This window comes from Streptomyces sp. NPDC005574 (assembly GCF_040605435.1).
GTDB lineage: Bacteria > Actinomycetota > Actinomycetes > Streptomycetales > Streptomycetaceae > Streptomyces.
In genome coordinates this window covers 29,987-85,951 of the sequence record NZ_JBEXCW010000024.1, presented here as the reverse complement: position 1 = coordinate 85,951, position 55,965 = coordinate 29,987, and the positions used below count along the sequence as shown (strand labels likewise).

52 protein-coding genes, 2 tRNA genes and 4 pseudogenes (1 of these 58 running past the window's edge) are annotated in these 55,965 nt (G+C 69.0%); 34 read left to right on the top strand and 24 right to left on the bottom strand.

The genetic code is table 11. The annotated features are described in order from the left end of the window. Positions 1-963, bottom strand: the 5' end (the start) of a protein-coding gene (locus ABZT03_RS18280; protein ID WP_356040372.1) for a D-alanyl-D-alanine carboxypeptidase. 1,911 nt of this gene lie to the left of the window's left edge; the window shows 963 of its 2,874 coding nt (coding positions 1-963); its start codon is at positions 961-963; its stop codon lies beyond the left edge, outside the window. A gap of 222 nt (positions 964-1,185) precedes the next feature. On the opposite strand from ABZT03_RS18280, the gene ABZT03_RS18275 reads away from it, so the two are divergent. The 3 genes from ABZT03_RS18275 to ABZT03_RS18265 all read left to right on the top strand — a co-directional run bounded on the left by ABZT03_RS18275 (position 1,186) and on the right by ABZT03_RS18265 (position 3,560). Continuing rightward, positions 1,186-1,941 carry a GPP34 family phosphoprotein gene (locus tag ABZT03_RS18275; RefSeq protein WP_356040369.1) on the top strand — a complete coding sequence of 252 codons (756 nt, stop codon included), beginning with the start codon at positions 1,186-1,188 and terminating at the stop codon, positions 1,939-1,941. Between the two features lie 391 nt (positions 1,942-2,332). Continuing rightward, positions 2,333-3,190 (top strand): helix-turn-helix transcriptional regulator, encoded by an 858-nt coding sequence (locus ABZT03_RS18270; RefSeq protein ID WP_356040366.1) that lies wholly within the window; start codon positions 2,333-2,335, stop codon positions 3,188-3,190. Between the two features lie 181 nt (positions 3,191-3,371). Continuing rightward, positions 3,372-3,560, top strand: coding sequence for a DUF397 domain-containing protein (locus ABZT03_RS18265; RefSeq protein WP_356040363.1), 189 nt, complete (start codon positions 3,372-3,374; stop codon positions 3,558-3,560). 396 nt (positions 3,561-3,956) lie between these two features. Here the strand turns inward: ABZT03_RS18265 and ABZT03_RS18260 are convergent, their stop codons facing one another. Both ABZT03_RS18260 and ABZT03_RS18255 read right to left on the bottom strand, forming a co-directional pair. Continuing rightward, complete coding sequence (locus ABZT03_RS18260) at positions 3,957-4,454, bottom strand: glutathione peroxidase (RefSeq protein WP_356040360.1); 498 nt, start codon at positions 4,452-4,454, stop codon at positions 3,957-3,959. A gap of 148 nt (positions 4,455-4,602) precedes the next feature. Then, positions 4,603-5,595 (bottom strand): winged helix-turn-helix domain-containing protein, encoded by a 993-nt coding sequence (locus ABZT03_RS18255; protein ID WP_356040357.1) that lies wholly within the window; start codon positions 5,593-5,595, stop codon positions 4,603-4,605. A 157-nt stretch (positions 5,596-5,752) separates the two neighbouring features. Here ABZT03_RS18255 and ABZT03_RS18250 point away from each other — a divergent pair. Beyond that, a pseudogene (locus ABZT03_RS18250) lies at positions 5,753-6,948 on the top strand (MFS transporter). Here the strand turns inward: ABZT03_RS18250 and ABZT03_RS18245 are convergent. From ABZT03_RS18245 to ABZT03_RS18225, 5 genes and pseudogenes are all read right to left on the bottom strand, one after another. Next, the gene (locus ABZT03_RS18245; RefSeq protein WP_356040354.1) at positions 6,887-7,804 is read right to left on the bottom strand and encodes a slipin family protein; all 918 of its coding nucleotides are present in this window, start codon (positions 7,802-7,804) and stop codon (positions 6,887-6,889) included. The pseudogene ABZT03_RS18250 and the gene ABZT03_RS18245 overlap by 62 nt on opposite strands. A gap of 159 nt (positions 7,805-7,963) precedes the next feature. Further along, positions 7,964-9,007 (bottom strand): chitinase, encoded by a 1,044-nt coding sequence (locus tag ABZT03_RS18240; RefSeq protein ID WP_356040351.1) that lies wholly within the window; start codon positions 9,005-9,007, stop codon positions 7,964-7,966. Between the two features lie 235 nt (positions 9,008-9,242). Beyond that, on the bottom strand, positions 9,243-10,163 hold the full coding sequence (locus ABZT03_RS18235) for an N-acetylmuramoyl-L-alanine amidase (RefSeq protein WP_356040348.1): 921 nt from the start codon (positions 10,161-10,163) through the stop codon (positions 9,243-9,245). Between the two features lie 666 nt (positions 10,164-10,829). Beyond that, a complete protein-coding gene (locus ABZT03_RS18230) occupies positions 10,830-11,609 on the bottom strand; it encodes a DUF4232 domain-containing protein (RefSeq protein ID WP_356040345.1) in 780 nt (259 codons plus the stop codon). Between the two features lie 365 nt (positions 11,610-11,974). Next, a pseudogene (locus ABZT03_RS18225) lies at positions 11,975-12,316 on the bottom strand (helix-turn-helix domain-containing protein); the annotation flags it as partial. A gap of 124 nt (positions 12,317-12,440) precedes the next feature. Between ABZT03_RS18225 and ABZT03_RS18220 the strand changes: the two are divergent. The 3 genes from ABZT03_RS18220 (at position 12,441) to ABZT03_RS18210 (ending at position 16,397) form a co-directional block, all read left to right on the top strand. Beyond that, a complete protein-coding gene (locus tag ABZT03_RS18220; protein WP_356040342.1) occupies positions 12,441-13,091 on the top strand; it encodes an NAD(P)H-dependent oxidoreductase in 651 nt (216 codons plus the stop codon). A 322-nt stretch (positions 13,092-13,413) separates the two neighbouring features. Further along, positions 13,414-14,106, top strand: a complete 693-nt coding sequence (locus ABZT03_RS18215) for an ABC transporter ATP-binding protein (RefSeq protein ID WP_356040339.1) — start codon at positions 13,414-13,416, stop codon at positions 14,104-14,106. After that, the gene (locus ABZT03_RS18210; protein ID WP_356040335.1) at positions 14,103-16,397 is read left to right on the top strand and encodes an FtsX-like permease family protein; all 2,295 of its coding nucleotides are present in this window, start codon (positions 14,103-14,105) and stop codon (positions 16,395-16,397) included. The genes ABZT03_RS18215 and ABZT03_RS18210 overlap by 4 nt, the downstream gene beginning before the upstream one ends. 620 nt (positions 16,398-17,017) lie before the next feature. Here ABZT03_RS18210 and ABZT03_RS18205 read toward each other — a convergent pair. Then, the gene (locus ABZT03_RS18205; protein ID WP_356040332.1) at positions 17,018-17,239 is read right to left on the bottom strand and encodes a hypothetical protein; all 222 of its coding nucleotides are present in this window, start codon (positions 17,237-17,239) and stop codon (positions 17,018-17,020) included. Positions 17,240-18,015: 776 nt separating this feature from the next. On the opposite strand from ABZT03_RS18205, the pseudogene ABZT03_RS18200 reads away from it, so the two are divergent. The 3 genes and pseudogenes from ABZT03_RS18200 to ABZT03_RS18190 form a co-directional block, all read left to right on the top strand. Further along, positions 18,016-18,480 (top strand): annotated as a pseudogene (locus ABZT03_RS18200) (lamin tail domain-containing protein); the annotation flags it as partial. 937 nt (positions 18,481-19,417) lie between these two features. After that, on the top strand, positions 19,418-20,479 hold the full coding sequence (locus ABZT03_RS18195) for a glycosyltransferase family 2 protein (RefSeq protein WP_356040329.1): 1,062 nt from the start codon (positions 19,418-19,420) through the stop codon (positions 20,477-20,479). A gap of 154 nt (positions 20,480-20,633) precedes the next feature. Further along, positions 20,634-20,819 carry a hypothetical protein gene (locus tag ABZT03_RS18190; protein WP_356040326.1) on the top strand — a complete coding sequence of 62 codons (186 nt, stop codon included), beginning with the start codon at positions 20,634-20,636 and terminating at the stop codon, positions 20,817-20,819. Positions 20,820-21,003: 184 nt separating this feature from the next. Here the strand turns inward: ABZT03_RS18190 and ABZT03_RS18185 are convergent, their stop codons facing one another. Together ABZT03_RS18185 and ABZT03_RS18180 are read right to left on the bottom strand one after the other, a co-directional pair. Continuing rightward, positions 21,004-22,203: an SPFH domain-containing protein gene (locus tag ABZT03_RS18185; RefSeq protein ID WP_356040324.1), complete on the bottom strand. Its 1,200-nt coding sequence runs from the start codon at positions 22,201-22,203 to the stop codon at positions 21,004-21,006. Between the two features lie 11 nt (positions 22,204-22,214). After that, positions 22,215-22,466 (bottom strand): hypothetical protein, encoded by a 252-nt coding sequence (locus tag ABZT03_RS18180; protein ID WP_356040419.1) that lies wholly within the window; start codon positions 22,464-22,466, stop codon positions 22,215-22,217. A 656-nt stretch (positions 22,467-23,122) separates the two neighbouring features. Here ABZT03_RS18180 and ABZT03_RS18175 point away from each other — a divergent pair. Beyond that, on the top strand, positions 23,123-23,314 hold the full coding sequence (locus ABZT03_RS18175) for a hypothetical protein (RefSeq protein ID WP_356040321.1): 192 nt from the start codon (positions 23,123-23,125) through the stop codon (positions 23,312-23,314). 47 nt (positions 23,315-23,361) lie between these two features. Here ABZT03_RS18175 and ABZT03_RS18170 read toward each other — a convergent pair whose 3' ends face one another. Beyond that, entirely contained in the window at positions 23,362-24,846 is a 1,485-nt protein-coding gene (locus ABZT03_RS18170; protein ID WP_356040318.1) for a HAMP domain-containing sensor histidine kinase, read from the bottom strand. After that, positions 24,843-25,562, bottom strand: coding sequence for a response regulator transcription factor (locus ABZT03_RS18165; protein WP_356040315.1), 720 nt, complete (start codon positions 25,560-25,562; stop codon positions 24,843-24,845). The genes ABZT03_RS18170 and ABZT03_RS18165 overlap by 4 nt, the downstream gene beginning before the upstream one ends. Positions 25,563-25,818: 256 nt before the next feature. Between ABZT03_RS18165 and ABZT03_RS18160 the strand changes: the two genes are divergently transcribed. From ABZT03_RS18160 to ABZT03_RS18140, 5 genes are all read left to right on the top strand, one after another. After that, positions 25,819-27,336, top strand: coding sequence for a sulfatase (locus ABZT03_RS18160; RefSeq protein WP_356040312.1), 1,518 nt, complete (start codon positions 25,819-25,821; stop codon positions 27,334-27,336). A gap of 340 nt (positions 27,337-27,676) precedes the next feature. Beyond that, a complete protein-coding gene (locus tag ABZT03_RS18155; protein ID WP_356040309.1) occupies positions 27,677-28,888 on the top strand; it encodes a beta-1,3-glucanase family protein in 1,212 nt (403 codons plus the stop codon). Positions 28,889-28,916: 28 nt separating this feature from the next. Next, on the top strand, positions 28,917-29,636 hold the full coding sequence (locus tag ABZT03_RS18150; RefSeq protein WP_356040306.1) for a chitinase: 720 nt from the start codon (positions 28,917-28,919) through the stop codon (positions 29,634-29,636). A gap of 14 nt (positions 29,637-29,650) precedes the next feature. Next, entirely contained in the window at positions 29,651-30,568 is a 918-nt protein-coding gene (locus ABZT03_RS18145) for a glycoside hydrolase family protein (protein WP_356040303.1), read from the top strand. A 79-nt stretch (positions 30,569-30,647) separates the two neighbouring features. Next, on the top strand, positions 30,648-31,082 hold the full coding sequence (locus ABZT03_RS18140) for a septal ring lytic transglycosylase RlpA family protein (protein WP_356040300.1): 435 nt from the start codon (positions 30,648-30,650) through the stop codon (positions 31,080-31,082). Positions 31,083-31,136: 54 nt separating this feature from the next. Here the strand turns inward: ABZT03_RS18140 and ABZT03_RS18135 are convergent, their stop codons facing one another. Continuing rightward, complete coding sequence (locus tag ABZT03_RS18135; protein ID WP_356040297.1) at positions 31,137-32,273, bottom strand: ROK family transcriptional regulator; 1,137 nt, start codon at positions 32,271-32,273, stop codon at positions 31,137-31,139. A 584-nt stretch (positions 32,274-32,857) separates the two neighbouring features. On the opposite strand from ABZT03_RS18135, the gene ABZT03_RS18130 reads away from it, so the two are divergent. Continuing rightward, on the top strand, positions 32,858-33,097 hold the full coding sequence (locus ABZT03_RS18130) for a hypothetical protein (RefSeq protein ID WP_356040294.1): 240 nt from the start codon (positions 32,858-32,860) through the stop codon (positions 33,095-33,097). Between the two features lie 191 nt (positions 33,098-33,288). Beyond that, a pseudogene (locus ABZT03_RS18125) lies at positions 33,289-33,567 on the top strand (asparagine synthase-related protein); the annotation flags it as partial. Here the strand turns inward: ABZT03_RS18125 and ABZT03_RS18120 are convergent. The 3 genes from ABZT03_RS18120 to ABZT03_RS18110 all read right to left on the bottom strand — a co-directional run bounded on the left by ABZT03_RS18120 (position 33,529) and on the right by ABZT03_RS18110 (position 34,183). After that, positions 33,529-33,672, bottom strand: a complete 144-nt coding sequence (locus tag ABZT03_RS18120) for a hypothetical protein (RefSeq protein ID WP_356040291.1) — start codon at positions 33,670-33,672, stop codon at positions 33,529-33,531. The pseudogene ABZT03_RS18125 and the gene ABZT03_RS18120 sit on opposite strands and share 39 nt — an antisense overlap. Positions 33,673-33,812: 140 nt before the next feature. After that, positions 33,813-33,895: transfer RNA gene (locus ABZT03_RS18115), tRNA-OTHER, on the bottom strand. 63 nt (positions 33,896-33,958) lie between these two features. After that, positions 33,959-34,183 carry a cold shock domain-containing protein gene (locus ABZT03_RS18110; RefSeq protein ID WP_356040289.1) on the bottom strand — a complete coding sequence of 75 codons (225 nt, stop codon included), beginning with the start codon at positions 34,181-34,183 and terminating at the stop codon, positions 33,959-33,961. 1,167 nt (positions 34,184-35,350) lie between these two features. Here ABZT03_RS18110 and ABZT03_RS18105 point away from each other — a divergent pair. Together ABZT03_RS18105 and ABZT03_RS18100 are read left to right on the top strand one after the other, a co-directional pair. Beyond that, on the top strand, positions 35,351-37,408 hold the full coding sequence (locus tag ABZT03_RS18105; protein ID WP_356040286.1) for a GNAT family N-acetyltransferase: 2,058 nt from the start codon (positions 35,351-35,353) through the stop codon (positions 37,406-37,408). Further along, a complete protein-coding gene (locus ABZT03_RS18100; RefSeq protein WP_356040283.1) occupies positions 37,405-37,884 on the top strand; it encodes an ASCH domain-containing protein in 480 nt (159 codons plus the stop codon). The genes ABZT03_RS18105 and ABZT03_RS18100 overlap by 4 nt, the downstream gene beginning before the upstream one ends. 494 nt (positions 37,885-38,378) lie before the next feature. On the opposite strand, the gene ABZT03_RS18095 is transcribed toward ABZT03_RS18100, so the two are convergent. Beyond that, positions 38,379-40,925, bottom strand: a complete 2,547-nt coding sequence (locus ABZT03_RS18095) for an AAA family ATPase (protein WP_356040281.1) — start codon at positions 40,923-40,925, stop codon at positions 38,379-38,381. Positions 40,926-41,171: 246 nt separating this feature from the next. On the opposite strand from ABZT03_RS18095, the gene ABZT03_RS18090 reads away from it, so the two are divergent. Beyond that, complete coding sequence (locus ABZT03_RS18090) at positions 41,172-41,705, top strand: NUDIX hydrolase (protein WP_356040278.1); 534 nt, start codon at positions 41,172-41,174, stop codon at positions 41,703-41,705. Here the strand turns inward: ABZT03_RS18090 and ABZT03_RS18085 are convergent. Next, entirely contained in the window at positions 41,683-43,023 is a 1,341-nt protein-coding gene (locus tag ABZT03_RS18085; protein WP_356040275.1) for a helix-turn-helix transcriptional regulator, read from the bottom strand. The two genes, ABZT03_RS18090 and ABZT03_RS18085, sit on opposite strands and share 23 nt — an antisense overlap. Before the next feature lie 114 nt (positions 43,024-43,137). On the opposite strand from ABZT03_RS18085, the gene ABZT03_RS18080 reads away from it, so the two are divergent. The 3 genes from ABZT03_RS18080 (at position 43,138) to ABZT03_RS18070 (ending at position 44,981) form a co-directional block, all read left to right on the top strand. Continuing rightward, positions 43,138-43,380, top strand: a complete 243-nt coding sequence (locus ABZT03_RS18080) for a hypothetical protein (RefSeq protein ID WP_356040273.1) — start codon at positions 43,138-43,140, stop codon at positions 43,378-43,380. A 250-nt stretch (positions 43,381-43,630) separates the two neighbouring features. Continuing rightward, positions 43,631-44,074 carry a hypothetical protein gene (locus ABZT03_RS18075; protein ID WP_356040270.1) on the top strand — a complete coding sequence of 148 codons (444 nt, stop codon included), beginning with the start codon at positions 43,631-43,633 and terminating at the stop codon, positions 44,072-44,074. 70 nt (positions 44,075-44,144) lie between these two features. Continuing rightward, entirely contained in the window at positions 44,145-44,981 is an 837-nt protein-coding gene (locus ABZT03_RS18070) for a protein kinase (RefSeq protein ID WP_356040267.1), read from the top strand. Positions 44,982-45,564: 583 nt separating this feature from the next. On the opposite strand, the gene ABZT03_RS18065 is transcribed toward ABZT03_RS18070, so the two are convergent. The 3 genes from ABZT03_RS18065 to ABZT03_RS18055 are packed head-to-tail and all read right to left on the bottom strand — an operon-like array spanning position 45,565 to position 46,824. Further along, entirely contained in the window at positions 45,565-45,942 is a 378-nt protein-coding gene (locus ABZT03_RS18065) for a hypothetical protein (RefSeq protein WP_356040416.1), read from the bottom strand. After that, positions 45,942-46,370 carry an ATP-binding protein gene (locus ABZT03_RS18060; protein WP_356040264.1) on the bottom strand — a complete coding sequence of 143 codons (429 nt, stop codon included), beginning with the start codon at positions 46,368-46,370 and terminating at the stop codon, positions 45,942-45,944. Before ABZT03_RS18060 ends, ABZT03_RS18065 begins: the two co-directional genes overlap by 1 nt. Before the next feature lie 46 nt (positions 46,371-46,416). Further along, positions 46,417-46,824, bottom strand: coding sequence for an NUDIX hydrolase (locus ABZT03_RS18055; RefSeq protein WP_356040413.1), 408 nt, complete (start codon positions 46,822-46,824; stop codon positions 46,417-46,419). A 107-nt stretch (positions 46,825-46,931) separates the two neighbouring features. Here ABZT03_RS18055 and ABZT03_RS18050 point away from each other — a divergent pair, with 107 nt between their 5' ends. From ABZT03_RS18050 to ABZT03_RS18005, 10 genes are all read left to right on the top strand, one after another. Next, the gene (locus ABZT03_RS18050) at positions 46,932-47,717 is read left to right on the top strand and encodes a GntR family transcriptional regulator (RefSeq protein WP_030929067.1); all 786 of its coding nucleotides are present in this window, start codon (positions 46,932-46,934) and stop codon (positions 47,715-47,717) included. 166 nt (positions 47,718-47,883) lie between these two features. Then, a complete protein-coding gene (locus tag ABZT03_RS18045) occupies positions 47,884-48,240 on the top strand; it encodes a hypothetical protein (RefSeq protein ID WP_356040410.1) in 357 nt (118 codons plus the stop codon). After that, the gene (locus ABZT03_RS18040; RefSeq protein WP_356040260.1) at positions 48,240-49,616 is read left to right on the top strand and encodes an FtsK/SpoIIIE domain-containing protein; all 1,377 of its coding nucleotides are present in this window, start codon (positions 48,240-48,242) and stop codon (positions 49,614-49,616) included. The genes ABZT03_RS18045 and ABZT03_RS18040 overlap by 1 nt, the downstream gene beginning before the upstream one ends. An 87-nt stretch (positions 49,617-49,703) precedes the next feature. Then, the gene (locus tag ABZT03_RS18035; RefSeq protein ID WP_356040257.1) at positions 49,704-50,390 is read left to right on the top strand and encodes a DUF2637 domain-containing protein; all 687 of its coding nucleotides are present in this window, start codon (positions 49,704-49,706) and stop codon (positions 50,388-50,390) included. 12 nt (positions 50,391-50,402) lie between these two features. Beyond that, complete coding sequence (locus ABZT03_RS18030) at positions 50,403-50,594, top strand: mobile element transfer protein (protein ID WP_356040255.1); 192 nt, start codon at positions 50,403-50,405, stop codon at positions 50,592-50,594. A gap of 15 nt (positions 50,595-50,609) precedes the next feature. Then, complete coding sequence (locus ABZT03_RS18025) at positions 50,610-50,804, top strand: hypothetical protein (RefSeq protein ID WP_356040252.1); 195 nt, start codon at positions 50,610-50,612, stop codon at positions 50,802-50,804. A gap of 25 nt (positions 50,805-50,829) precedes the next feature. Then, entirely contained in the window at positions 50,830-51,075 is a 246-nt protein-coding gene (locus ABZT03_RS18020; protein ID WP_356040249.1) for a SpdD protein, read from the top strand. A 156-nt stretch (positions 51,076-51,231) separates the two neighbouring features. Continuing rightward, the gene (locus ABZT03_RS18015) at positions 51,232-52,527 is read left to right on the top strand and encodes a replication initiator (protein WP_356040246.1); all 1,296 of its coding nucleotides are present in this window, start codon (positions 51,232-51,234) and stop codon (positions 52,525-52,527) included. Beyond that, positions 52,520-52,702: a helix-turn-helix domain-containing protein gene (locus ABZT03_RS18010; RefSeq protein ID WP_031056340.1), complete on the top strand. Its 183-nt coding sequence runs from the start codon at positions 52,520-52,522 to the stop codon at positions 52,700-52,702. The genes ABZT03_RS18015 and ABZT03_RS18010 overlap by 8 nt, the downstream gene beginning before the upstream one ends. Further along, positions 52,702-53,853 carry a site-specific integrase gene (locus ABZT03_RS18005; RefSeq protein ID WP_356040243.1) on the top strand — a complete coding sequence of 384 codons (1,152 nt, stop codon included), beginning with the start codon at positions 52,702-52,704 and terminating at the stop codon, positions 53,851-53,853. The genes ABZT03_RS18010 and ABZT03_RS18005 overlap by 1 nt, the downstream gene beginning before the upstream one ends. Positions 53,854-53,921: 68 nt before the next feature. Here ABZT03_RS18005 and ABZT03_RS18000 read toward each other — a convergent pair. Both ABZT03_RS18000 and ABZT03_RS17995 read right to left on the bottom strand, forming a co-directional pair. Continuing rightward, positions 53,922-53,997, bottom strand: a tRNA-Arg gene (locus ABZT03_RS18000). A 51-nt stretch (positions 53,998-54,048) separates the two neighbouring features. After that, positions 54,049-55,818, bottom strand: coding sequence for a helix-turn-helix domain-containing protein (locus tag ABZT03_RS17995; RefSeq protein ID WP_356040240.1), 1,770 nt, complete (start codon positions 55,816-55,818; stop codon positions 54,049-54,051). Positions 55,819-55,965 lie beyond the last annotated feature (147 nt).

Below are 55,965 nucleotides of genomic sequence, written 5' to 3'. Positions count from 1 at the left end.
CTTGACGTCCTCGGTGGACTCCTTCGGCCCCGCGGGCGTGTCGCGGGGCCCGTCAGCGGGCTCGGGGGTCTCGACGGGCGTGTCGCGGGGCTCGGCCGCGTCGGCCGGCTCGGGCGTGTCCGTGTCGGCCCGGTCGTCGGATTCCGCCCCGGCAGGCGCCTCGGCGGCCTCCTGGACGTCCGTCCCGCTGTCCGCCGCGCTCCCGGGCGCGCCGGGGGCGTCATCGGCCGACGGTGCCTGCACGGCGTCCTCGGCCTCCGCGTCGGTCACCGGGCGGGCGTCCTCGTCGCCGGCCCCGTCGGCCCCGCTGGCGGCCTTGGCGTCCGCCTCGTCGTCGTCCCCGGCGCTCCTGGGGCCGCCCGCCGGCTTCTCGTCCGCCGTCCGCACCCACGCGGCCACGGCCTCCCGCAGCCGGGCGTCACCCGACGGGGCGGCGCCGGCGTCACCGGAAGCCGCCTCGGGCTCGTCCTGGGAGCCTGAGCCGGGCTCGTCCTCGGATCCGGCCTCGGCGTCGGCCTCGGCGTCGGCCTCGGCGTCGGCCTCGGCGTCGGCCTCGGCGTCGGCCTCGGTCTCGGCCTCGGGGCCGGTGTCCGCGTCCGTGACGGCGTCCTCGGCCCCCGACTCCCCGGCGCCGCCCCGAGCGGCATCCCGCGCGTCCTCGGCATCCCGCGCGTCCTCGGCGGCCTGCTCGGCCTCCGCGGCCTTCCCGGCGTCCTCGGCGTCCTCGGCGTCGGCCTTCCCGGTCGCCTCCGCGAGTTCTCGCACGGACAGCGTCCTCGTCGCCGTATCGACGCCTCCGCGGGAGCGGGACACCGCGATGCGCGGGTCACGCCGTTCGGCCGCCGGGCCGTTCTCGGTCCTCGCTTCCGGAACCGGACCCGCGCTCCCCGACGTCGGTTCTGCCGACGACTCGCGCTGCTTCGACCTGTCGGGGGACTCGCCCGCCACCGATGCCTCCTCCATGCGCCGCACGCTCTCCGTGCGTCAACCGAACCGTGAACCGCCGCCCGGAACACCGCCTCGTGGCGCTGTCCGAACCATGTACCAGTGTCCTGTGTGCGGGCTTGACCCAAGCGGTAGACGAGAACGACATACCTACTGGTTCCATTGCAAACAGGTCACGCACCCTCGACAGACCAATGTGAGAGGGGTCACCCTGTCATTCATCCACGCGGGGAGGCATGGATGGGCAGGAGCCGCAGAACCATTCCGGAAGAGCTTTTGCTTCTGGCGCTGGACCCGACCACGGGTACCACCGCACAGCCGCAGTCGCTCGACCTTGGTCTGGCCGGAGCACAGCTAGTGGAGCTGGCGCTGGCCGGACGGATAGCCCCAGACGGGGATCGTATCGCCGTGGTGTCCCCACGGCCGACCGGAGATCCGACTTTGGACTGCGCGTTGGAGTTGCTGCGAAGGCGTGGCGCTCCGGTTCGGGCCGTCCACTGGATAGGCGGGCCGCGATTGGGGCTCCGCCAGACCTACCTCTCGTATCTGGAGCGGTGCGGCATGGTGCAGGCCGTGGCGGGCCAGATGTGCGGAGTGCTGCCGACGACTCGCTACCAGGCGACGGACACCGAGATCAGCCGGGAGATCAGAGCCCGGCTGGACACCGCGATCCGTACCGGCGTACCGCCGGACCCGCGGACCGCGGCGCTCGCCGCTCTGGCGCACGCGGTCGGCCTCGGCAAGCACCTGTATCCGGGCAACGAGGGACGCTCGTCCCGCTCCCGGCTGCGGGATCTGATCAGGCACGACCCGATGGGCGGCCTCGTGGCGCACGCTGTGATGGACGTCCAGAACGGCGCGGTCGCTCAGCCGCGCCGCAACCAGGCACCGGCCGGCCGGCAGGCCGCCCCCGGGGCCAGGCCCGCGTCGGAACCCGCTCGTGGTGTTCCGATGCAGCCCCGTCACGCGAGCATGGTGCGCGCCGTGGCTCACTGAGCCGCAGTCCCACGGCTGCACCGCGAGGCGACCCGTACCACCGCATGACCGCACGAACCGCACGAACCGCACCGCCGAGCATGGCCGAGCATGGCCGAGCGCCGCACCGCAGTCCCCAAGACCGGTACGGGAGCCGCTGGTCCGCGCGGGGTGACGGCACCGTACGTCCGGACGACGACACGGTGCCGCCGCCCCGCGCGGCCGCATGTGTGCCCCCGGTTCCGCCGCTGGGTGCCCCGAGCCGCCCCGGACCCGTCCGGAGCGGCGCAACCGGCCCTACGCAGCGCATATCCGTCGTTTGCCAGCGGTAGAAAGCACCTTGGTGGCAGTCTGCTCAACAGCAGATACGCAAAGTGGCAGATACAGGCACACAGCCGGAGGTGCACGTCCCGTGGCGTCCAATGTCAATCCCACCGTCAGGCGACGACGGCTGGGCCAGGAGCTGCGCAGGCTCCGCGAGCTCAAGGGCATGACGGCCGAGGAGGTGGCGGAGCGGCTGCTCGTGTCGCAGTCGAAGATCAGCCGCCTGGAGAACGGCCGGCGCAGCATCAGCCAGCGGGACGTCCGCGACCTGTGCGGGGTCTACGAGGTCGAGGACCAGCGGATCGTCGACTCGCTGATGCAGATGGCCAAGGACTCGCGCCAGCAGGGCTGGTGGCACGCCTTCGGGGACATCCCGTACAGCGTCTACATCGGCCTGGAGACCGACGCGGAGTCCCTGCGGGTCTACGAACCCCAGGTGATCACCGGCCTGTTGCAGACCCGGCAGTACGCCGAGGCCATCATCCAGGGGGCGTTGCCCGAGACGTCGACCTCCGACATCGAGAAGCGCGTCCAGGTCCGGCTGCGGCGGCAGGATCGTATCGCCGCCGACCGGGAGCCGCTGCGGCTGTGGGTGGTCCTCGACGAGGCCGCGCTGCGCCGGGTCGTCGGGAGCCGCCAGGTGATGCGCGAACAGCTGGAGCAGGTCGCCGAGATGTCCCAGCAGCCGCACATCACGGTGCAGGTGCTGCCGTTCGAGGTCGGGGCGCACCCCGGCATCAACGGCCAGTACGCGATCCTGGAGTTCGCGGACGCGGCCGACTCCAGCGTGGTGTACATCGAGGGCGTCACCAGCGACCTGTACCTGGAGAAGGCGCACGACGTGCAGAAGTACACGGTGATGTACGAACACCTGCGGGCACAGGCCCTGAACGTCGAACAGTCCCGCCGACTCATCGAGGACGTGGCGAAGGAGTACGCCCGTTGATGCCCTCGGGGGTGAAGGGCGGGATGCTACACCCCTGACGGGTCAGACTGGAAGAGTCACCTGGAATATGCCACCCAGTCGAGTGAACGACTCCTCCGAATAGCGATGTTGGCGAGTAGCGTCGATCACGCCACGATCAAAGGCGTTGGCTCAAACCGTACAACTCGCCACCGGAGCAAAAATGGCAATTCTTCAGGGTGCCACGGCAACGTGGACGAAGTCCTCCTACTCCACGGGCAACGGCGCGTGCGTCGAGGTCATGTCGCCGTCGGCGACGCTGGCCGTCCGTGACTCCAAGGTCCACGAGGGCCCCACCCTGGCGTTCCCCGCCGACGCGTGGAAGGCCTTCGTGGCAGCGGTCAAGGCGTAGAGGAGGCTTCCTGATCCTCACCCGACCGTATGACCGACAACCATGCGATCGAGTAGCACGCGATCAAGAACGGCAACCGCTCGACGTACCACTGCTCAACGCATCACCGCTCAACGCATCACCGCTCAAAGCATCACCGCTCAAAGCACGGATCGATCGACGCACCAACAGCTCAACGCACCAACAGCTCCACGCAGCACCTGTTCCAGGCAACATCCGCACACCGCAGCACAGTTACCGCGCAATGCAGGTGCACCGCACGACTCACCACCGCACAGGCACCAGCGACAGAGCCCTCTCGACCGGCCCGCCGTCCTTGCCGAGGGGGCTCGGCTGTGCCCGGCCCCGGCCCGCCTTCCCGCGCGCCGGTGCCGGTGTGTGCCGGTGCGGGTGGGATCAACCCGCCAGCTGGGCCTCGACGGCCGCGACGATCTCGGCCGACTCCGGCTCGGTCTGCGGCGAGAACCGGGCCACGACCTTGCCGTCCCGGCCGATCAGGAACTTCTCGAAGTTCCACCGGATGTCACCGCTGTGACCCTCCGCGTCGGGGAAGTCGACCAGGCTCTCGTACAGCGGGTGCCGGCCCTCGCCGTTCACCTCGGCCTTCTCGGTCAGCGGGAACGTCACGCCGTACGTCGCCGAGCAGAACTCCGCGATCTCCTCGGCGCTGCCCGGCTCCTGCCCGAGGAACTGGTTGCAGGGCACGCCCAGCACGGTGAAGCCCTGCGCCGCGTACCGCTCCTGCAACCGCTCCAGGCCGTTGTACTGCGGGGTCAGCCCGCACTTGGAGGCCACGTTCACCACGAGCACGGCCTTCCCGGCGTACTGCCCGAGGTCCGCGGAACCGCCCTTCAGGGCGCCGATCTCGATGTCGTACAAAGATGTATGCGTCATGCGGCGATGCTATGGCCTGCCCGAGGACCCGGACCGTGGACGTGGCGCGTGACACGCTTCCCCCGCCGCGCCCGTGCCGTCCCGACCGCGCCCGTGCCGTCCCCACCTCGCCCGTCCCGCGCCGTCCGCGCCGTCCCGCGCCCGAGGGTCACGCCGGGGCGTCGTCCCCGCCCGTCCTTCCGGCCTCTCCGGCCCGTACGAGGACCTCACCGGCCGGCGTCCGCGAGTACAGCACCGACCGCCCCGCCCGCCGCCGCTCCACCAGCCCGGCCTCCAGCAGCACCCGCAGGTGGCGGCCGACCGAGCCGAGGCCCTGGCCGGTGACGGCGGTCAGCTGGCTGGTGCTGAGCGGGGTGGCGAGCCGCACCAGCACCCCGGCCCGTGTCGTCCCGAGCAGCGCGCCCAGACTCGCGGGCACGGCGGGGCCCCGGCCCGTGGCGAGCGCGCCGGCACACGGGTAGACCACCGCGTAGCGCTCGTCGTCCTCCCACGACACCCAGCCCGTCTGCGGGGTGACCGGGACGAACACCAGCTGCGCGCCGGAGATCTCCCGCGGCGGGTACGCGTGCGTGTTCACCTGGAGGCGGTTGTCACCCAGCCAGCGCGTGCCCGGCCGCAGCGCGTCCAGGACGGCCGCCCAGCCGCCCTGGCTCATCCGCGCGGTGCGCGCGACCACGTCCGCCTCCAGCACGCGGCGCCGCCGGGGCCAGTACGGCCGTACGGACTCCGCCCAGACGTCCTCCAGGAGAGCGGCCGCCCGCTCGGGGAGGTCGTCCCGGTCCAGCGCGGCCGGGAGCGGGCCGGCGAGGGAGGTCCGCAGGTGCGCGCGGGCCCGGCCGGGAGGGGCGGCCCGCACCCGGGCAACGCCCTCCTCGAACGTCTCCCCGTCCCTCGGGGTCGGCGTGAGGAAGTCGGCGATCCAGTCCCGGCCGAGCCCCGAGCGGACCAGCAGCGCCGTCACCGGGTCGGCGGCCAGCCGCCGCCGGTAGGCGGGCCGGTGGTCACGCAGCCAGACCTGTTCGCCCGGGTGCGCGGGCACCCCGGCGTGCAGCAGCTTCAGCGCGGCGAAGGTCTCGGCGAGCGGGGACAGCACGAAGCGGCTCCCGGCCAGCGTGTCCGCGTTGACCTGCCACCACCCCACCCGCCCACCGCCTCCACCCGGTCCCCGGTCGCTCGATCCCGCCGCCGGTCGGGCTCCGCCGCCGGTGGTCCGCGTCCGTCCCCGCCTCGCCGTCACGACGTTTCGCCCCGGCGCGAAACAATAACGGGCCTCCTCCCGGCGGTCGCAGACTCCGCGGATGCGCAGCTACCGACAACTGTTCCGCACCCCTGAGTTCACCCCGCTCCTGCTGACCTCCGCCGCTCACACCGCGGGGCAGACCGTAGGCGGACCGGCGCTCGGCACCCTGGTGTACCGGCCACCGACTCGCCGCTGCTGTCCGCGCTGAGCATGTTCGGCCCCTCGCTGGCGCAGGTGCTGGGCGCGACCCTCCTGCTGTCGGGGGCCGACCGGCTGCCGCCGCGGGCGACCCTGGCGGGCGTCTCGCTCGCCTTCGCGGCCGGTACGGCGGTGCTGGCGCTGCCCGGCCTGCCGATCCCGGCCGTCTTCGCCGTCGTCCTCGCCCAGGGGATCGTCGCCTCGCTCGGCGGGGGAGTGCGCTGGGGCCTGCTGACCGAGATCCTCCCCAAAGGGGGCTATCTGCTGGGGCGTTCGGTCTTCAACATGCAGAGCGGACTCATGCAGATCACCGGTTACGCCACCGGCGGCGCCCTGATGACGGTGCTTTCGCCGCGCGCCTGTCTGCTCACGGCGGCCGGGCTGTTCCTCGCGGCGGCCGCCGGACTCCGCCTCGGCCTGACCCACCGGCCGCCGCGCGCCACGGGCCGCCCCTCCGTCCGGGTGACCTGGCGCACCAACGCCCTGCTGTGGTCCTCCCGGCCCCGCCGCCACGTCTACCTGGCCCTGTGGATCCCGAACGGCCTGGTCGTCGGCTGCGAATCCCTCTACGTGTCCTACGACCCCGGCGCCGCCGGCACCCTGTTCGCCTGCGGGGCGCTGGGCATGTTCGCCGGTGACGTGACCGTCGGGCGCCTGGTGCCGGCCGCCGTCCGCCCGCGCCTGGGCACACCCCTGCTCGTCCTGCTGGCCGTGCCGTATCTGGCCTTCTTCCTGCACCCCGCTCTCCCGGCGGCCGCCGCCCTGGTCACCGTGGCCTCCGTCGGCTTCGGCGCGAGCCTGGTCCAGCAGGAGCGACTGATGGCCCTGACCCCCGGCGAACTGAGCGGCCACGCCCTCGGACTGCACTCGGCGGGCATGATGACCCTGCAGGGCGCGAGCGCGGCCCTGGCGGGTTCGGTGGCCCAACTCACCTCGCCCGCCCGGGCGATGACACTCACCGCGCTGGCGTCCCTCGCCGTGACGGCGGCCCTGGCTACGACTGCTCGACGGGCGGAGCGACCGGCCCGGGCGCCTGGACCGGCAGGGGTGCGGTAGGCGCGGCGGGAGGTGCCGTGGCTGCGGCGGGCGGTGCGGTGGGCGCGGCGGGTTGCTGGGTGGGCCCCGCCGGTTGGGTGGCGGGCGGTTCCCCGAAGTGCCGGGCCGCCTTGTCGAAGTACCGCAGCAGCTCCACCGGGAAGGGCATCACCAGCGTCGAGTTCTTCTCGGCCGCGACCTCCACGACCGTCTGCAGCAGACGCAGCTGCATGGCCTCGGGCGTGTCGGACATGATGCGGGAGGCGTTCGCGAGCTGCTGCGCGGCCTGGAACTCGCCGTCCGCGGTGATGACCCGCGCCCGGCGCTCCCGCTCGGCCTCCGCCTGCCGGGACATGGACCGCTTGAGGGACTCCGGAAGCTGTACGTCCTTGATCTCGACCCGGTCGATGTGGACACCCCAGCCGGCCGCCGGGCTGTCGATCATCAACGCCAGCCCCTCGTGCAGCCGTTCCCGGTCGGACAGCAGGTCGTCCAGGTCGCTCTTGCCGATGATCGACCGCAGCGAGGACTGGGCGACCTGCCCCACGGCGAAGGTGTAGTCCTGGACCTCGATCGCGGCCTGCGCCGGGTCCGTGACCCGGAAGTACACGACGGCGTCGACCTTGACCGAGACGTTGTCCCGGGTGATGCCCTCCTGGGTGGGCACCGGCATGGTGACCACCTGCACGTTCACCTTCCGCATCCGGTCGGCGAACGGGATCAGGAACGTGACCCCCGGCTGCCGGTAGCCCGGCAACGCCCGGCCCAGCCGGAACACGACCCCGCGTTCGACCTGGTTGACCACCCGCATGCCGCTGCGCAGCACGAGCAGGACCAGTACCGCCACCACCACGACCGTGACCACGGTGCCTTCCATGGCACTCCATTTCCTCACAGGTCCCGGCCGGACGGACCGGCCGGGACACCGATGTGATTGAGCCACGGATGAGGACATCGCGGGGGCCCGCGAGGATGCGGCCGTATGCGTCAGGAGTTCGTCAAGACTCCCCGGCCACCGGTCGCGAGCCATCAGCCGTCAGTGGTGACCGTGGCCGCGGGTGAAGGGCTCGAAGGTGTGGCTGAACTGCCAGGTGTCCTGGGCGATGCCCGAGCAGGAGTTGGCGCCCGCGGTGCCCACGCAGCCACCGTTGTCGCGCTGGAGCGCCCAGAAGGAGAGCGTGTCGATCCCCTTCGCGACGGCCCACTTCTCCACCTTCACGGCGTCCTGCGCGGTGAAGGTCTCCTCCGGTCCGAAGTCGTCGATGCCGGGCATCTCGGTGACACCGATCATGTGCCAGAGCTTCGCCGGGTTCTTCTTCGGGTACAGGGCGGCCAGTTGGGTCCGCAGCCCGGTGGCGGCGGTCACGGTGTCGGCCGCCATGTCGTGTGTGGCGCCGTCCCAGTAGTCGAACGTCATGATGTTGACGACGTCCACGCGCGCCCCGTTGTCGACGGCGTTCTGCAGCAGGGCCACGCCGTTGGGCGCGAGGCCGGTGTTCGTCGTCGGCAGGGTGTAGGAGAACTGCACGGGCCGGCCGCTGCGTTCGGCCCAGCGCTCCACCTTGGCGATGGCCTTGTTGCGGCGGTCGATGCCGGCGGCGTTGTTGATCGAGTCGGCCTCGATGTCCAGGTCGATGCGGGTGACGCCGTACGTCGTGACGAGGCTCTCGTACACCTTGGCGATGGCGTCGACGCTGGTGCAGTTGTCGGCGAGTTCGGTGCCCGTGGTGTCGGCGCTGTAGCCGCCGAAGGACGGGATGACGTTGCCGCCGCGGGCCTGGATCGTGGCGATGTCCGCGCCGAAGGCGGCCTCGGAGATCGGCTGGGTGGCGTCGCCGTTCCAGTCGGCGGTGCACGAGCCCGCCGCGGGCGTCTGGAGGAACGCCAGCGTGAGGTACTTGTTGCCGGACGCGGCGGCGAGTGCGGCCGGGCTCTCGCCGGTCCACGCCTCGAAGTACGGCGCGGCGACGTGCGCCGGCATCGGCCGCGCGGGATGCGGGGGTTGGGCGGGGGCGGCCTGCGGGGAGGCGAGGGCGCCGCCTCCCGAGAGAGCCACGAGCCCGGCGGACGCTGTGCTCACGGCCAGACAGGACAGCAACGCGCGAAGAGGACCAGGTCGTCTCATTGACGCTCCCAGGAAGAAGGGACAGCGGAGGCTGGGGGGAACAGCGCCATCGTTGGACTAGACCAATTGTCTGTCAAGGTTCTTTACTGGTAACTGACCGATTCGCCCCATGGGGAAGGGCATCCACCGGGTCCGGTGGATGCCCTTCCCCATGGGGCGAATCGATGACGTGTCGGACGGTGCTCCTCGCTCAGGCGACCACGGTGAACAGGCCCGTACGGTCGCCGAGTCTGCCGAGCGAGATCTTGCCGGGGATGCCGTTGGCCTCGGCGCCCGAGTAGCCGAGGTGGCGCTGCCACTTGGCGTAGGCGGCGACGGTCGTCGAGCCGAAGGATCCGTCACCGGCGTACGTCTTGGCGAGGTACCCCAGCTTGACCAGCGCCGCCTCGGTGAGGTTGGTCCCCGCCATGTAGCTGACGTGCCCCTGCTTGGCGCCGGGGTCGGCCTTCGCGGCCCGCACCAGGCGGGACAGGTCGACGCGGGGCTTGCCGGGACCGGGCTTCGACGGCGCCGGCTTGCCAGCCCCGGACGCGAGCTGCTTCTTCACGTCGGCCCGGAAGTCGTCCATGTCGAAACTGGGGTCGATCTTGCCGGGCTGGACCTCCTTGTGCCCGGCGACGGACTTCTCGGACCATCCGTGGGCCCGGCACAGCGCCGCCGCCCACCGCACGGCCTTCTCGTACTGCGCGTCCGGGTAGGGGTCCTTGCCGGTGCCGAGGTTCTCGATCTCCAGGCCGTACAGGCAGTCGTTGCCGTCGGCGTTGGCCTGGTTGTCGTGCGGCAGCGGCTTCTCGGCGCGCAGCGCGTTGAGGACGTCGAGGTCGACCGACCCGGCGTGGTTGGCCCGGCCGTGGCCGATCATCCACAGGCCGTCGGTCTTGCCGAGCCAGGCGTGGCAGAGCGGTCCGGGGAGGTCGGACCTGCCCTTGTAGCAGAGCTCCTTGTCGTTGTGGCCGGCGGTGTGGTGGATCAGCACGCCGATCACGGGACCGAACGACCTGCCGGTCGCCGCGTCGCGGTTGTGGGTCTTCCAGCCGGCGTGTTCGTGAACGCTGAGACCCTCGGCCTTCAACGCGGCAAGCGTTTTCGCGGCGGACAAGGGTGTGGCCATGTCTGCGGTCCTTCCGGATCTGCACATCGAACGGGCATACGGAACAGGCACGTTGAGCGGGGTGCGGCTCGGTCCTCATCGGCCGGATGCACACCCCGTACCACTCAGCATCGCGGAATCACGCCCCGCGCGAGGTGAAATCCGGCCGTTGCCCGCGTCCTTCGTCCCCACCGCGACGTCCGGTCGCCGGCCGTATCCAGCGGGTCATCACCCGTCGCGTCGGCCGCCCACCACCGGACCACTGAGGACGATCACCAGGCCAGGCGCGGGTGCCGGCACCGACCACCCCGGCCGCCGGCCGGGGGATCGCGCCGAGCGAGGGGCCGTACCGGTCCCTCTCTCCGGTGGCCGGAAGAAGCAGACGAGTTCGGCCGCCGTCACGGTGTCCGGATTCTGCGTTCTGCCGTCGCGTCAGGCCTCGTGCCGGGCCCGTTCGTCGCGCCGGACCGCACCGGCAGGGGCCCACGAACCCGTCCGACGACGGTGAACGCGCTTACCTCAAGCGGGGCGGATCAGGCGAGGCAGATCAGGCGGGGTGGATCGGGCGGGGCGGATCAGGGGAGGCAGATCGGGAGAGGCAGATCAGGCGTGGCAGATCAGGCGAGGCGGATCGGGCGAGGCGGATCGGGAGAGGCAGATCAGGCGTGGCAGATCGAGCGAGGCAGATCACGCGGGCCTGGTCGCCGACACCGGCGTCACCGTCGCCGTGTTGTCGCACTCCGCGAAGACGCCGTCGTCCAGGGCCACTTGATGCGCTCCGGCGCCGGGGAGGCCGACCACCAGGGTGGGGTACGCCGAGGGATCGGCGCCGGACGCGCAGTAGCCGTCGCCCTCGCCCTGGACCTGGACGAAGGTCAGCTTCACCCAGGCCGTGGCACCGGGAGCCACCCGCACCGGGGACGCCGACCCGGTACGGGTCACCGACAGCGGGGAGTTGTGCTCCGGAGAGCCGTTGCCGGCCCCGGCGACGGAAGGATGCCCGCTGAGCGCGCACGCGGCCCCGGAGACGTTGGTGAACCCGACGACGGCGGCCCCCGTCCCCGTCCCGCTGGGCCGGTCGACGGCCTGCCGCGCGATGACGTCGAGCGCGGAGGGGGGACACGATGTGAGGGCATCGGTGCCGGTGCCGGTGCCGGTGCCTGTACCCGTACCGGTGCCGGTGTGGACGCCGGTGCCGGTGCCGCTCCCGGCCTCCGTGCCCCCGGTCCCGGCGGAGGTGGTGTCCGCCGGGGTGGACGGGCCGCCGGTACCGGTCTCCGGCGCGCCGCCCGCCGCCGCACCCGACGGGGACGACGAGACGCCCGCCGTCCCCGGGGAGGCCCCGGCCGCGGTCCCGGAGTCCTCACCGTCCCCCTGACACCCGGTCACGACCAACGCGGCCGAGGCCGCGACCACCGCCACCAGGGTCCCGCGCACACCGTTGCCCCACCGGATTCCGTACCGCATGACATCCCCCGAACTCGCGTCGCCCGGAGCGGCCCTCGCCACCCCTCGCCGACGCAGACAGCTCCGGCTCACCAGGGGTTCTCCGGCCCGTCCTGCTGTGACTCGGCGGTGACGAAACCGAACCCGGGCGTGGTCAAACGGGACGCGAGAGGTCGAAAAACAGGGCGCCGGGAGCGACGAAGGGAGGGCGGGGCACCGAGGGCCGGAGGAGGAAACCGCCCCTATGCCTGGTCCGCCGGCACCGTCCCCGCCGTAGCGGAGACTCCCGCCGCACGGCCGGATCCGGCCGCACCGGCGGCTTCCGACGGCACCGCACCGGCGCCTCCCGTCACCGCACCGGCGCTGGCCGTTCCGTCGCAGGGCGGGGCGTCGGGCAGGTACTCCTTCGCCCACTCGCCGAGCCCCCTGATCGAGGGTTCGAGTGCGGCTCCCGAGCCGGTCACCCGGTAGGAGACCCGCAGGGGCGGACCTTCGTCGACCTCGCGCACCACGAGCCCCGCGGCGCCGAGCTCGGCGAGCCGGTCGGAGAGCATGCGCTCGCTGATTCCGGGGATGGCCCGGCGCAGGTCGGCGAAGTGGGTGGGCTGGCTCATCAGCACGGACAGGATCGGCCCGCTCCAGCGCTTGCCGAGCAGCTGGAAGACGCGCGTGATGCCGTCGTCCACTCGCTTGCACACGGACGCGTCGTGGATCTCCTCTGCCGCCATGCCTCCAGGGTACTACCCGGCCGTAGGGGGCTAAATAAAAGTAAGTGACTGTGTTATCAATAGTGGAGTACGAAACTTCAGCTCGCTCGCAGCGTGCTGCGGGCTCGCTTCCCTGGAGACACTCATGGCCACCCTGCTTCACATCGACTCGTCCGTGTTCACCGGCGAGGCATCGTCGTCCCGTGCCGTGACGGACGCCTTCCGCAAGACCTGGCAGGAGCAGCACCCCGACGGCACGGTGATCTACCGCGACCTCGCCGCGGACCCCGTCCCGCACCTCACGGCCGACGCCCACACCGCCGGCTTCGCGGACCCGGCCGCCCACACGCCCGGGCAGGCGGCGGCGTTCGCCGAGAGGGTCAGGCTGATCGAGGAGCTGGAGCACGCGGACGCGGTGCTCATCGGGGCCCCGATGTACAACTACACGATCCCCTCGACCCTCAAGGCGTGGCTGGACAGCGTGATCCTGATGGGCCGCACCGCGGGTGAGACGCCCTCCGCCAAGGGGACCCCGGTCACCGTCGTGGCCAGCCGCGGCGGCTCGTACGCGCCGGGCACCCCGCGCGAGCCCTACGAGTACGTGCAGAACTACCTGACGGCGGTCCTCGCCGACGCCCTCGGCCTCGACCTGGACTTCATCGTCCCCGAACTCACGATGGCCCCGCACGTCCCGGCCCTGGCCGACCTCATCCCCCTCTTCGAGTCCTCCCGCGACCGCGCCCTCCAGGACGCCACCACCAAGGCAAAGTCCCTGGCCCAACGCTTCACGGCGTAGGGGGAGTTGGGGCGGGGATTTCGTCCGCCGGTGGGGGCGGCCTGTGGGGCGTGGTCGATCGTCTCGTCCTCGAGGCCGACCGAGCGGAGCGTGAGAGGCAGGACGTGGGCCGAGTCCGCGACGACGAACGCGTCGCAGACGTCGCTGCCTCACGGGGTGGCGGTCGGCGATCCGTCGCATGATCATGAAGCGGGCGTCGGGTACGGCAGCCTGAACGGCACCGAACCCTGACAACTGCTCGCCGACCAAGCACTACCAGAGGTAGGCGGATAGTCCGGCAATACCGCGGGCCCAGGGCACGTCCCTGGGCCCGCACGCTTCTTTGGGGGAAGCCATCAGCACGTCAGAAATACTCACCGCCACGGGAATCGACCTCTCCTACGGCAGTCAGCTCGCAGTCCGTGACGTCCATCTGTCGATCTCCCGCGGGGAGGTCGTGGCGGTCACCGGACAGAGCGGTTCCGGCAAGTCCTCGCTCCTGTACTGCCTTGCCGGCGTCCTGCCCGCAACCCGTGGGCAGGTGCGGTTCGAAGGGCGGTCGCTCGGTGACCTCGACGACGAGGAGATCAGCACCCTTCGCCGGGAGCACTTCGGATTTGTCTTCCAGTACGGCGAGTTGCTACCCGAACTCACGGTGGAGGAGAACACCGCTCTGCCGCTTCGCCTGGCCGGGCACCGCAAGGGGCCCGCTCTCGCGGCAGCCGGCGAAGTACTCGAACGCCTCGGGCTCGGCGAACTGCGGGAGCGCCGGCCCGCGCAGGTCTCCGGCGGGCAGAGCCAGCGCGTCGCGGTGGCACGGTCCCTGGTGCACCGCCCCGCCATCGTCTTCGCGGACGAGCCGACCGGGTCGCTCGACAGTGCCAACGCCTCCGCCGTGCTGAAGGAGTTCCTCGACCTGGCCCGGTCCCGAGGGACAGCCGTCGTCCTGGTGACGCACGACCGGGCCATCGCCGCGCAGGCCGACACCCACTACACGATGACCGACGGAGTCCTCGGCTCGCGGGGTGTGATGTGACGGAGTTCCTGCTCGGCGTGCGCCTGCTGTTCGGCACGGGACGCGGCAACCGCATACGTTTCTTCCTGATGGCGGCCGGCGGTTCGGTCGGCGTGTGCTGCCTCGCGCTCGTCCTCACCGTTCCGGCGATCCTCGACGCCCATGACGGACGTGCCGCCGCACGGCAACCCGTCACCTCCGCCGGCGGACCGGCGGACGGCACTCTCGTTCTGCAGCGCTCCGACGCGTACGGCTCCAAGTCCTTCACCCGTGTGTTCGTCGCCGGGGGCGCCCAGGGTACGCGGACCCCACCGCCCGGATTGCGTGAACTACCGCGCGCCGGTGAGGTGTTCGTGTCGCCTCGGGTGCACGACCTCCTGCGTGAGGCACCCGCTGTCAGCGCCTTGCTGCCCGGACGCGAGACGGGCGTGATCCACCCGGCCGGGCTCGCCCACCCCGACGAGCTCTACGCCTACATCGGTACCACTCGGGCCCGGATCGCCGAGGAAGGGCGGACCCTGAAGGGATTCGGCTACAGCTACGCCCCGTTTCCCGCCGTGGAGCCGTCCACTCTCACCGATGTGCGGTTCGCCCTGGCGACGCTGGTCCTGCTGCCCCTCGCCATCTTCCTGTCCGTCTGTGCCCGGCTTTCGGCCGCCGGCCGGATGCGCCGATTGGCGGCGCTGCGCCTGCTGGGACTGAGCAAGAGGGGAATCCAGCGGGTGAACGCCGCCGAGACCGTCGTGGCCGCGCTGCTCGGCGCGGTTCTCGGGCTCGGCGAGTACTGGCTGCTCAACCAGGTGATGTCGAGGGCCGGCCTGCCGGGGCTGCGGTGGTACCCGGGCGACGGCGCCCTGTCCGCGACCACGGTGGTCGTCTGTCTGATCGGCTGCCCCGCCCTGGCCTGGTTCGTCGGCCGGAAGAGCGCTCGTGACGCGAGCGCCAACCCACTGGCGGTACGGCGTACGGCGGTGCCACGACCACCGTCCAGGTGGGGCGGCCTGCTCCTGGTCGTCGGCCTGGGCATCGTGTGCGGCTACTGCGCGACGGGCCTGACGGGCCACCCCGCCTCGAGCGTCGGCGTGAACGCGCTGCTCGTGGTTGCCGGAGTCGTGCTGACCGGCCTCGGACTCGTACTGACGCTGCCGCTTCTCTCGTACCTGGTGGCCGGCCGCCTGGCGAGATCCACCCAGTCCCTCACACTGAACCTGGCGATGCGACGCAACGAAGCGGAGCCGGGAAGCGCGATGCGCGTCGTCACCGGTCTCGTGCTGCTCGTCTACGCGGCCTCCCTCGCCCAGGGCGTTCTCATCCAGCTCGAACAGGTCACCCGCCCGTCCGGGCCGGCGCAGGACTACTCCCTTCACCTCTCGGCGCTCACCGCGCGGCAGCAGCGGGAACTCGCCCATGTGCCCGGGGTACGTTCGCAAGCCGTGATGATGGATTCCTGGGTCGACCTCGACGCCCCGCGGGCGGAGGCGGCCCTGTCCTCTTCGGCCACGGCTCTGGTCGCCACCTGCGCCCAACTGGACCGGATGGTCCGGAGCTCCGCGGGATGCGTGGACGGGAAGGTGATGCGGCTCGTCGATCCCAACTCGAGCCTGGGGTCCGACCTGAGGCCCGGGTCGTCCTTCCGGTTCCGCTTCCACGTCGACGGCGGGAAGGACAGGAACGTCGACCTCACGCTGCCCGCCGGACAGATCGTGTACAGCGGCTACGCGGCCTCCGCGGCCGGCAACGCCGTACTCCTCGTTCCACCGTCCGCCCTGCCCGCCGACGCACGCCCCCGTGACGCGGAACTCGTCCTCACCAGCAGCTCGGACCCGGACCAGGTCCGCCGCGTCCTAGACGGCATCGCCGCCGTCGCCCCGATCGCCGAGATCGAACTCGTCGGACTCAACGTTCAGGGGCTGGAGCAGATCTCAGTGGTCGAGACCCTCCTGGCACTGGGCATGATCATGGGACTGGTCATCGGAGTGGCCGCCTTCCTCGTGTCGGTCACCGACCGAGCCGTCGAGCGCCGTGCGCAGGTCACCGCCGTCACGCTGATCGGCGCACGGGCGAGAACCATGAGGGCCGTGCAGTGCGCCCAGGTCGTGCTGCCGCTGAGTGTCGGTCTCGTGCTGGCGCTGGTGGCGGGCAAACTCGCCGAGTCCAGCTACCTGATCACCGGGGGCGGCGCGGTGCGCTGGGACCTGCCCGGTCTGCCCTTGCTCGTCCTGGCCGCGGTGGGCGTGGTGGCGGCAGCGACGGTGGGCTCCCTCCCCCTGGTGGGCCGCCGGATCGACCCGGAACTGATCCGGCGCGACTGACGGACCCCGCCGGACGGCGAGTTCCGTGTCCCCGGGGGATCTGTGGGTGCCGTACACCTCTGGGTGTCCCCGGGGCACGGAAGGTCGCCTCGCCACGCTCACCGTGCGGTGGGGGCAGATCTACGGTCCACGACGGGGTGTTCCTGGGGGCTGAATGGCCGCGTCGTCGCCGTGACGATCCATGTCGTGCAGCGGCGGCCGCGGTGCGAGAAGCCGTGTGCCGGCCGCGTCCGGCCGCCTGAAGGGCGTGCCGGAGGGGGCTCGACGGCATCAAGGGCATGCGAGGGCACGCCCGGGGGAGTTACGGCGCCGGCTCGTGGCCGGCCGCCGAAGTCACTGCCGCGGTCGGAGTCAGCGCGCCCCGCGGTGAACCGTGCCCACGTCCGGGATGGACGCCTGCCCCTCGTCGAACGCGTACGTCTCGTCCTCGCCGAAGCCGAAGTCGGGCGCCTGGAAGGGGTTCGTCGCGGGAGGCGGCGACGCCGCGGCGGCGGCGGAGCCGTGCGCCCCTCCCGGGGCGGAGAACAGCGAGGTCAGGTCGATGAGGGGTCTCCCATTCGGTACAGGCCCATGAGGAAGCCTGGCGTGCCGTGACCGGGCACAGCGGTGGTACAGCGGTCCTACAACTTGCTCATCTTCGCGTACGGGCTGAGGATCCGCTCCTGCGCCGAACCGAAATCGACGAGGACCGCGATGCCCTCCTCGACGCCGATCACCCGGCCGAGGCCGTACATGTCGTGGGTGACCTGGTCACCCACGGCGAAGTGCTTGGTAGGGGGCGCGACCGGTGCCTTGAAGGGACTGGACGGCAAACTGCGCTTCAGTGCTGGTGGCTTTGTCATCACCACCAGTATGCGCCCGCGGGTATCCATTCGGTACGGCTGTCGGCATCCACTCTTCCGCTCCGCATGCCCTCGGTAGGGGCCCCGGAGACGGCCAGACCGAATCACCTTGCCGTTGACCTGCGGATTCTTCGGCCGGGCAGGCCGCGGGATGGGCCGACCGCCCTCGGTATCGATCGGGCTGCGGTTCGCATCCGGAGCGGTACCGCCCCCTCGCGAGGCCCCGACGCGGACGCCGGACGCGGGAACCGCGCCCCTCGGACCCCTCGCAGGGTGCGTGACGGCCGGAGTGGAGCCGCCGCGGAGGGGAACTGGGGAGGGTCCTGGTCCGGACACCTCGGAGGGCAGGTCAGCGGCCTGGTGCGGGGGCGTGGATCTTTCGGGGCCGCCGGCAGGGAGGCACCTGCACGACCCGTTCCCGCTGTTACCGAAGCGGCGATCGGACCATCGGTCGTTACTCACTTTCGGGTGACGGCTCGGAAACCGCCGGGGTGGCGCGCCCTGGCGGACGGACACCACGGGCCAACCGCCACAAGACGCCCTGACTTGTTTCACCGTCAACTTCACGCCCGTACGGCATAAATGGACATTGCATCCAAGAGTCACGGAGATATGGGCAATAGGTAACACCCGCCATGTTTCCATCGCTTTCGCCGCGGCCGGTGGACAGAGTGTGAGGGCGCGGCCAGCCGGTCGCCACCCGCACACCGCACCGACCCCCTCGGCAACCACGAGAGCCGCCGAGGACAGGTGCCCGCACCATGCAGGGGGACTTTGTGTCCGTTTCCGCATCTGTCACCGCCCGGCGTCTGGCCGCCGCCACGCTCGCGGCAGGCGCCCTGGTCGCCGTCGTGACGCTGCCGGCGTCCGCCGCCGACCTCGCCCGCCCCGGCCACCCCCGGGTGGAGATCTCGGCCGTGCAGTACGACTCCCCCGGACCGGAGGACCGTTCCAACCGCTCCCTCAACAAGGAGTGGGTGGAACTCACCAACGACGGGCGTCACACGGTCAACCTCGACGGCTGGACGCTGCGGGGAGAGGACGGCCGGACCTACACCTTCCACCACTACCGCCTGGAGGGTCGCGCCACGGTCCGCATCCACACCGGTGAGGGCCGTGACTCGAACTCGGACCTCTACCAGGACCGCCACAACTACGCGTGGGACAACCGTTCCGACACGGCCACCCTGCGCAACGAGTACGGCCGCTTCATCGACGCCGCCTCCTGGGGCCGCCACCACGGTGACGACCGCTGGCACGGTGACGACCGTCGCCACGGTGACGACCGCCGGCACGGCGACGACCGCCGGCACGGTGACGACCGCCGGCACGGTGACGACCGCCGGCACGGTGACGACCGCCGCCACGGTGACGACCGCCGCCACGGTGACGACCGCCGGCACGGTGGCGACCGCCACGAGGGGGGCAACCGTCACGGAGGCGACAACCGTCACGAGGGCGGCGACCGTCACGAGGGCGGCGACCGTCAGCACGACGGCCGGCACTGACTGACACCCGCACCGCGGTCCGGTGACCGCTGAATCCGGCCCACCGGCACCAACCAGGCGGCGCGCCAGGCCCTTTGGGGCTTGGCGCGCCGCCGACGTATGTCACGGGGCCGGCGTCCTCTGTACGGAACGGACCGCGCGCCACCCGCCCTCCGGACGCCTTCCCTTCGTGGGGGCGTACGCGGGGGAGCGCACACAGGTGCCGCGCCCGGTACTCCGTACCCTCACTCTCCCGCCGCGCGACCTGCCCCCCTCCAGGCTTCTCCACGCCCTCCTGTCACTCTTCCGGGCGCGTAACCGGCGCCACAACAATGGCCCCTCATGCGGTCGCTCCTCACAGCGGCGGCCGCGTTCGCCCCGTGCCAGGGGAAGGCATCGGGGACGCGAGGCAACAGGGCGGCCCGACGGTCGTCGCGGAAGAGGCGGCAGCGAGCCGTCGGGGGGCAACAACACCATGTCCGATCACAGGACCACGGCCGCCGAGTACCCGGTGCCGGGGCGGGGAGCCGGGGCGGCGGAAATCCCCGCACGAGGCGCACGAGGCGCACGAGGCTCACGTGGTGAGGGAAGCCGCCGCCGTAGCAGACCTCACCCCACAGGCCGACGGGCGCACGGCGCGCACCGGCGACGCCTGGTCACCCAGGGAGCGGCCTCGCTCCTGGAGACAGCCGTGATCCTCCCCGCCCGCGACGAGGAGGCAGGCGTACTGCTGGCACTGGAGTCGCTGGCCGCGCAGAGCACGCCACCGGACCTGATCATCGTCGTGGTCAACAACTCCTCCGACCGCACCGAGGAGTTCGCCCGCGAGTTCGCCGGACGACCCGGGGTGCCGCGCACCGTCGTCTTCAACCTGCCGGACAACCCGCACAAGAAGGCGGGTGCCCTCAACCACGGCATCGGCTGGCTGCACCGGTCGGCCGGAGGGCTCGCCGCCGCCGCGAAGTACCTGCTGGTCATGGACGCGGACACCAGCCTGCATCCGAAGTTCCTGGAGCGGGCGCGCAACGTGATGGCGTCCGACCGGCGCGTCGGCGGACTCAGCGCCACCTGCCTCGGCCGTACCGGACTGTGGAAGAACCTCTGGCAGCGCTACCTGCTGGGCATGCAGATCATGGAGTACGGCCGCTACGCCCGCGGCCGCTACCGCTTCGGCATCCACAGCATGTCGGGCGCCGGCTCCTTCTACCGGACCGAAGCGCTGCTGAGCATCCTGCGCTGGCGCGGCGAGGTGTTCTGGGAGGACCACACCAACCTCGTGGAGGACTACGAGACGACGCTCGCTTTGAAGGAAGCGGGCTGGAAGGTCACGGCGAACCAGCACTGCATCGCCTACACCGATCTCATGCCCACGCTGCGCGAGCTGATCGGCCAGCGGGAGCGCTGGGGACGCGGCACCGTCGACACACTGCGCCGGCGCGGCTGGACGAAGCACACCTGGTTCTCCATCACCAGCATGGTGCTCGGCTTCGCCGGTTTCCTGTACACGCTGTGCTGGCTGGGCGCCTGGGCCGGCGTGATGGTGACCTCGGGCTTCGTCCTCGACCTGGCCTGGCTGAGCCTGGTCGCCTTCTGGATCGTGTACGCCGCCTTCCGCACCCGCCACCTCGGCTGGAAGGGCGTCCTGGTCGACGTCGCGATGCTGCCGGGCCTGGTCTTCTCGACGGTGCGGGCCTACTGGTTCGTCTCCTCGGTCGTGAAGTCGTACGCGACCCGCGTGACCGTCTGGAAGTGACCCCCGCCCCGGCCATCGCTTCACGCGCTCACCGCGCCCCGTGACTGGCCTGACCGGCCTGACCGGCCTGACCGGCCTGACCCATCTGACCCGCACAGCCCGTCTGCCCCAAGGGAACCCACGTGGCCGAGAGGCCACCGAGAGGAAGACAACCGTGAACTACCTCACCGGTACCGGAACCGGAATCGTCGCGGGGACCGCGTCCCTCGCGGCCACCGGCAGTTCCTCGACCGCGCATCTGGTCGTCGCAGCCAGCCTGACCCTGGTCCTGGGCGGCCTGACCACCTACGTCGCCGCGGCCCACCGCCGCCGACGTGACGCGAGCGTGGCTGGCGACTGACCGGAGGGCGGGGGTGGCCGACCAACGCTGACGGCCGGTCAGCGTCGGCCGGGCACACGCGACGCGGGAAGGCCCCGGACCTTGATCGGTACGGGGCCTTGGTGCTGGTGCTGGTGCCGGCGTGGGTGCGGTCGGCAGGAGTTCGCGTCGCACCCTCGGCGTGGGCCGCCGGAGTCGGTCGTCCCTAGTCGACGTCCACCCGGCCGTCCCTCGGCTTCTGCTCCTTGCTGGAGGGCAGCTGGAGCAGGCGGTTGTCCTTGCCCTCCTCCGAGCGGCGACCGTCGGGGCGGTTGCTGTCCGCGTCCTGGTTGCCCAGGTTCTGCCGGACCGAGTCGAGGATGGTCAGGCCCTGGGACACCAGGCCGGCGGCGATCTCGCCGAGGCCGTCCGCGCCGTTCAGGACGTTGACGTTGGCGCCGGCGAGACCACCGGCGGCCTCCTTGACGATCTGCGGGAGCTGGTCGATCAGCATCCGGTCGAGGGCGACCCGGTCGTACGAGGCCGCCGCCTCCGCCTGGATCTTCATCCGCTGCGCATCGGCGGCGGCGAGGATCCTGACCCGCTCGGCCTCGGCCTCGGCGGGCCTCACGATCTCGGCCACCAGCTGCTGCTCACGCAGTTTGGCCTGGCGCTGGGCCAGCTCCGTCTGGACGGCGAGCACCTCCTGCTGGGCGTGGGCCTGCGCCAGCGGACCGGCCTGCGCGGCCTGCGCCTGGGCGCGGTCCACCTCGGCCGAGTACTCCGCTTTGACGATGGCAGTCTGCCGGGCGTACTCCGCCTGCTCACGGGCCGCGGCCTGCTCCGCCTGGGCGGCTGCCTGGGTGGCCTGCGCCTGGGCGATCTGGGCCTGCCGCTGGATGGCCGCCTTGTGCGGAGCGGACATGGCGTCGATGTAGCCGGTCTCGCCGTCGTCGATCGACTGGATCTGCAGGGAGTCCACGGTCAGGCCGATCTTCGCCATCTCGGTCTTGGAGGTGTCCAGGACCTCCGCGGCGAGCTTCTGCCGCTCGGTGACGATCTCCTCGACCGTCATCGAGCCGATGATGGCCCGCAGGTGGCCGGCGAAGATCCGGCCGGTGAGCACCGACATCTGCTCCTGGTCGGAGAGGAAGCGCTGGCCCGCGTTGATGATGCTCTCGTGATCGTTGCCGACCTTGAAGGCGATGACCGCGCGGACGTGCAGGGCGATGCCCTGCTTGGTCACGCAGGTCTCGGTGACCTCGGACTCACACATGGAGAGGGTGAGGAACCGGACCTTCCGGAAGACCGGGAGCACGAACTTTCCGTGCCCCGTCACCACTCGGAACGGCGCGCCCCCCAGTCCCCGCCTGCCTCCCGAGATCAACATCGCCTCGTCGGGGGCGGGAACGCGGTAACCGAACATGCCTGTACTCCTCAGTCTGCGTCAGCGGTGTCGTCGCCGAGCGCGTCCAATGGATCCACCCACTCGATGACGCCGACCTCGCGGCATCCGCGTGATTCGATCACGAGCACCGTCGAGCCGGCGGACAGAGGGCTCTCCGACCAGGCGAGGAATGTCTCCGAGCCGCCTCTGACGCGCACCAGGATCTCGCCGGGGCCCGCGGATCCGCGCGTTCCGATAAGTACCTTCCCCGTGCGGCCGACCACGGCCTCGTCCTGCGGCATCACCGGCCGTCCTCCTCGTCCTGCCCCCATGATTCCGACGATAGACCCCCACAGCCCGGGACCCAACGGCCGGGAGGGCACGGTCTGAACCAACGGGAGAACCGCGCCACGTCGGGGCCCGGAGGGATGCCGTGTCACGGGGGCCGGGGTGACCGCTCCCTTACGGCCCGGACGACCGGACCGGGCCCCCGTCGGGCTCGGCAACACCCCCGCCTCCAGACCGTTTCGTGACGCTGGACCTCGAATATCAGCTCACCCGCGAGACCATTAACGATATTGAACGTTTTTTCGACCTCTTTAGTTTATTGCCGCCACTGACGGCGACTGGAAGAATTCACCCCCGGTGTTATTTGATACAAGGGGGGACAGTGAGAGGTAAAACGCGTCGGGTGGTATCCGTTGCAGTCGTATGCGCATCAGCGGCAGCCTTGACGGTGGTCAGTGGTGGAACGAGTGAAGCGGCGAGTCGTAGCTGCTGGCGGGCGAGCCACAGCCACACCATCACCAAGTTGAGGGTTCCCCTGCTGGAAAGCGGATTCACCTACCACTGGTGCGCCAGGAACGGTCGGGTAGACGAATTCGTCGTCGAAAGTTGGCACAGCGTCATCAGGAATTGGGTCTGGGCTTCCGACCCGCGGTCCGACATTCGGCCGACCATGTCCCTGGGGCAGGATCATCTGCACATCTACGCCGACTTCAGCGCGAAGTCGACGCTCTCGGGCAGTGCGAGGTTCAGGGGCAGAAGGGGTGAGGTGAACGTGAGTTGGTCGCCCGGCCGGCTGGGCGACCACTACGAGATCGACCTGTGGCCGGATGGGCGTCTCACGGGCCAGTCCTGGAAGGGCTGACCTTCATTCGCCAGAGCATCGGACACAGAGGGCGCCCCGGTCTGCGGTCAGCCCGCAGGCCGGGGGCTTGCCGGGGGCGTGCCGGTGAGCCAGTCGCGGGGCAGCAGCGGCAGGGTGTGCGCCACGTCCTGGACGTCCGTGGCCGGCAGGCCGACCTCGAAGCGGGTGCCGGGCCGCCCGTCGGGGCGGTCCGACACGGTGATCCGGCCCTGGTGCAGGGCGACCTGCTGGGCGACCAGGGTCAGGCCGAGGCCGGATCCCGGACTGTCCGGGCCCCTGCGGAAGCGCTCGAAGACCTCCTCGCGGCACTCCGGAGCAATGCCGGGACCGTGGTCGTCCACGGTGAGAACCGCAGTCGCCTGGTGCCCACTACTCCGCGCGCGCAGGGTCACCTCGATACGGGCGACGCCGTCGGTGGTACGGCCGTGGGTCCAGGCGTTGGCCAGCAGGTTGTCCACCGCTGAGCGCAGCCCCTGCTCCCAGCCGTGCACGCGCACTCCTGAGGTGGCACGCAGGGACACCTCGGCGTCGGGGCGGGTGCGCCGCAGGTCGGTGACCGACGCCTCCACGAGCTCCGCGAGGTCCAGCGGCGTGAACGCGTCCGCCTCGATCAGGTCGCCCTGCGCCAGCGCCTTCAGCATCACCAGCAGACCCAGCAGCCGGGCGTGTTCGCGCCCCAGTTCCCCGAGGACCTCCGTCCGGTCCTCGGCGTCGAGTCCGGGGTGGTCGGTGAGGATGTCGAGGTTGGTCCGCATGCTCATCAGCGGAGTGCGCAGTTCGTGGGAGGCGGTCGCGGCGAACGCCCGCGCGGTGGCCAGCGCCTCCCCGGTGCGTGCCACCTGCTCGTCGTAGCGGGCCAGCACGGTCTGCACCGTGTGCGCGAGGTCGTCCACCTCGGTGATCCGGGTCGGCGTGTGCTCCAGACGTACGCTGCTGGTCCGCGGGTCCAGACCGCTGGTTCGCCGCTGCAGCCGTCGTAGCGGAAGCACCGCTCTGGCGGCGATGGCCCATGCGGCGGCTCCGGCGAGCGCCGCAGACAGCAGTGCTCCGGTCAGCAACCGGCCTCGCACCAGGGCCAGTTCGTCGTGTGCGGTGTCCGGCGACAGCAGCCACAGGTTCGGCGTGGTGCCCTGTTTGGCGGTACCGACGCGCAGCGACAGGACGAGCCAGTCCCTGCCGCCGGACGTCACGGTGACGGGCTTCGGGGCGTCGGGGGGCAGCGCGGGGTACGGCTCGGGCTGCGGACCCGCCGAGATCGTGCCCCGCGGCCCGGTCAGCTTCACGCCCACATCCCGCGCGGAGGTGACCAGTCGGCGTCGGCGGACCTGCTCGAGGAGCGGGTGGTCGGTGCCGGCCACGTCCAGGTACGCCTTGGCGTTCTTCGCCACGACCGTCGCGCGGGCGCGCAGTTGGTCGTCCTGCTGTGTGCGCAGGTCGCCGGCGACCAGGTGCAGCAGCAGCCAGCCGGAGGCGAGGACCAGCACGGGCACGCTCACGCCGACCGCGAGCGCGATGCGGGTGGACAGTTTCACGGCGTGCCCCCGCTGTGCGGTGGCAGGCGGTCCCTGCGCAGGACGAAGCCGACCCCGCGCACGGTGTGCAGAATCCTGGGCCGGTCACCCGACTCCAGTTTGCGCCGCAGATAGCTGACGAAGGTGTCGACGACGTCGCCCCGGACCTGGAAGTCGTATCCCCATACGAGGTCCAGCAGTTGCTCGCGGGTGAGGACGATGCCGGCGTTGCGGGCCAGGACCTCCAACAACGCGAACTCGCGCCGGGTCAGCTGCAGCGGCCGGTCGTCCAGAATCGCCCTGTGAGAGGCGGGGTCCAGCAGGAGGCCACCGACCCGGACAGTTGCGGTGGCGGCGGCCGGCGGGCGGCGCCGCAACAGGGCGTGCAGCCGCAGGACCAACTCCTGGAGCGCGAAAGGCTTGACGAGGTAGTCGTCGCCGCCCACCTGCAGACCCGCCACCCGGTCGGCCGTCTCGTCCAGCGCGGAGAGCATCAGTACGGGTACGTCGTCGCCGTCGCCGCGCAGGGCCCGGCACACGCCGATGCCGTCGAGGCCGGGCATGGAGACGTCCAGGACGATGATGTCGGGCCGGCCGGCGCGGGCCTGAGCGAGACCGGTACGACCGCCGTCCGCGACGTCCACGCTGAATCCGCTCAGCCGCAGACCCCGTGCGAGGGACCGTCGTATCGCCGCGTCGTCGTCGATCACCAGCACCCGCCCCGTCCTGCCTGCCATGCACACCTCGGTTTTCGCCGCGTCGATCGAGTCAGCCGGTCGGAGACCGATCCAAGCACATGATGCGAGCAGCCCCGAACGGAATGGTGCACCCTTCGCCGGAAAACGGAAACGCCTCTTCTCCTGCCCTGCCGTGAGGAGTTGCCTTCGCGGATTAATTATCCCCGACGCGGATCAATTGACCTCGGTTCGGAATAATTCGACGAGAGGCGAACAAATATTGACCGGACCGGAAGCGCGCTGAAACGCTCCCGACATGATTCGTACTCGTCAAATACTGACACTGGCAGTCGGGTTGGTGGCGATGGCCTTCTCCGTGCAGAGCGGAGTGAGCGGGGCGGCGACAGCCACCACCATCCGTCCCGTCGCGCAGCCGGCCGCGTCCGCCGCGTCCGCCGCGGGGAAGCCGAACATCGTCTTCGTGCTCACCGACGACATGTCCTCGAACCTGCTGCCCTACATGTCCCAGGTGCAGCAACTCCAGTCACAGGGAACGTCGTTCAGCGATTTCGTGGTCAGCAACTCGCTCTGCTGCCCGTCCCGTTCGTCCATCTTCACCGGCGAGTACCCGCACAACACCGGCGTCCTCAGCAACGAGGGGCCCAACGGCGGCTTCAACGCCTTCCACGACAACGGGCTGGAGAAGGACACCTTCGCGACGGCGCTGAAGGCCAAGGGCTACCGCACCGCGATGATGGGCAAGTACCTCAACGGCTACGACCCCAAATCCACCGTCGACGGCCAGCAGCCGTACGTGCCGCAGGGCTGGAGCCAGTGGGACGTCGTCGGCAACGGCTACCCGGAGTACAACTACAAGCTCGCCCACAACCACACGATGGAACCGCACGGGAAAAGGAACAAGGACTATCTGACCGACGTCCTCAGTAAGAAGGGGCAGTCGTTCATCAAGAAGTCCGCGGCGGAGAACAAGCCGTTCATGCTGGAACTCGCGCTCTTCACGCCGCACGGGCCGTCCAGGCCGGCCCGCCGGGACAAGAAGGACTTCCCCGGCCTGACGGCGCCGCAGACGCCCGCCTTCGACAGGCTCCCGACCGACGCGCCGCCGTGGCTGGCCCGGCAAAATCCGTTGACCCGGAGCGAGAAGAACACGATCGACAAGAAGTTCCGCAAGCGCGCACAGTCGCTCCAGGCCGTCGACAAGATGCTCGGCACCCTCCGCCAGACCCTCACCAGGGCCCACGTCGCCGACAGGACCTACGTCGTCTTCGGCTCCGACAACGGCTTCCACCTGGGTGAGTACCGGCTCAAGGCCGGGAAGCAGACGGCCTTCGACACCGACGTGCGCGTGCCGCTGGTGATCGCCGGCCCCGGTGTCGCGGCCGGCCGGACGAGCCACGCCCAGGTGTCGAACATCGATCTCGCGCCCACCTTCGAGAAGATCGGCGGCGCCGCCGTGTCGTCCCGGGTGGACGGGCACAGCATGCTCCCGCTCCTGGACGGCGGATCGGCTGCGGGCTGGCGCACGGCCAACCTGATCGAGCACCGTCACGCCCAGCAGGCTCCCGACGACCCCGACAACCACGGCACCGAGAGCATCAGCCCGCCCGACTACCACGCCATGCGCACCAACTCCTCCACCTACGTCGAATACGACAGCGGCGCCAAGGAGTACTACAACCTGCGCACCGATCCGGACGAGCTGCACAACATCGCCGGACGCCTGAGCCGGGCCCGCCTCGCGAAGCTGCACACCGCACTGGCCCGGCTGAAGAACTGCCAGGGCGACGGCTGCTGGAGCGCCGGACACGCCTAGCCCGTCAGGGCCGACCGGGCCGGGGCTGCCCGTCAGGACCGGCAAGGCCGGCCTCGGGTGCCAAGAAGCCGTACCTGTGTACCTGTTCGCCGCCCGGCGCGCCAAAGAGCGCTGCGCGTGCTCCTGTTCAAACCCTGCCATCCGTACCGGCCGGGCCGGGGGTGGCCCGTCAGGACCGGCCAGCCAGCCCGTGGCGCCAAGAAGCCGTGCCTGTGCACCTGTTCGCCGCCCGAAGCGCCAAAGAGCGCTGCGTGTGCGCCTGTTCACGCCCTGCCGTCCGGTTTCCGGTCTCCGGTCTCCGTTCCCCGTCATGCACCGCACCAGGAAGAGGTTCTTGCGCATGTTCTCCTCCGATAGCCAAACGCCCACCCGGCGGGGGGTGCTGGCCTCCATGACAGGGGCGGCCGCCGCCGTCGCCGGATCCGCACTCCTGTCAGGCGCCCCGCGCGCCTTCGCCGACTCCGGCGGCGCCGACCCGGCCGCCGAGGCCGCGCGCGGGGGTCTGCCGCTCACGGTCGCCAACAGCAGCGGCGAGTTCGCCAACCACGCGATTCACCTGTACATCGTGGGCAGCGCGGGAGACCGGCAGGTGCGGGTCACCCGGCGCGGCACCCTGGCGCCCGTCGAACTCACCGACAACCACGCGGGCGGCTTCACCGACTACGCCATCCCGCTGGCCGCCCGCGGCGCGACCCGGCTACGACTGCCGCACATGTCCGGGCGCATCTACGTGGCCCTGGGCCACAAGCTGAAGTTCAAGGCCGTCAGGGGCGCCGACGGCAGGATCGGCCTGCAGCAGCCGGCCGGCTGGGTGAAGTCCGACCCCAACTACCCGGTGCTGCACGACTTCGTGGAGTTCACCCACGACGCGGCCGGCATGCACTGCAACACCACCATGGTCGACATGTTCAGCGTTCCGATGATGATCCGGCTGAACGGAGCGAAGAACCACAGCACCGGCAGGCTGCGCGCCGGCGGCCGCGCACAGGTCTTCCACGCCCTGCGGAACCACCCGGACTTCTCGCGGCTCGTCATCGGGGACCGGCGCATCATCGCCCCGAGCCACGGCCTCGACGCCGGCCTGTTCCCCCGGCACTACTTCGACCACTACATCGACAAGGTCTGGCACACCTACCGCGACAGCAACCTCGTCGTCAGGGCGAACGCGGGCACCTTCACCGGCCGGGTCAGGGACCAACGGCTCACCTTCTCCGGTCCGGCGCAGGTGTCCTTCGCCAAGCCCTCCACCCGTGACGTGCTCTTCTGCGACGGGGCGCTCGCCGCCCCCAACGACGGGACCACCGGCCCCGTCGCCGCCGCCCTGGGTGCCGGGTTCAACCGCTCGACGCTGCTCAGCCACCACAAGCAGCCCACCACCCACGCCTCAGCGTTCTACGGCACCGCCGTCACCAACCACTACGCCAAGGCCATCCACGCCGCGACCAGCAACGGCAAGGCGTACGGCTTCGCCTTCGACGACGTCGCCGACTGGGCCTCCTACGTCGAGGACCCGAGGCCCCAGCACATGCACCTGACTCTGACCTCGTTCTGAACCGACCGCGATCGCAGGGAGTTTCCGTATGCGCAAGCCACGCAGCGTCCAGACCGTCCTCACGGCAGTACTGATCACGAGTTCCGCGATCGGCCTCAGCGCCCACACGGCGTCCGCGGCAGAACAGCGGGGCGGCTTCGTCGTCAGCAAGGCGCAGTACAGCAGGATGTTCCCGCACCACAAGAAGCTCTACACCTACAAGGGCCTGGTCAAGGCCATGAAGGCGTTCCCGGCCTTCGCGCACACCGGCGACTCCGGTACCAGGAAGCGCGAGGCCGCTGCCTTCCTCGCGAACGTCAGCCACGAGACCAGCGGGCTGATCTACGTCAACGAGCAGAACAAGGCCAACTGGCCGACGTACTGCGCCGACGAACCGTATGGCTGCCCCGCCGGCCAGTCCGCGTACCACGGCCGAGGCCCGCTCCAGATCAGCTGGAACTACAACTACAAGGCCGCCGGTGACAAGTTCCACGTCGACCTGCTGCACCACCCGGACCTCGCGGCGAAGAACTCCGTCGTGACGTGGAAGCTCGCGCTCTGGTACTGGATGACCCAGTCCGGCCCCGGCACCATGACGCCCCACCACGCGATGGCCGGGAGCGGCGGCTTCGGCGAGACGATCCGCAGCATCAACGGCGGCCTCGAGTGCAACGGCGGCAACACGGCCGAGATGCGGGACCGGATCGCGAAGTACAAGAAGTTCACCAACATGCTCCACGTCGGCGCCGGCCGGCACCTCGGCTGCTGACGGCGGGGGACACCATGCTGAAAGTACGCGTCCTGGCCGTGCCGTTGCTGCTCTCGGCCGTACTCGTGGCCGGCAGCCAGGGCGCGCCGCCCCTCGCGTTCGCGGCGGGCAGCCATGCCGCTGCCGCGTCCTCCGCGGCCTCGGATGTCTCCGCGGCCTCGGATGTCTCCGCGGCTCCCGCTTTCTCCGCGGCCGCCGCGCCGAAGAAGAAGGGCGTCAGCGCCTGGAAGTTCAACGGCGTCACCAAGGCGCTCGCGAACTCGAACGTCGGATGGTTCTACACCTGGTCCTCCGGCAAGGGCTCCATCACACCGCCGCCGGGCGTCGAGTTCGTGCCCATGATCCATGACAAGGGCTCGGTGACCGAGAAGGAGCTCGGCCAGGCGAAGAAGCAGGGCAGCACCCTGCTCGGCTTCAACGAACCCGACAGGCCGGACCAGGCGAACATGACCGTCGATCAGGCACTCGACCTGTGGCCCCGGCTGCAGTCGACGGGTCTGCGCCTCGGCGCTCCCGCCGTGGCCACCGGCGGCGATGTCGCCGGCGGCTGGCTGGACCGGTTCATGAAGGGCGCCGCCGCACGCCACTACCGGGTCGACTTCATCCCCCTGCACTGGTACGGCGCCGACTTCAACTCGCGACGCGCGAAGGGGGAGTTGCGCAGCTACATCGAGGCCGTGCACAGGCGCTACAACAAGCCGATCTGGCTCACCGAATACGCCCTGACCGACTTCTCGTCCGGCACCCCGCGCTATCCGACGAAGGCGCAACAGGCCGCATTCGTGAAGAAGTCGACGGCCATGCTCCAGCACCTCTCCTACGTCCGGCGCTACGCGTGGTTCACCCTCTCCACGAACCGCGGCGACGGCACCGGCCTGTACCACGGGACGAAGGCCAACCGGGTGGGCGCCGCCTATCGGGCGGCGGGCTGAAAAGGCCCCTCTGCCGTCCTCTCGACCCACCGACTTGCGATCCATCCAACGGCAAGAGAAGAGAAACGGGGCTCATGACATGAGCAAGCGGACCCTGCACGCCTTCCTCGCGGCCGGAGCAGCCGCACTGACCGTGCTCGTCGCGGTCGCTCCGGCGAGTTCCGCCGCGACCGACTCCGCGCAGGCCCACAGGCCGAAGTGCTGGGCGACGCACTACGGCCCGATGCCCGTCGGCAGTACCACGGCGAACGGCGACGTCTTCGACAACAGCAAGAACACCGCGGCGACTTCACTGACCCGCAGGCACCAGCTGCCCTTCGGTACCCGAGTGAGGGTCACCAACGTGGCGAACGGCAAGTCCCTGGTCGTACGCATCAACGACCGTGGCACGTTCAGGCACACGAAGCAGGAACCGAAATGTCTGGACCTGACCGACGGAGCGTTCGGCAGGCTCGGCGGGAGTCTCGACCCCGACGCCGGTCACATCGTCGTCCGGCAGAAGGTCCTGCGCTAGCCCGCCGGTTCACGGCATGAACGCCCGGGCTGCTGCTCCCGCAGCCCGGGCGCTTCACGGCCCGAGTCGCCGGAGCAGGGCGAGGGCACCGAGGGCGGCGCCGGGATCCCCGAGTCCGGCCGGAACCACCCGAGGCGCCCAGCACGAGTCGCGCGCGATACGCGTGTCCAGTACGCGCTCGATCGGCGTCATCAGGGCTCGGCCCGCGTCGATCAGCTCACCGCCGATGACGATCACGTCGGGTCCGACGGCGTGGCTCACGTCGGCCAGTACCCTCCCGACGTGCGCGGCCACCCGCGACAGCACCGCATGCGCGATCTCGTCGCCGGACTCCAGCGCGCTCACCAGCTCCGGCACGTCCGCCACCGCGCGACCCGCGGTGCGGCAGGCGTCGAGCACCGCCCCGATCGATGCCACGGTCTGCAGGCAGCCGACCGCGCCGCACTCGCAGGGTGCGCCGTCGGGATCCACGCTGATGTGGCCGAACATTCCGGAGCGGCCGTCGGCGCCGCGGTGCAGGGTGCCCGCCACCACCAGCCCGCCGCCGACGTCGTGCGACAACCGCAGGTACAGCACGTTCCGCTCGCCCGCGGCGGCTCCCCAGACCGTCTCGGCCAGGGTGGCCAGCCGGGTGTTGTTGTCGATCAGTGCCGGCGCGCCGAAGCGTTCGCGCACCCGCGCCGCCACGACGTCGTGCCGAGGAGCCCACACTGGCCCGTGCCCCGACGGTCCGCCCGGCCCGATGACCCCGATGCCGATGCCGTTCAGAGCGCCCGGCCGCAGCGTTCCACCCGTCAGCCGGTCCGCCAGCCGCCACGCGAGGTCGATGCGGGTCTGCCAGGGGGTGTCGGGCCCGTGCGGTTCACCCGACGTACCGACTATCGCGTGCGTCGCGTCCATCGCCGCCACCCGCACCGCCCGGCGCGCGAACTCGATCCCGAGCAGCCGGCCCGCCCCGGGGTTCGGGGTCAGCACCTCCGCCGGCCTGCCCCGCCCGCGCCGGGCCGCCTCCGGTATCGAGGCGAGGACGGCGCCGCTGTCCATGAGCGCTCCGACAGCGTCGTAGAGCGTGGTTCGGGACAGGCCGCTCAGGGGCCCTAACTCCCCTCGGGTCAGCGGACCGTGCTCGCGCAGCAGGCGCAGCACCAGGGCCTCGTGCGCGGTGCGGCCTCGTGTCGTCCCGGTCGGCATGGCGAAGACGCCCCCCTGTGTCAGTGCAGCTGTCGCATGGCAGGGCGGAGTTGATCCGTCGCCCGTGGCGCGAGAAGTTAGGGGGCGTCTTTGTGGGAATTCTGTGGGCCTGCGATGCGGCTGCCCGCCGGGTACGACACGGGTGAGGCGACCGCCGGCCACGCGCGGCTGCGAAGGCCGAAGCGTCCGCCGCAGCCGCGCGTCGCCAGCCCGCTCCCGCTACCAGGCAGCGGAAGTCGAGGTGAGCGCGCCCTCGATACGCAACCGCCCACGTGAACGATCGCAGCAGATGTCTCGACGAACTGCGGAGGGCTTTGGCGCGTCATACCGCAGACAGCCTCGGTTACCTCTTCCACCTTGCTGTGAGCGAACTTGATCAGGCGTCAGCTGGCCGCCTACCTCGTGACGTCTTTCGGGGGCGGTGCGCAGTGCGGGCACAATCCCACCCTGACCAGCATGTCTGTCGCCCCCCGCCGCGGCGCGGATGGGCCCCCGGCTCGAGGACGGCTACAACCCATCCCGCACGGGGTGTTGTTCCGTCACCACGCGAGGCTCCCCTCTGCGTTGACGAGAGGAGCCTGTACGTGTCGCCGTACCAACTAAGTGTTGCGCTCGGACAATGGACCCTCTGGATCGCCTTGGCCCTCGTGGCGGTGTGGGTGGGCACGGGCCGGTGGCGGGACTACCCGCGCCCTGAAGGCAAGAGCGCCGAAGAGGTCGCCTCCGTGGCGCGGTTTCGGTCCCGGCTGGTGAATCGTTCGATCCTTGCCGTCGCCGCACTGTGGATTCTGACGAACGTCGTCATCGCGGTCTGGGCCCCGTGAAGCAGCGACCTCCCGCGTCCGAGAGCCTCGCGCAGTCCGCATCCGTAGCCGTGTGACCTGCTCAGACGTTGTTCCGGTCCGCATGAAGGGCCTAGCTGGTCCAGAGGTGACCCCGGGGGCACGACAACGGACACGACGGAGTCAGGCGGAGGAGCACCGCAACACGGGCCCTGGCCCCGGAACGCTGTCTGGTGTGGATCCGGGACCGGGCCGAGGAGCGCGTGTGGCGGAACCCTCCCGCACCCCGCCTGTGCCTGAGCGACGGGGCAGCCGGTGTACGCGAGGCGCTCACCGCGGCGTTGGGGGACGGCGCGCCGCTCCGCGGACCTGTGAGCGCCGATCTGTCCGGCGGAATGGATTCGACGTCCCTGTGCGTCCTGGCCGCCCGCCTCACACCGGAACTGCTGACCCTGCGCTGGGCCGAGGCCGACTCAGCCAATGACGACGCCGACTTCGCGGGCCTGGCGATCAAGGCTCAGGACCGTGCCGAACACCTGGTGGTCACGCAGCGCGACCTCTACCAGCACATGACCAGCGACCGCGACCGGGCCATCGCCGATCGGGCGCGGGGCCATGATCCGCGAGGGTGGGGGAGAGGCCACCAGCTAGGGGATGTGGACTCCGCGTGGACTCTAGTGGCATGCGTGTGGCACGGACTCGAACAAGACGAAGGGCCAGCCTCGGAGGAAACCCTCCTGAGCTGGCCCTTTTGCTGTGCCCCCGGCAGGATTCGAACCTGCGACACCCGCTTTAGGAGTTCGATCCGGGCCTGCTGAGGCGGCTGTTGTCGACGGGTGCGACGGCTGGACAGGGGTGCTGGCGTATGCGCCCGTCCGGCGTTGTTGATGTCAGCTGTGGATGTCAGGCGGGCCGGGGCGCAATGCTCACCGCGCGGTAGTCGTATCCGTCCTGTTTGAAGCCGGGAGCCTCCCACCTGAGGTCCACCTGTTGTCCGGGCGACAGGGTACGGAAGCCGGGCGCCTGGATGTCGGCGTAGTGGCCGAAGCAACCCCCGGGAGTCTCGGGGGAGTCGAGCACGCCCCACCCTTCCTCATCGTTCCACTCGCGGACAGTCGCAGTCACCATGGGCGGAACCCTACGGGCTTCGGCTGTCGGCGCACTTGGTGTCTCACCTTGGGAAGCTGCGAGCATTTGCGGGCAGGCTGGGCGCTGACCTGGACGAACGGCTGTGATGCGGCTTCGTCGGGCCCGGTTGCTTTCACCGTGGTTCCCCGCTGTTCCCCGCTGGATCTGGTGCGCTTGTGGTGCGATCGTGGGGTACGCCACGGCCGGAACCTTCTGGTCTGCTCTAGCCGGATCGGTCAGCGACGACCATAACGGCCCCTGGGCGGAGGGACGCTACCGTGCGGGGGCGGTGGCTGGGATCGCGGTACCTGGCTGCTGTACCCCACGATCCAAACGGGGTGACCATGGAACGGCATGTGCTGGAATCACTGTTGATCGGTGATGACGAGGCGTCCGTGATAGCTCTGGCCGCCCTCCGCAGCGGCGCCCCCTACTCGGTGGAGGAGCGGGTACAACCAACTGGTGCGCATGCCGGAGTCTTCAGTCGCCGACTTCAGCGCATGCGGATGCGCGGATTCGAACTTCCTGGCCTGGAGCGAGCAGTGCAACTCATCAGGGAATATGGCCGGCCTGTGCGCACAGCGCTGATCGATCCTGCCAATCGGACACGGTTCACCCTGCTCTTCCTTACCGAGGACGGCAGCGCACTCGTGGCCTGTGCTAGCTGGCCACTGCCGTTGGGTGCCAGGAAGCCACCGCTTTAGGAGAGAGGCTGGGTGATCTCGGACCTGAGCTGCGGGCTTTGCCGGCTGAGCAAGCGGACGGCTACTTGACCGCAGGTCACCGATTTTGACCATGCCTGACCCCTGTATCTGGCACGGTTGTGGCACGAGGGTTAGCCGCGATGGTGTGGGCCAAGTTGAAGGACCTCATGGTTCGCGCGGGTCGGTCTTTGGAGCGGGCTCAGCTCATCTACCAGCACTCGACGGTGAAGCACCAGCGCAGGCTGGCCCAGGGGACCGATTCCTAGTTGCGGCAGTCGCTGCGTGAGCAAGTTGCCAAGCAGACGGGATCCAAGGAGGCGTAGTGGCGTCTCTGACAGTCTCCGGAGGACCGTGCGCCCCTTGTGCCCCCTTGAGGGACGGCTGTGAATGAGATCAGCTTCTCCTGCATGCAATGACATGGGAGTTGTAGTCGGCGGTGTCCGGCCCATCTGGAGGGGGAGCGATGGCGATCAAGTTGGTGTCCGTTTCGCCCGTGCAGGACGAGCTAATCGGCAAGGCCATAGCCCAAGGTGATCGCTACACGAGGACGCTAGGGCTTCTCACACCTCCTGCTTACCGGAAGGCAGCGGAAGACGGTGGCCTTCTGGCCGCGGTCGAAGCGGATGAGGTGCTCGGCTACGCGCTGTTCGGACTGCCGAAGAGGAGCGCGCGTATTCGGCTCGCACACCTGTGTGTGGCGGAGGAACAGCGCGGCCGGGGAATCGCCCGTCGGCTGGTGGAGGGCATTGCAGAGCGGTACCCAGAGCGACTCGGGATCAAGGCCAAGTGCCGACGGGACTACAACCTGAGCGGGATGTGGAGGAGCCTCGGCTTCGTTCCGGATGGCGAGGTGCGAGGGCGGGGCCGTGACGGCGAGATCTTGGACGGATGGTGGTTGGATCTCGGCCATCCGGACCTGTTCGCAGAGATGGAGAGCGACGCGCTCTTGGTGGTCACGGTCGACCACCGCGTGTTCGCCGATCTGCGAGGACTCGCTGACATGGCCGACGCGGACGAGTCCCGCGCACTGGAAGCTGGCTGGATGGCGGATCTCGTCGAGCTCGCCTACACACCTCAGTTGGTCCACGAGATCCGGGATCTCCCGGACACGGCAGAACGTCAGCACCAGAGGGTGGCGCTGACCGGCCTGCGCAAGCTCTCCCCGGACTTAGCGGCGGTGGATGAGCGAAGCCGTGAACTGCTCCGAGCCGCTACGCAGGCCATGCCCGACCTGACTGTCGACGCTGGGCTTCAGTTCCGCCTGCGGTATGTGGCCGAGACGTCGTGCGCGGGTCTGCAAGTCCTGGCGACCCGTGATCCACTGCTGTCCCGTCTGGCTGACGTGGCCTGGGAGGTCGCCCGCGTCCGGGTCGTCTCACCTTCTACCGTGACGTTGCACGTGGACGAGTTGCGGCAGGCCCAGGTGTACCGTCCGGCCGATTTGATGGGCACGGAATTCCGGTCCGGAGAGGTGGCACCAGGTGTGGAGGATGAACTCGTCGCCTTCTTCCACCAATCGGGTGGCGACGACGGAGCGGCCTTCGCCGAGCGGCTGAGGTCGCTGAACGAGGGCGGGGTCGCCTGGCGCCGCGAGCTGCTCCGGGATGGTCAGGGGCGCCCGGTCGCCCTCTACGCATGGGCACTGGATGGACGAACCCTGGTTGTCCCCGTCCTCCGCACAGCCGGCCACCCACTGGAACAGACTCTGGCCCGGCAGCTTCTCTTCCTCATCAAGCGGCTCGGCCGGGACTGCGGTGCAGAGATCATCCGCATCATCGATCCGTATCCCTCCGAGTCCGCCAGGTCCGCGGCAGGCGACGACGGGTTCTTCGAGCATGACGGCAGGCTCGTCGCCCTCCTCGTGAATGTATGCGGGAGGGCAGCCGAAGTGGAGGCTGTGGCCGGCGGGCTCGCCCGCGAGCTGACTGTCGACACGACCGAGCTCCGCGCTGGCATGCCCGCCGAGCTGGCTGCCGTGGTGGAGCGCGCGTGGTGGCCGGCGAAGGTCATCGACTCGAAGCTGCCGTCCTTCCTGGTGCCCATCAAGCCGCGCTGGTCGACCGAGCTGTTCAACGTGCCCGCCATGCTCATTCCACGCAGTGACGTCCTGGGCATCAGCAGAGAGCACGTCTACTACCGCTCCTCGGGCCGCCGCGGAGAGAGTGTTCCGGCTCGCCTGCTCTGGTACGTCAGCGAGGGCAACTCCCCGGGCGAAGGCCAGATGGTCGTGGGCAGTTCGCGACTCGACGAGGTGCTCATCGACACACCCGATACTCTCTTCTCGAAATTCGAACACCTGGGCGTATATGGTCGAGCTGAGGTTCAAGAAGCCGCCGACGCCTCCGGTCGCGCCATGGCGCTGAGGTTCTCGGACACCGAGATCTTCCCGAAGTCGGTGACGCTGCGGCGATTGACCTCCCTGACGAAGGGGCTGGGACTACCGTTGTCGCTGATCTCCCTGTCAAAGATCAGTAGCGAGCTGTTCCAGGCGGTCTATGAAGAGGGGCACCGAACGACGTGAACGATCCGGAACGCGCGATGCTGCTGTCCGTCCACCCGCGCTTCGCCACCGCGATCCTGGCCGGCAGCAAGACGGTCGAGGTACGCCGCCAGCGCGTCGCTGCGCCGCCCGGAACCCCCGTTCTGCTGTACGCGACCGCGCCCACCATGGCCCTGGTGGGCATGGCGCGCATCGCCTCGGTTCATGTGGGCTCACCCAAGGAGGTCTGGTCGGCGCATCGTGCCCAAACAGGGATCACTCAACGCGAGTACGACGCCTACATGGACGGTGCTACGCAGGCGAGCGGTCTGACCTTGGAGGATCCCCTGCCCTTCGACGAACCGGTGCCTCTCAGTGCACTGCGTGCTGCGGGGACGTTCCATCCGCCGCAGAGCTATCGCTACCTGAGAAGTACTGATCTGCGGCAGGTATCAGAGGCCGGGCCCGCCGTGGGCAGCGCGCTTCGGAAGGTGCTGCCGGACGCGGTTCACGCGTAGCGGGCCGAGGCTCCGAGCGATTGATCGTCGGGTCCCGTGTGGCGCTGGTCAACCGCCGAACACGGCTTGACCTGGTGTGCAAGGCAGCTTGCATCGCTCACCACGGGCCGGTCCGGCCTCCGTCTGTCCCACGAATAAGGCGTGCGCGATGTAGCGTCACGCGTAAACGATCTCCTCCAACTGCTCGACTACCAGTCGCCATTCTCGAGAGACTGCATCGGGGACGTTCAGCATGCTTGATCTGCCGTGCAACACATCGGAAGACCTGCTATACACGTGACGCGCGAGCCTGATTAGGCCGATCGCCTCGTTCTTACGGTCTTCCGACACCATTCCAAGAATGAAGGCCAACCGCTCCGGAATTCTGTTAGTAACTGAAGTGGATGACTCTTGGCACACGACTCGATATGCTTCTAGTGCCACCCTCTCGATTCGCAGTCTGATTTCCAGTACTTCAATACGTGACGCGGACGAAACACCCGGAGTCATTCCGTTCAGCACCCCGCTAGATCTGCGCATGCTTTACGAGCGACTTCGATCTCTGATCTCAATTCGCTCTTCGCGGTGGCCGTCCCATGTACGGCATTGTTCCACATCTTCAAGTAGATTCCGCATTTGAATTTTGCCTCACGTACCGGATGCTTATTTTCGTCAGGTACAACGATTACCTCCTCGGCCTTATCGAAGCGCGCCACTGTATTCTGACACGAATCAAGAAGGGTGAGGTCCTGAACTACGTCGCGCCCGCCAGACAGAGCGTTTCGCACGACAGCTTGGTGAAGGGCAATGTCAACGGCCTGACGCAGAAGGCCGCGAATCATTTGAGTCTCGGTTAGATAGCCATTTACTGACACCTTGGGCGCCAAGGAGCGAATGGCCTCAGCATCGTCAAGTAGCATTCGCCACAACTCATCCGTGGACTCTAGAGAGATCACGCCAGTTTCAAGATCTCGGCTAATCGCCCACGATTGGCAGCCAAGCGAGCGTGCCATCAAGTGTGCCTTAAGCCGCTCATCGTGCGTGAAAACAATAACCCGCCGCCTCGATGCGATTTCAGCAAGGACAGCAGCAAGCCTGTCAACACGAATGTCATCGAAGGCGTGCACAGGGTCATCGAGAACCAAGAATCCAAAAGGCCCTGACTCGATCGTTGCAAGAAGAGGAGCAAGGAGGAAGGCATTTCTTTGCCCTGCGCTAAGCATAGATAGGCTAAGAGGCTGCCCTGCTGGATTGTGAACCTTGACTTCCGCACGCTGGGTAGTCAGCCGGACGTCCTCCAGTACGATCCCAGCATCATCCAAGAGTGCTTTCACTCGTCCGCCGGCCAACGCGGTGAAATCTTGCGCGCGCTTATCGCGCAGATGTCCCGTGAGGTCCTTTAGGCATGCACCGATTGCTTTCCAGAGTTGGTGCTCGTTCGCTACCTCGACGTTCTCGCGCCACGTACTAACGAAGTCCTCAATTGCAGCCCTTCGCTTCAAGCGCCACTGCTTGTCGAACGCGCTTAGGCTCGCAGCCTCCGCGCATGCCCTCCACCAGTCATGTGTTTCCAGTACCGAACGAAGCTCGAATACCATTTTTCGGGCCACGCCAGTGGGTTGGCATCCATAACGATCCAATACGTGGCAGAGTTCGTCAGCGCGACTCTGCGCTCGGTCGAGGAGATCCTGTGATGTGACAATAGGGGTGGCCGACGAACTTAGAACTGAGATCACTTGTCGAAATTCCGTCACAAGCGACCTCTTAAGCTCGCTCAGCGACGACTCCGCCTCAAGATAGAGCGGTTCCAAGTCTGCAAGCTCAGAGACACTCTTTTGAAGTCGCAATGGCCAGTCAGATTGCTCGCTCTCGCAAACCGGGCACTCCGCTCCCGGGAAATCGAGGTCCATCACATGCACGTGAAACCCACGCAGCGAGTTCGCAAGTTTACGCTTCACCGAGTCAGGCGAAGAATCAATACCGCGAAAGGCCTCATCCGTTCTCGTCAAGGCTGCAGACAGTATTTTCGAATGCCTGTCGGTGACTTGAGGGAGAAATCCTCCCGACTCATTCAATTGGTTTTCATTGAGCCATGCGTCAAGATCAGAAATCCACGTGGGCCAACTGACAGCATAAACGGTTGCCCCAGGGTCAAGTTTGCCGTTGACCTCATCGACTTGCGCGATTCTCCTTTTGGCTTCTTTCGCCGCCTCATCGATACACTTCTTGGCCAATTCCGCCTTTTCGCTGAGATCAGTAACGCGATCACTCAGGACGACGAAACATCCACCAAACGCCAGGAGATTTTCAATGTACTCACGCAAGTCCTTACTCTGTTGAACTCGACGCTCAATGTCAGCATAGGCGAATACGGGAGGGTGACCTGCGAGAGCATGACTCCAGGCTGTCTCCCTTAGGTCGATGTTCACCACTTCCCCAGTGTTCAAAGTCCACTGCGCTTTGTGGGAAGTTACCTCCCCGTCGCCCCCAATCAGACACGAAAGTGCAAGCGTTTCGCCCTTTCTGCAGAGAACAACCTCGGCCATCGTCTTCTCGGCGTCTCGCGCTGCATGAATCTTTTCCCACAGTGGTTCCGCCTTCGAGCGGGAAGATTTCTGCTCAGCTGATGTCCACCATTTCGTGGATCCCGCCAGGGCTGTCCTAACCCCATCCGCAATGGTGGACTTACCTGAACCGTTTGGGCCATGAATGATCGTCACACCCGGCGAAGGGTCGACTTTCATTATTACTTGGTTCGTAGCACCCTGATAGCCGACGACCATTACGGAGGTGAGATGCCACGGATTCCCCGATGCCGGGTCCCGCCGACCCTCGGACTTAGATTTCAGCTCGACGGTCAAGTCGCGAAGTTTTTGCCACGCTGCCTTCTTCTCCGGTAGGCGTGCAGCCGAAAGGAACTTGTCGATGTCTGTAGCAAGATCTGCGAAACTCAGAAGTCGCAGGCTGGGAACTTTCTGGCTCGCGCTCGACGCTGCTTTGTCAAGCTTCAAGTCATCCGATGCTGCGAATTCCGTACTCACTACTTCTCCATCGAACGGCATGCTGGCCCTGGGAGACTGAGAATACTGTGAGGCAAAGTGCGACGCTTGGGGTTTTTGTGATCAGAGAGAAAGTCGCACGTACTTTCGATGCCTATGCCGCCATCAAGCCCCGCAAATAGGGCATTTCTCCCCATGGTGCGGGCTGCTCATGAAAACATCTCGTCATGCTGACGTGAAAGGGACGAAGTTGCGTCCGCCATCGGATCGGTCTGAGATCCTGAAGACCGATCGAGAGGGGCCGCAGGTATGGAGTGGAAGACCCACGGTGAGCGACAGATCTACACCAACCCTTGGGTGAATCTGTGTCTGGTCGACGTCCAACAGCCTGACGGGCGCAGGTGGGAGTACCACGTCGTGCGCCTGCGGCACTTGGCCGTGGCCGCCGTGGTCAACGACCGCCAGGAGGTGCTGATGATGTGGCGGCACCGCTTCATCACGGACTCCTGGGCCTGGGAGTTGCCCATGGGCTTGGTCGAGGAGGGGGAGACTCCTGAGGAGGCGGCGGCGCGAGAGGTGCTGGAGGAAACGGGCTGGCGGCCTGGGCCCATCAAGCCTCTGATCTACGCCGAGCCGGCCAACGGGATCACCGACTCTCAGCACCACGTCTTCCGTGCGGACGGGGCGACTTACGAGGGCCCGCCCACGGAGAAGAACGAGTCCGACCGCATCGAGTGGATCCCGCTCAGCGAGATACGCGGAATGATCGACCGCCGCGAGATCGTCAGCAGCGGATCCCTTGTCGGCCTGCTGTACGTGCTCATGGATGAAGCGACCCGGTGACCGGTGGCAGGAGCTCCCGTAGCCGTGCCTCGAAGGCCAGGGCTACGGGCTCCTGCCTGTGCGGGGCCAACTGGTCGTAGAACTCCCTGAGGTGGCCTGACACTCGCTCCGAAGCAACCGCCGATGCGGGCTCCAGAGCTTGGGTGGCCGTGTGGCACGCCTGGTCGAGCTTGCCTTGGTCCAGCTGCGTACGAGCCAACCAGAAGGCGTGGAACGCGCGGCCGCGCTGATTGGTGTGGGCTTCCCTGCGCAAGGCGTCCGCGATCAACGGTTCAGCTTTCGCGGCCTCGCCCAGTCGGCCGTGGGCAATGCCGGTGTCCACGATGAGCTTCGGCTCGTCGAAGTAGGCCACCCACGACGGGTCAGGGTCGTGCGCCTGGATCTGCTCGAACTGGTGGTGCGCTTCCGTGATCGCCCGGTGAGTGGACGTCTGGCTGCCGAGCGTGGCGTGAGCGAATGCCTCCCGCATGGAGAGCATCGACAGGACGCGCGGGGTGGTGTCGGTGGCTGAACGGGCCTGGTCCTGGGCGGCGGTCACGAGTGCGAGGGAGTCCGCGGGCTTGTCCTGATAGGTCGCCTGCAAGCTCATGCAGGCAAGGACGTTGGCCATGAACTGCCGGTCGTCGACGGCCTTGGCGAGTCGCAGTGCCTCGGTGAAGTAGGCGCGAGCCTGGTTGTACTGGCGGGCGTCGAAGTAGGTCCAGCCGGTGAGGCGTGCAAGCTCGGCCGCGATTCCGTACAGGCCGTTCTGAATGGCTGGGGGCCGGTTTTCCTTCAGGAGTCCGACCACATAACGAAGCTGACCGACGATGGCCGGCCTGAGAGCTTCCCCGCCGTGCTGATCGTCCCGTCGCCAGTAGTCCTCAATGGAGGAACGGAAAGCCTCAAGTGTGGCTGCACTGAGGTTGGTTCGTGTGGTCAGCGCAAGAATGCTGTCCACATCGGGGCCCGCTAGAGACGCGGGAGCCTGTTGCTCCGGCTCTGGCACCTGGGGTGCTTCGAGCTCGGTGACGACGAGAGCTTGAGGCGTCTCCCACGGACGCCGGGCGAGACCGAGCATGTGCCCTGGGATGCGCAGGCCGTCCGAGATGCGCTCGACAACGTCCATGTGCAGCAGCTGGCGGCGGCCCGCGATCACTTCGCCGACACGGCTGGGCGTCAGCTCGCATCGCCTCGCGATCATCGACGGGTAGATGCCCGCTCTGGTCTTCACGAGCCGGAAGACTCTGCCGAAGTCCCGTACCCGGCACGCACTGATCATCTCGGGATCGGTGAGCAGCCGGGCAGGCAGCTCCTGCGGCCGGTCGGCGTCGGGCATTGGGCAAGCTCCCACACTGCGAGGGCTACGCAACGTCGCGGATTCTCTACTTCCCGCGATATTACCCAAGTTGGGTAATCAGCCTGACCTTTTGGCAGGGGTACCCGGATCGCGATGCTCGTGGGCATGGCGAGCAATCAGCAGACCAGACCAGTCATCGGTGAACTGGCGAAAGACAGTGACACCGGGCGTATCGGCGTCGTCATGGGTGAGATCGGTGGCCGCGTGCAGATGCGGCCGGTCCGTGGCGGCAAGGAGTGGGATGCCATGCCGGGCAGCGTGGTGGCACCCAGTGCGCGGGAGGAACTGAGCGCACGCCTGGCCGTGCGGAACAACGACAGTCAGGTCCCTCTGTGATGCGCGCCATCGGCCGGTATGCCGGGGTCCTGTTCATCATCTGCATCAGCGGTTCGTGCGGTCTGGTGATCGGCATGGCCCTCGGGACCGGCCAGTAGACCGGCCGCCCCGGACGGGTGCCGACCGCCCGGCTCCCCCGTCCCCGTCCGGGGCCGGCCTCCAAGCCCGCTTCCCGATCGTCTCTGAGCCGAGCTCGCCGATCGGGACGGGTTGTACATGCCTCGCACCACCTCACCTGAGGAGATTGCACATGACGGCAACAGCCAACGATCAGAGGACCGGTCGCGCGGTGGCTGGCGAAGAGCTGTTCGAGAGCGTTGCCCGCTTCGTGGTCATCCACAACGGGCAGTCCCCCGAGCGCGCTGAGCGGATCGCGGATCAGGCGGTCGCGTTCCTCGTCACGGCGGCGACCGCCACCGTGCCCATGGTCCCGTCCGACGACGTCGACCACGGCCTTCACGCGCTCATCCTGCACACGAAGGAATACGCCGGACTGTGCGAGCGGTACGCGGGCCGATTCCTGCACCACAACCCGAAGCCCGGTGGAGGAGGCCGCGACCTGGAGAAGGTCGCTGCCTCGGCTCGCGCCATGAAGGCGGCCGGGTTCGTAGTCCTCGAGGAGCTGTGGACCGTGGACGGCACGAACCTCGCACAGTGCGACTCGGACTGTGGCCGACCGTACGGTCAGGCGTAGCTCACGACAACAGCGACGCGGCCGGCCTCGACTCGTGGTCGGCCGCGCTCGCCCGGAGGGAGAAGAGATCTTGTCCGGCCCAACCCCTGAACTGCCGATCGTGGTGCTCGACGCGCTCATGCCCACGACTCAGCGCATGGTCATCAATCGTCGAGGCTCCTCGGTGTGGGAGGTGGAGAGCCACCGGGGCCACTTCGCGGTAAAGCTCGGCTACCCGATCGAGGCCACGGCCGAGTGGACCGCCCAGCCCTGGACCGCGCTCGCGCCCGCACGCGAGGGCGCTGTCCTGCATCGCCTCGGGCTCGACACCGTTGCGTACGGCGAATGGGAGCGCGGTACATGGAACTTTCAGCCGTGGCACGAAGGGCCGGACCTCTACAGGCTGTGGGAGCCATGTCGTAAGGCGGGCTCGTCCATCAAGCCCCACACCAGCGTGGCGCTGGGATGTGTCGAGGCCCTGGCTGATCTGCACGTGCGGGGCTGGGCTCACGGTGATGTGCAGCCCGCGCACTTCATCGTCGGGCCGGAGCGAACCCACCTCATTGACCTCGCTTTGGCCCAGGGAGGACAGGTACCCACGGGGTACGACTTTCCGTTCCGCGGCTGCCTCGTCCACTACGAAGCACCAGAGATCGCGCGCAGTGTGCTCGACACCGGGGAGGCAGAGCCGACGCCGGAAGCCGACATCTACGCACTCGGGGCCTCGCTGCTCATCTCCGCCACGGGCTGGCGGGCGGTCGAGTACCCGGATGACGCTCCGCGCTCCGTGCAGAGAGAGGCAGTGGCCAACGGGCGACGTCGGCCCGTGAAGGTGCCCGGTGAGCTGGGCGAACTGGTCGAAGCGATGCTCAGCCATTCGCCGGGGGATCGCCCTTCCATCTATGAGGTGGGCAAAGCCCTGATCTGATCCCGAAGCCCCAACTCGTCTCGCGTCACGTACGCGGACGCCAACAACAAAAGACCGGACCACCCTCAGCCTGGACAGCATTCCGGGTGGTCCGGTCGTGGAAGCCCTGATCAGGACCCCGGTGCCGATGGTACCGGGGCGCTCGGCGTGCTCGGATCCGGGTGCGGGCACAACCCCCGTCGGTTGTCGTTGAGTTGGAGAGGAGAGCGGTTGAAGGCCAGTCATTGGACGCACGGTTCTGACCTGTGCCACCGAAAGTCAGCCACGGCGGCGCGTGCGCCGAACGAGCACCCGTCACGTATGTCTCCAGCAACCCCGCACCGGCATCAGCCACGCTTCCCGTTTTCGAAACGGCCGCCATCCGGACGGCGGGGTCGTGCCTGGTCGGGCTCGGCCTGGTCCTGGTGCTCGGGCTGGGCGAGTTGCTTCCTGGCCTGGCTGTCTGCCTTGGCGGTGTTGCGCGCTGAGTGGCCGGGGGCCGGCGCAGCGGTGGCGGAGACAGGGAGCGGCGGCGGCCCCCGGCCGCCAGCGCGCGCGGACCGCCGTAGGCGGGCCGCCTTGAACCAGTAGAGAAAGTTGTAACTCAGTCGGTCGCGTGGGGCTTGTAGTCGTCTACGCAGGCTGGGAGTTCGACGCTCTGGCGGTGGGCGAGTGGCAGGAACAGCACCGGGCGGATCGTCCAAGTGATGCGCGTGTAGGCATGGGTAACCGACACCGTGCAGGGCTCCTCGCGTAACAGAGCCCGTCGCGTCTCGATGCGGCCCTCGTAGAGCCACTCCCACGCTTCGTCGGACGCGTCGGGGTCGAGTGCTGGAGAGATGGTGCGCAAGGCGACCGCTACCCATCTGCTGGCTTGGGGTGCTGAGTATGCGTCGAAGGAACCCCGAAGCGCTGGCTGCGTCCCCTCGGTGACGTCTTCGGTCCAGCACTCGCACCAGAAGCCACGCTGCGGTTTGTCCATCAGCACGCGTGGCCTCCCGGGCGGGGACCCGTGAAGAGTTCCGCGGTGACCGTGTGGCCGCCGTCGCTGTCGTGGACCACCACTCGGTGTGCGATCACGCTGACCATGCCCAGCCCCCGGCCGTGTTCCGCCTCCTGGTCCTGGTGCTCGACCTTCGGGGCCATGCCCGTGCCTCCGTCGTCCGTCACCGACACGGCGACCACCTGCGCTGAGACGGCGACGGCCAGGTGGAAGCTGCCGGACTCCAGTCCGCTGGCGGTGTGGAGGATCGCGTTCGCGCTCAGCTCGCTCACGATCAGTTCGGCGTCTTCGGCTAAAGGGGAGCCGCGCAGGATGTCGCGGGTCCAGCGGCGGGCCCGGCTGACCTCTTCCGGGAAACCTGGGCAAGTGAGCCCCCAGACCCGGGCGGTGCTCGTATACTCGTGCATACAAGTTCCTTCGTGCAGGTAGGCCGCCATGTGCAGCGGGTTCGGGCTAGACGAGTTTCACGCCGTCGTGGGCGCGAATGGCCGGCGGGGTTGCCGCGTCCAAGGCGTCAAGGACGCGGATCGCGTACGCCTCGTCGGACAGTTCGGTGACTTCGTCACGGGTGGCCCAGCGCAGTGCGCGGGTCTCGTCCCCCGTGGTGGGTGTGCCGTCGGCGGCCGTACAGCGGAAGACCAGCGAGACGATCAAGCCGTTCATGTTCTTGTAGATGCCGGTCAGAGTCGCGGGAAGCGCGATCTTGATGCCGGTTTCTTCGAGAACCTCGCGCTGGAGGGCCTCAGGGATGGTTTCCTCGCGTTCGAGGACTCCGCCCGGGGGTTCCCAGTGGCCGTTGTCGCGGCGCTTGATCAAAAGGGCGCGGTCCTGGTCGTCGACGATGACTCCGGCGACGCTCACGGAGTGCGGACGGTCAGTGCTCACGTTCCTCGGCCCTCTCAGCTGGCTAGGCTCTCCACCGTAGCAACAACACTCGCCCACTCGTCTAGATACCTAAAGGAGTACACGTGACGTCTCTTCCGAGCCTTCTCGGTGATCTCGACCCCACGAGTGATCGTGCGGTCTTCCGGCAGATCGCCGACCAGCTGCGCGAGGCCATCGACCGTGGGCGATTCAAAGAGGGCGAAAAGCTGCCCTCCGAGGCGGAGCTAGTCGAGCATTACGGGGTTTCCCGTATGACCGTTCGAAACTCCTTCTCCATCCTTCAGGGCGAGGGCCTGGTGCACGCCGAGCACGGCAAGGGCGTCTTCGTGCGACCACGGCCACCTGTGCGACGGCTCGCCTCCGACCGGTTCGCCCGGCGCCATCGCGAGCAAGGCAAGTCCGCGTTCATCGTCGAGGCCGACGCCGCCGGCAGTCACCCACAGGTCGACAGTCTGGAGGTCAAGGAAGAGAAGGCCAGTCAGGACATCTCGACCCGGCTCGGTTCGGTGCGGCGTGTGCTCGCTCGTCGGCGCCGGTACTTGCTCGACGGGCGGCCGGTCGAATTCGCCACCTCCTACCTGCCGCTCGACATCGCCCGCGGTACGCAGATCGCCGAGCCCAATCCCGGTCCTGGCGGCATCTACGCCCGCCTCGAAGAATTGGGCCACCACCTCGACCACTTCGAGGAAGAGATCCGCGCCCGGATGCCTTCGCCCACCGAGGTCAAGACGCTCCGGCTGGCCTCCGGTGTGCCCGTGATCCACCTGATCCGTACCGCGTATGACACCGAAGGGCGGGCTGTGGAGGTCTGTGACACGGTCATGGCGGCGGACGCCTACGTCCTGTCGTACCAGCTCCCGGCGACGTGAGGGCCTGACCGGCGGTGGTGCGCGGGGCCGTTTCCCGAACTCGTACACCCCAGCAGGCATACTCGTATAGACGAGTGGGCAAGTTGTGTGGCAGGGTGGTCATCGTTCCCGGAGATCGGGTTCGAAGGCTGCATCTTGTATAGACGAGTAGATGGGAAGAAGTATCTTGCGCACCATCCGTGTGGAGACCTCGGCCGCAACGATCCTGCTGACCGAGGCGCCCGAGCCCAAGGTCCGCGACCGGCAGACCGGCGAGATCGCCAAGGACGCCGTCAGCGGCGAGGCACTGATGACGATGGGCGTCGTCTACATCGAGGAGGGGGAGTCGTCCCTGATCAAGGTCACCGTTCCGGAGAGCGGGGTGTCCGACGGGCTCGCGCTCGGTGCCCCCATCTCGCTGCCGGGGCTCATTGCCCGGCCGTGGGAGAGCGTGTTCAACGGGCAGCAGCGGCACGGCATCGCGTTCCGCGCCGCCGCCGTCACTCCGGCCGCGTTCCCGGCCGCCATGGGGGCTACGGCCTGATGACCGACCTGGCAACGCTTCTGGAGGTGGGTGGTCCTGTCGCCGCGCTCGGCGGCGGGGCTGCCTACGCCCGGGCCAACCACCCCGGCCTCTACTGGTCCACGGTCGGCCTGCCGATATCCACGGCCCGCCTTCTCAGCTCGTACAGCTCGGTCATGGAAGCCTGCGGCCTGACCGTCGCTCCGTCCCGACTGCGGGTTCTGGCGGTCAAGGCCACCACCCGACGAGAGGTCCGACCCGTCCCGCCGCGTCGCGGAATCGTCCGCCCCACGTCGACCGGACTGCGGCTTCGGCTGCGGCTCGCCCCGGGCCAGGAACCCGCCGACGTCGCCGCCTCGGCCGAACGGCTGCGGCACGCCTGGGGAGTTCACGCCGTCTACGTCACCACACTCAAGCCCGGTGTCGTCGAACTGCGGCTCGTCGGCTTCGACGTGCTGCGCAAGGTCCGGATGCCGCGCAAGGCGGCGGACGGGTTCCTGAAAGTCCCGGTGGCGCTGCGGGAGGACGCCACTCCCTTCGTGCGTGACTACCGGACCGTGCCTCACGGCCTCACGCTCGGCGCGACGCTGTCGGGCAAGTCGATGTACCTGCGGCACCTCGTCGCCGGACTCGCTCGACAGTCCGTCGCGCTGGTCGGTATCGACTGCAAGCGCGGTGTGGAGCTGGCTCCCTTCGCGTCCCGGCTGTCGGCGCTGGCTACCGACCCCGAGCAGGCTGCCGAACTGCTGCCCGTACTCATCAAGGAAATGGAGGACCGTTACGACCTGATCAAGGCTCGGCAGGGCATCGCGCCGACCACTGCGGACGAGGAGATCACCTCCGACATCTGGGGACTGCCCGAGCACGAACGCCCCGTCCCTATCGTGCTGTTCGTCGACGAAGTGGCGGAACTCTTCCTCGTCGCCACACGCAAGGACGAGGAACGCCGGGACGAGATGGTCACCCAGCTCATCCGCCTCGCCCAGCTCGGCCGCGCCGCCGGCATCTACCTGGAAGTGTGCGGCCAGCGCTTCGGCGCCGAACTCGGCAAGGGCGCCACCATGCTCCGGGCCCAACTCACAGGCCGCGTCTGCCACCGCGTCAACGACGAAGCCTCCGCCAAAATGGCACTCGGCGACATCGCACCCGAAGCGGTCTCCGCCGCCTGCGCCATTGCCCCCGAACGGCCCGGCCTCGCCGTCGCCGGGGACACCTCCGGCGGCTGGTCCCGCATCCGCACCCCGTACCTCTCCCTCGCCGATGCCGCCGAGACCTGCCACGCGTCGGCCCACCTGGTCCCCGACCTGCCCGCGCTCAAGCCCTTCCGGCCCGACGTGCCCGTACGACCGGTTGAGTCCCCGGCCCCGGTCGTGCAGCCCCGACCGGTGACCGACTGAGCCGCATCCTCTCCCACCCCGGCTGGCGTGACTGTCTCGCGCCACGTCCCTACCCCTGCCATGCCTGAACCCGGAAGGAGCCGCAGCATGCGCGCCCAACTGGCCCGTATCGATGCGGTGCTCGTCCAAGCCGTCATCGCCGCCGCCCTGTCCTTCGCCCACCTCCACGACGTCGCATCGGCGGCCGGACAGGACGGATGGAAAGCCTGGGCCTACCCGATCTCGGTCGACCTGCTGCTCGTCGCCGCCTGGCGCCGACTGCGGACCGGAGACGCGAAAGCCTCCGGGTGGTGCTGGTTCGTCATCGCCCTCGCCGCCTCCCTCGGCGCGAACGTCGCCACCGCCGGACTCCTCGACCTGAACGCCGTGCCGGCCTGGCTCCGCATCCTCGTCGCGGGCTGGCCTGCGATCGCCTTCCTCGGCGGAACCCTCCTCGCCCACTCGACACCGACCGCGCACAACGTGACCGAGGAGATCGACGCCAGCGAGGGCCGGGGCGAGCAGGTCAAGTTCCCGCAGGAGCGCGAGGACATCGAGGACCAGGACGACGCGCCCGATCCCGTATCGGAGCTCCCGCCGCCACCGGTCGCTGTGCCGACGCCTGCCCCCGCTCCTCCGCCCGCCGTCTCCGTCCCGGCCGCCCTGGTCGAGCACGCCCGCAAAGTCGCCACCGAGCACCACACCCGCACCGGGACGCCGATCGACACTCCCACCCTCCGCGCCCGGCTCGGCGTCCCCGCACCGATGGCCGACGCCATCGCCGCCCACCTCTGAGAGGAGACCCACGTGAGTGCCAACCGCCGCTTCCGCTCCGTCACCCGCATCGGCCCCGTCCAGGTCGGCACGTCCTACGACGGTCGCGGCCGCGAGAAGCACACCGCCGCCTGCACCGCCCCGCGCTGTGGCTTCTCCTCCGACTACGACAGCCGTGCCGCCGCCGAACTCGCGGCCCGCACTCACCGCTGCCCCGTCCGCTGAAAGGACCCGCACACCGTGACCGTCAGCCTGCCGCTCGTCTTCGTCCTCGGCTTCTTCGCCTGGGGAGCGGTCAAGTTCCTCGGCGTCCGTACCTGGATCGTCGTCCTGGTCGCTCTCTTCGGTTTCTGGCTCTCGCACACCTTCATTGCCCCGGCCATCGAGTCCGGTACGCGCTCCGGCGTGGACGTCATAAATGGCTCACACGACTAGACGAGTAGATAAGGAGAACCCGGCCGTGTTCCTGCCCAAGTACCCCGACACCCCGACACCGCCGCCCGCCCACACCCACACCGTGGCCGACCCCGCAACCGTGCGGCGCCCGGCACCTCAGATCTCCGTCAGCACCGGAGCGGTCGCGACCGTCCTCGTTGGCGGAGTCGTGCTGACCGCGCTCCTGGCTGCCGTCGCCGTCACGGCCATCTCTGTCGCCGTCGCCGCCGTGGTCCTGCGCTCGATGCTCCGCGACCAGCACCGCCGCTGACACACCAGGCCCCCGGGGCGGCCCTGATACCGCCAAGCATCCGCTGCCCCGGGGGCCCTGCCCCTCCTGACCGAAGCCAGAAGGAGAACCACCATCTTCACCCGCGCCACCCCGCCCCCGCTCCACGAACTCGGCGAACTGGCCGCCCTCGGCACGATGCCCGCGCTCCTGCGGCAGCTCTCCGGCCTCGGCGGCTGCACTCACCCGATCCGCCTCGACGGCCACCGCACCGAGTACGACCTGAACACCCGAACCGGCGAGATCGGCAACGCCCTCCACCACCTCGACTCCTCCAGCCTCCCGGCCGGTCACCTCCTGGTCCGCTGCAACAACCGCCGCACGACCCGCTGCGCCGCCTGCGCTGAGGTCTACCGCCGCGACACCTTCCACCTGATCACCTCCGGCCTGCGCGGCGGCAAAGGCGTCCCCGAACGCGTCGCCGCCCACCCCCGCGTCTTCGCCACCTTCACCGCCCCCGGCTTCGGCCCGGTCCACAACCGCCCCACCGGCCCGGCCCGAACCATCCGCCCCTGCCGCTGCGGCACCCTCCACGACCAGGACGACCCCGCCCTCGGCACCCCACTCGACCCGGACACCTACGACTACGAAGCCGCCGTGCTGTGGAACGCACACACCGGACCGCTCTGGCGACGCTTCTCCACCTACCTGCGCCGGGAAGTTGCCAAGCGCGCCGGCCTCACGCAGCGCGCCTTTCGCCAGTACGCCCGGGTGTCCTTCGCCAAGGTCGCCGAGTACCAAAAGCGCGGAGCCGTCCACTTCCACGCCGTCATCCGCATCGACGGCCCCGAAGGCGGCGACACCCCGCCACCCGCCTGGGCAACCGCCGAACTCCTCACCGACGCCATCCGCGCCGCCGCTGCCAACGTCCACGTGGATGGCCCGGTCATCGACGGACGCGCGCACACCTTCGCCTTCGGCCGCCAGCTCGACGTACGCACCATCCGCTCCGCCGACTTCGACGGTGGCCAGGAACTCACTGAACGGGCCGTCGCCGCCTACATCGCCAAGTACGCCACCAAAGGTGCCGAGACTGCCACGGGAGCTCTCGACCGTCCGCTCAAGTTCCTCGCCGAACTCGCCCAGCTCGACATCAGCGACCACGCCCGCCGCCTGATCCGTACCGCCTGGACCCTCGGCGCACGCAAGGAACTCGAAGAACTCCGGCTCCGGGCCTGGGCCCACATGCTCGGCTTCCGCGGCCACTTCTCCACCAAGTCCCGCCGCTACTCCACCACCCTCGGCGCCCTCCGCGACGCCCGAGCCGAATGGCGCCGCGCCCAAGCCGCCTCCGACACCCACACCGGCCCGGACACGACCCTCGTCCTCGCCCACTGGGTCTACGCCGGAACCGGCCTCACCAACGCCGAAACCTGGCTCGCCGAAACCCTCGAACCCGCCCCCGGCACAGAAGGAGAGCCAACTCATGCGTGACGACGAGCTGTTGACCGTGCCCGACGTGATGGCGCGCCTCAAGCTCGGGCGGTCCACGGTCTACGACCTGATCCGCTCCCGTCGCCTGCCCTCGATCACCATCGGTCGGTGCCGCCGCATTCCGGCGCGGGCTGTCCGCGAGTACATCACCAACGAACTGGAGGCGGCGGCCTGATGGCCCAGCAACGCAGGCGGAACCCCAACGGCGCTGGCACCATCACCAAGCGCAAGGACGGCCGCTATCAGTGCGCGGTCTACGTCCTCCAGCCGGACGGTACCCGTGCCCGCAAGTTCGCGTACGGCAAGACCTGGCAGGAGTGCGACACCAAGCGTCGTGAGCTGCTCGCCAAGGTCGACCAGGGCGTGCCCGTGCCCACCCGCTCGGCCAAGCTCTCCGACTGGCTGCCCTACTGGTTGGACAACATCGTCAAGCCTCGTCGGAAGCTCAGCACGTACGACAAGTACGAGGCGCACGTCAGGCTCTACCTCGTGCCCATGCTCGGCTCCAAGCGGCTCGAATCCCTCGGCGTCGCCGACGTCCGGCGCTTCCTGACCCAGCTGGAGAACAGGACCACAGCGGCCACGGCCAAGGAGTCGCACCGGGTGCTGCGTACGGCCCTGTCCGCTGCCTGCCGGGAAGAGCTGATAGCGCGGAACGTTGCGGGCCTTGTCGAGCCGCCTCGGGCCTCGTCGCGTGAGCTGAGTCCCTGGACGCTCGACGAGACCTTGGACTTCCTCGCCGCTTCCCGGAAGGACCCGTTGTACGCGGCCTTCGTGCTCGCTATCGCCATGGGGCTGCGGCGGGGTGAACTCGTCGGTCTGCGCTGGACCGATGTGGACCTGGACAAGCGCGTCCTGTACGTCCGCCAGCAGACGCAGCGGCGGCGCGGGGTCCTCTATGACGACGACACCAAGAACCGCCGCAACCGTGCCCTTCCGCTCCCGGCCATGTGCATTGCTCCGCTCCGCTGGCACCGGATGCGGCAGGTAGCTGCCAAGCAGCGTGCGGGGGAGTCGTGGGATGACGGCGGCTACGTCTTCGCCACCCGGACCGGCCGTCCGATCGAGCCGCGCAACGTGTACCGCTCCTTCACCCGGGTCGCCGAGTCCGCCGGCCTCCGCGTGATCCGGCTGCACGACGCCCGGCACGGGTGCGCCACGCTGCTCACCGCTGCCGGGGTAGCTCCCCGCGTCGTGATGGAGATCCTCGGGCACAGCCAGATCAGCATCACCATGGACGTGTACACGCACGTCGTGCAGGACACCCAGCGCGAGGCCATCAGCCACATGGATCGGCTGCTCAAGAGGCGGCCCGATCGTGAGTGACCGCCCGCGTTGATGTCAAAAGTGGATGTCAAAGGCCCCGGACCATGATCGGTCCGGGGCCTTTTGCCTGGTGCCCCCGGCAGGATTCGAACCTGCGACACCCGCTTTAGGAGAGCGGTGCTCTATCCCCTGAGCTACGAAGGCAGTGATACATGCGTCAGCGTACCGGATCTGTGGGGTGGGGGTGGGAGGGGATCAGGTCGGGGGGACGGGGGTGAAGTGGCCTGCCACTCGGAGGTCCGCCTCGATGCGGGTGACCGTCGTCAGCAGTTCGGGGAGGAGGTTGGCGACGCAGTCCGCCGCCGTGTGGCGGGCCGCGTGGACGGTGATGTTCGCCGCGGCGACCGCCTTGCCCCTGCGGTCGCGGACCGGGACCGCGATGGCGCGCAGGCCCTCCTCCAGTTCTCCGTCGACCAGGGCGTAGCCCTCGGCCGGATCCGCCAGCAGGACCCGGCCCAGTGACGTCGCGTGGGCCGGCAGACGGGTGCCGATCGTGATGTTGACGCTCGTGACGCGGCTCGTGGCCGCCCGGGCCGTGTACTGGACCTCCTCGCCCGACGGGGTCAGGACCGCCAGCGACGCCGACTCGTGGATGCGGGCCGCCAGGTCCTCCAGGTGCGGGGTCGCGATCCGGGGCAGCGAGGTGCGGGAGAGGGGTGGGAAGCCCAGGGACAGGACGGCCGGGGTCAGGTGGAAGGTGCGGTTCTGTCCTTGCCTCACCAGGCCCAGGTGTTCGTACGTGATCAGCGCCCTGCGTGCCGTCGCCCGCGCCAGGCCGGTCGCTCTCGCCACCTCCGTCAGCGTGGGCGTCGCCCTTCCCTCGCCGAACGCGGTCAGTACCGTCAGGCCGCGGGCCAGCGACTCCACGAACTCCCTGCCGAGTGCCTGCTTCGACGCGCCCGTCCAGGTCGCCAGACCCGCGGTCGCCGGCACCGGTGGGGAGGTCGGGGTCGCCGGCGCTGCCGCCAGCTCCGTCTCCATCCGCCGTACCGTCACCCGCAGTCCGGGCAACAGGGTGTCGCGCAGCTCCGGCGCGGTGTGCCGGCTCGTGTGGCTCACCACGCTGGCCACGCAGGCGAGTTGGCCGGTCCGTGGGTCCCGTACCGGCATGGAGACCGCCACCAGGCCCGGCTCGATCAGCTGGTCGTCCAGTGCCCAGCCGTCCCGCCCCGCGCGCACGGCTCGCCGCTCGAACTCCCCGTCCGGCGTGGCGTGTTCGTGTGGTGGTACGGCCGGGAAGTTCTCGTCCTTCGGGTCCGCCGCCCGGCGTTCGTGCCAGCGGTGCCACTGTTCGCCGGTCCACTCGGCGGCGAACAACGGTCCCGGCGCGGTGCGTTCGGCCGGAAGCAGGTCGCCGATGCGGAAGCTCAGGGACATCGCGCGGCGGCGGGTGGCCTGGTGGATGAAGCGGATGCCGTCGCCGTCGGCCACCGCCAGCGACACCGACTCGTCCAGTTCGTCGGCGAGGGCGTCCGCGTGGGCGTCGAGCAGCGCGGGCAGGCCGAGAGCGGCCAGGTAGGCGTTGCCCAGCTCCATCACGCGGGGGGTGAGGATCGCGTCCCGGCCGTCCGGACGGACGTATCCCACGCGCGCGAGTGTGGACGTGATCCGGTCGACGGTGGAGCGGGCGAGGCCGGTGGCCCGCTCCAGCCCGCTCAGGCTCAGCGTCCCGCCCGCCTCGGTCAGCGCCCGCAGAACGGCGATCCCCCGGATCAGGGGTGTCACGGCCTCCGAGGGCACGGTCGTCGACAGCAGGGCGGTCGACGTCACGGCCTCCGATGGCACGGCCTCCGACGGCACGGCCTCCGAGGGCACGGCCTCCGAGGGCACGCCCGTCGACGGTACGGCCTCCCACGGGACGCCCTCTGAGCGCGCGGCCTCCGGCGGTGCGGCCGGAGTCGACGGCGCCGGAGCACCGGTGGTCGCGGCGCTCTCGTCGGAGTCCATCGTGGGGGAGGCGGGCATCGGTTCTCCGGTACGGCGGTCATGGCGGACGGACCCGGCCTACCGTAGCCCCGTAGCCCCGTAGCCCCGTAGCCCCGTAGCCCCGTAGCCCCGTAGCCCCGTAGCCCCGTAGCCCCGTAGCCCCGTAGCCCCGTAGCCCCGTAGCCC

Excerpts from the sequence above, each read along its gene's own strand:
- ABZT03_RS18275 (WP_356040369.1), top strand. The coding sequence starts at position 1,186 with ATGGGCAGGAGCCGCAGAACCATTCCGGAAGAGCTTTTGCTTCTGGCG.
- ABZT03_RS18265 (WP_356040363.1), top strand. The coding sequence starts at position 3,372 with ATGGCAATTCTTCAGGGTGCCACGGCAACGTGGACGAAGTCCTCCTAC.
- ABZT03_RS18260 (WP_356040360.1), bottom strand. The coding sequence starts at position 4,454 with ATGACGCATACATCTTTGTACGACATCGAGATCGGCGCCCTGAAGGGC.
- ABZT03_RS18245 (WP_356040354.1), bottom strand. The coding sequence starts at position 7,804 with ATGGAAGGCACCGTGGTCACGGTCGTGGTGGTGGCGGTACTGGTCCTG.
- ABZT03_RS18235 (WP_356040348.1), bottom strand. The coding sequence starts at position 10,163 with ATGGCCACACCCTTGTCCGCCGCGAAAACGCTTGCCGCGTTGAAGGCC.
- ABZT03_RS18230 (WP_356040345.1), bottom strand. The coding sequence starts at position 11,609 with ATGCGGTACGGAATCCGGTGGGGCAACGGTGTGCGCGGGACCCTGGTG.
- ABZT03_RS18220 (WP_356040342.1), top strand. The coding sequence starts at position 12,441 with ATGGCCACCCTGCTTCACATCGACTCGTCCGTGTTCACCGGCGAGGCA.
- ABZT03_RS18205 (WP_356040332.1), bottom strand. The coding sequence starts at position 17,239 with ATGACAAAGCCACCAGCACTGAAGCGCAGTTTGCCGTCCAGTCCCTTC.
- ABZT03_RS18185 (WP_356040324.1), bottom strand. The coding sequence starts at position 22,203 with ATGTTCGGTTACCGCGTTCCCGCCCCCGACGAGGCGATGTTGATCTCG.
- ABZT03_RS18180 (WP_356040419.1), bottom strand. The coding sequence starts at position 22,466 with ATGCCGCAGGACGAGGCCGTGGTCGGCCGCACGGGGAAGGTACTTATC.
- ABZT03_RS18175 (WP_356040321.1), top strand. The coding sequence starts at position 23,123 with ATGTCCCTGGGGCAGGATCATCTGCACATCTACGCCGACTTCAGCGCG.
- ABZT03_RS18165 (WP_356040315.1), bottom strand. The coding sequence starts at position 25,562 with ATGGCAGGCAGGACGGGGCGGGTGCTGGTGATCGACGACGACGCGGCG.
- ABZT03_RS18160 (WP_356040312.1), top strand. The coding sequence starts at position 25,819 with ATGATTCGTACTCGTCAAATACTGACACTGGCAGTCGGGTTGGTGGCG.
- ABZT03_RS18155 (WP_356040309.1), top strand. The coding sequence starts at position 27,677 with ATGTTCTCCTCCGATAGCCAAACGCCCACCCGGCGGGGGGTGCTGGCC.
- ABZT03_RS18150 (WP_356040306.1), top strand. The coding sequence starts at position 28,917 with ATGCGCAAGCCACGCAGCGTCCAGACCGTCCTCACGGCAGTACTGATC.
- ABZT03_RS18145 (WP_356040303.1), top strand. The coding sequence starts at position 29,651 with ATGCTGAAAGTACGCGTCCTGGCCGTGCCGTTGCTGCTCTCGGCCGTA.
- ABZT03_RS18140 (WP_356040300.1), top strand. The coding sequence starts at position 30,648 with ATGAGCAAGCGGACCCTGCACGCCTTCCTCGCGGCCGGAGCAGCCGCA.
- ABZT03_RS18135 (WP_356040297.1), bottom strand. The coding sequence starts at position 32,273 with ATGCCGACCGGGACGACACGAGGCCGCACCGCGCACGAGGCCCTGGTG.
- ABZT03_RS18120 (WP_356040291.1), bottom strand. The coding sequence starts at position 33,672 with ATGGCCCCGCGCCCGATCGGCGATGGCCCGGTCGCGGTCGCTGGTCAT.
- ABZT03_RS18110 (WP_356040289.1), bottom strand. The coding sequence starts at position 34,183 with ATGGTGACTGCGACTGTCCGCGAGTGGAACGATGAGGAAGGGTGGGGC.
- ABZT03_RS18105 (WP_356040286.1), top strand. The coding sequence starts at position 35,351 with ATGGCGATCAAGTTGGTGTCCGTTTCGCCCGTGCAGGACGAGCTAATC.
- ABZT03_RS18095 (WP_356040281.1), bottom strand. The coding sequence starts at position 40,925 with ATGCCGTTCGATGGAGAAGTAGTGAGTACGGAATTCGCAGCATCGGAT.
- ABZT03_RS18090 (WP_356040278.1), top strand. The coding sequence starts at position 41,172 with ATGGAGTGGAAGACCCACGGTGAGCGACAGATCTACACCAACCCTTGG.
- ABZT03_RS18085 (WP_356040275.1), bottom strand. The coding sequence starts at position 43,023 with ATGCCCGACGCCGACCGGCCGCAGGAGCTGCCTGCCCGGCTGCTCACC.
- ABZT03_RS18080 (WP_356040273.1), top strand. The coding sequence starts at position 43,138 with ATGCTCGTGGGCATGGCGAGCAATCAGCAGACCAGACCAGTCATCGGT.
- ABZT03_RS18075 (WP_356040270.1), top strand. The coding sequence starts at position 43,631 with ATGACGGCAACAGCCAACGATCAGAGGACCGGTCGCGCGGTGGCTGGC.
- ABZT03_RS18065 (WP_356040416.1), bottom strand. The coding sequence starts at position 45,942 with ATGGACAAACCGCAGCGTGGCTTCTGGTGCGAGTGCTGGACCGAAGAC.
- ABZT03_RS18060 (WP_356040264.1), bottom strand. The coding sequence starts at position 46,370 with ATGCACGAGTATACGAGCACCGCCCGGGTCTGGGGGCTCACTTGCCCA.
- ABZT03_RS18040 (WP_356040260.1), top strand. The coding sequence starts at position 48,240 with ATGACCGACCTGGCAACGCTTCTGGAGGTGGGTGGTCCTGTCGCCGCG.
- ABZT03_RS18035 (WP_356040257.1), top strand. The coding sequence starts at position 49,704 with ATGCGCGCCCAACTGGCCCGTATCGATGCGGTGCTCGTCCAAGCCGTC.
- ABZT03_RS18015 (WP_356040246.1), top strand. The coding sequence starts at position 51,232 with ATGCCCGCGCTCCTGCGGCAGCTCTCCGGCCTCGGCGGCTGCACTCAC.
- ABZT03_RS18010 (WP_031056340.1), top strand. The coding sequence starts at position 52,520 with ATGCGTGACGACGAGCTGTTGACCGTGCCCGACGTGATGGCGCGCCTC.
- ABZT03_RS18005 (WP_356040243.1), top strand. The coding sequence starts at position 52,702 with ATGGCCCAGCAACGCAGGCGGAACCCCAACGGCGCTGGCACCATCACC.
- ABZT03_RS17995 (WP_356040240.1), bottom strand. The coding sequence starts at position 55,818 with ATGCCCGCCTCCCCCACGATGGACTCCGACGAGAGCGCCGCGACCACC.